This window comes from Tistlia consotensis USBA 355, from assembly GCF_900177295.1.
Classification (GTDB): Bacteria; Pseudomonadota; Alphaproteobacteria; order Kiloniellales; family DSM-21159; genus Tistlia; species Tistlia consotensis.
The window spans coordinates 274,742-326,142 of the sequence record NZ_FWZX01000004.1 but is presented as its reverse complement, the minus strand read 5'-3'; the positions used below and the strand labels follow the sequence as shown (position 1 = coordinate 326,142).

Genomic DNA, 51,401 nt, shown 5'->3' with positions numbered 1-51,401 from the left:
CCGTCGACGGACGCACGACCCGCCACCCCGGCTATGCCGTCAGCCAGCGCCTGCGTAAGCGCATCGAAGAGGCCTTCGGCTGGATCAAGACCACCGGCGGCCTGCGCAAGACCCGCCATCGCGGCCTCGCGCGCGTCGGCTGGATGTTCACCCTGCGCGTCGCCGCCTACAACCTGGTCAGGCTGCCCAAGCTGCTCGCTGCGACCTGAGCGGGCCAGGACTCCGTCCGAAGCAGGCCGAAACACCAGAAAGCGACCGCAAAACCAGGGCAACGGCCCACATCCCCTCGCCGACAGCCCCGATCTGAGCCCGCCGGCGCGGAAAATCGCTCCTATTTCCGCAGCCTGCTAGCGGGGCGCGCGCACGGGCGGGGTGCCAGCCGCTCGTCCCGACGCCTCGGCATTTTCGGGTAGTGCCAGGGCCCGTGCCGCCCGCCGCAGGGCCTGGGGCGGCTGGCCGAAGGCCTGGACGAAGGCGCGGCGCATGCGCTCGGGATCGCCGAAGCCGCTCATCGCGGCGACCTGGTCGATCGGCTCCGCGCCGGTCTCGACGCGATCCCGCGCCGTCTCCAGGCGCAGCCGCTGCACCGCCTTGGCCGGGGTCATGCCGGTCTCGGCCGCAAAGGCGCGGGCGAAGTTGCGCGGGCTCATCGCCGCGCGGGCGGCCAGCCGCTCGACGCCGAGGGGCTCGTCGAGCCGCGCGCGCATCCAGTCGAGCAGCCCGGCGAAGCGGCCGCCGGCACCGCCCAGCTCGAGCAGCGCCGAGAACTGCGACTGGCCGCCCGGCCGGCGGTGGTAGACGACGAGCTGCTGCGCCGTGCGCCGCGCCACCTCCTCGCCCAGGTCCTCGCCGATCAGCGCCAGCGCCAGGTCGATGCCCGCGGTGATGCCGGCCGAGGTCCAGACCTTGCCGTCGCGCACGTAGATCCGGTCGGCCTCGACCCGGACCGCCGGGAAACGCCGGGCGAAGTCGGCGCTGCGCTGCCAGTGCGTCGTCGCCCGGCGGTCGTCGAGCAGCCCGGCCGCGGCCAGCAGGTAGCTGCCCGAGCAGACGCTGGCGACCCGGCGCGCGCGCCCCGCCGCCGCCCCCAGCCAGGCCAGGGTCTCGGCGCAGCGCGCAGCGGCCCGCGTGCCCAGGCCGCCGGCGACCAGCAGCGTGTCGAAGGGCTCGGCGGACAGCGGCGCGGCCTGCAGCGCGACGCCCGACGAGCTCGCCACCGCACCCGGCGCGCGGGCCATCAGCGTCAGGGCATAGGCCCCCGGCACCTGGCGCCCGGCGAGCTCGAAGGCCGAGATCGGCCCGGCCGCGTCGAGCAGCTGGAAGTCCGGGAAGAGCAGCAGCCCGAGCGTCCGGGTCATGGCCGATTTCGAGGGATCTTTGTCATTTCGGCCAGAACCTAGGCCGCGCATCCTGACGCCGTCAATCGTCCAGCCCACCGATCGTCCAGCCAGGAGGCCGCCATGCCCGACACCGCGATCCCCGAGACCGTCACCGTCGTCTTTCCGCTGTTCGAGGGGGTGACCCAGCTCGACTTCACCGGGCCGCACCAGCTGTTCAGCCGCGTGCCCGGCCTGCGGGTCACCGCCGCCTCGCTCGGCGGCCGGCCGATCGAGGCCGACGGCCTGCGCTTCGACGGCCTCGCCGACCTCGCAAGGGTCGGGCGCTGCGACCTGCTCTGCGTGCCCGGCGGCTACGGCACCACGGCGGCGATCGGCGACGCCGCCTACCTGGCCGAGATCCGCCGGCTCGCCGCCGGCGCCCGCTGGCTGACCTCGGTCTGCACCGGCTCGCTGGTCCTGGCCGCGGCCGGGCTGCTGAAGGGCAGGCGGGCGGCCTGCCACTGGGCCTGGCGCGAGCTGCTGCGGCCGTTCGGCGCGATCCCCGACGACGGCCGGGTCGTGCGCGACGGGCGGATCATCACCGGCGGCGGCGTCACGGCGGGGCTCGACTTCGCGCTCGCCGTCGTCGCCGAGCTCTTCGACCGGCCGACCGCCGAGGCGGTCCAGCTGGCCCTGGAGTACGCCCCGGCGCCGCCCTTCGAGGCCGGCCGGCCGGAGACCGCGCCGGCCGCGGTGGCGGCGCTGGTCCGGGCGCGCCTCGACGCCGGCCTGGCCGAGCGGCGCGCCGCCGTCGAGGCGGCGGCCCGCCAGCTGCAGCCGGCCTGACCCGCCTCAGGCCCGGCGCGGCATCAGCACCGAGTAGTCGAGGTCGAGCACGACCGCCGGGTCGGGCCTGCCGTCGGCGCCCTTGTCCGGGAAGTCGGCGCAGGGCCGGTCCTTCGTCGCGACGGTCCGGACGCGCAGCACCCCGAGGTCGTCGCGGCCCGGCAGCGGCGCCTTGTCGAGCACCTCGCTCCAGGCGAAGAGCGTGTGGCCGGCGAAGGTCGGGGCGACGTGGCTGCCGCCGTTGATCGCGGCGATCCGCGAGGCGTTGGCCAGGCCGTTGAACGACAGCGCCCGGGCGATCGAGATGACGTGGCCGCCGTAGACGATGCGCCGGCCGAAGCGGTTGGCGTTGGCCGCGAGCTGGTCGAAGTGGACCTTGGCGGTGTTCTGGTAGAGTCGCGTGGCGAGCTGGTGCTCGGCTTCCTCGAGGGTCATGGCGTCGACGTGGTCGATGCGCTCGCCCGGCTCGTAGTCCTCCCAGAGGTGCAGGCTGCCGGCGAGCGTGCAGTCGTAGCCGGCGCCCTCGAAGCCCTCGGGCACGACCAGCTCGCCGTAGGGCACGGCCTCGGGCAGCGCGGGCACCACCGGCTCGGGCGCCGGGGCGGCGGCGTCGCGCTTGTTGACCAGGACCCAGCGGATCCAGGCCAGCACCGTCTCGCCGACCTGGTTGACGCAGTGCGAGCGCACGTAGACCACGCCGGTCGTGCCGTTCGAGGCCTGCTTGAGGCCGATCACCTCGCTGACCGTCGAGAGGCTGTCGCCGGGGAAGACCGGCACGCCGAAGCGGCAGTCGGCATAGCCGAGGTTGGCGACGGCGTTGAGCGAGACGTCGGGCACGGTCTTGCCGAAGGCCAGGTGGAAGACCAGCAGGTCGTCGAGCGGCGCCGCCTCGAGCCCGCAGGCGCCGGCGAAGAGGTCCGAGCTGTTGAGCGGGAAGCGGCTGCCGGTCAGCGCGACATAGAGGCTGACCTCGCCCTCGGTGACGGTGCGCGGCGTCGCGTGCACGAGCCGCTGGCCGAGTCGGAAGTCCTCGAAGAAATAGCCGGGATTGGTCTTGTCGCTCACGTCAGCTCCTCGATGATCTGGTCGGCCGCCTCCAGGGCGGAAAGATAGGCGCCGGCCGCCTGCGTTGCCCAGTCGTCGCGGACGGCCTCGCCGGCGAAGAAGAGCCGCCCGTCGACCGGCCGGCCGAGCGCCCTGCGGCTGTCTGCGGCGCCGACCCGCAGCGCGGCGTAGGCGCCCTGCGCCAGCGGGTCGCCCAGCCAGTCGGTGACGTGGCCCTTGACGAACAGCCGCCGCAGCTCACCGCCGAAGACCTCGGTCAGCGAGGCCAGGGCCAGCTCGATCGCCTGCGCCTCGCGGTCGGGCCGCGCCAGCAGCTCGGCCGCGAAGTCGCCGCCGAAGAAGCCGACCGAGAGATCGCGGCCGAAGGGGCGCAGCAGGTGGTCCCAGAGATGACCCTCCGCGCCCGACTGGGCGTAGAGCGTGTTGCCCTCGGCTTCGGTCAGCTCGGCGAAGCCCGGAGCGAACTGCAGCGCCACCTTCTCCAGGGTCGCCGGCTGGAAGCCGGCGATCGCCTCCAGCTTCCAGGCCGGCAGCGCCGGCGCGAAAGCCAGGGTGCCGGCCGCGAACAGTGGCGGCGGCAAGGTCAGCAGCAGAGCCCGGCAGCTCAGCCGGCCCCGGCTCGTCTCGACGGCGAGGCGCCGGCCGCTCCAGTCGACGGCGGTGACGCGCGTGCCGGTCTCGACCGCCGGCGGCGCCAGCGCGCGGATCACCCGGCCGCCCATGCCGCCGGGGACCATCCATTCGACGCCGGTGCCGATCTGGGCCCAGACGTCGCGGCAGGACAGGCGGTCGGTCTCGACCCCGTACTCGAGCGGGCCGAACACGGCGTGGGCGATGCGGTCGAAGCGGCTGCGCGGCGGCGAGAGCGCGGCGACGGCACGGTCCGGCTCGTCCTCCTCGTCGGCCCGCTCCACGGCCCGGTCGAGGCGCGCCGTCGCGGCCGCCAGTGCATCGTAGTCGGCCTCGCTGGCGTCCTCGCCGTCGAGGGCGAGCCAGAGATCGCGCGCGCCCTCGTCGTAGAAGTCGGTGCCGTCCCGGCGCAGCAGCGCGGTCAGGGGACTGGCGTCGGCCGAGTGCAGCCAGGCGCAGCCGTGATCGTAGGGGAAGCCGAAAGTCCGGCTCTCCGTGAAGGCGCGGCCGCCGATCCGGTCGCGCGCCTCCAGGACGCGGACCCCCAGGCCGGCGCGAGCCAGCGCGGCGGCGGCGGTCAGGCCGGCGATCCCGGCGCCGACCACGATCACGTCCGGCTCGGCCGCGCGGCCGGCGCGCAACGGGATCAGTCCGGCCAGCGGCGCCGCGACCAGGCCCCCGAGCAGTGGCCGCCGCCCGATCGCGCCGCCGCGGCCGGGCCGCCGTCGCGGCCTGAAGATTCCGTCGTTGTCCGCCAAGATGGCCCCCGGTCCGGCGTCGCCGGGTGCCAGACTACTTGGCCGCGCCGTGGCGGCAACAAATCAAATGAGCTGCGGCCGGGCCGTCCGGGGGAGGGACGGTCCGGCCGCAGGAGGACCGGGCGAGGCCGGCGCCGGCCCGGGGGTCGGGAAGCCGCGCCAGGCCCGCCGGCCCCCGCTACTCGGCGGCCTGGGCGGCCCGGGCCGCCGCCGCCAGGGCCTGGCGCACGCCGCGGCCGTAGTCGGGATGGACCTGGTCGAACAGCCTGCACTGGCGCTCGACGATCTCCGCCGGCACGCCGGCCATGGCCCCGGCGACGTTGCCGAAGAGCCGCTGGCGCTGAGCCGCGTCGAACAAGCGGAACAGGGCGCGCGGCTGGCTGAAGTCGTCGTTGCCCCGCCGGTGGTCGTAGCGGTCGGCGTCGCCCGAGATCTTCAGCGGCGGCTCGCGGAAGGCCGGGTCCTGGGCCGGGCCGTCGAAGGAGTTCGGCTCGTAGTAGGCGTCCGGGTTCGGCATGTTCGCGAAGAAGCGCATCGCGCCGTCCTTGTGGTAGTGGTGCACCGGGCACTTCGGCCGGTTGACCGGCAGCGCCTCGTAGTGGGTGCCCAGGCGGTAGCGGTGGGCGTCGGCGTAGGAGAAGATCCGCGCCTGCAGCATCTTGTCCGGCGAGAAGCCGATGCCCGGCACCACGTTCGACGGCGAGAAGGCCGCCTGTTCGATCTCCGCGAAGTAGTTGTCGGCGTTGCGGTTGAGCTCGACGATGCCGACCTCGATCAGCGGATAGTCGCCGTGCGGCCAGACCTTGGTCAGGTCGAAGGGGTTGTAGGGCGTCTTCTCGGCGTCCGCTTCCGGCATGACCTGGATGCAGAGCCGCCACTTCGGATAGTCGCCCTGCTCGATCGCCTGGAACAGGTCCTCCTGGGTCGATTCGCGGGTCCTGCCGACGACCGCCGAGGCCTCCTCGTTGGTCCAGTGCCTGTGGCCCTGCAGGGTCTTGAAGTGGAACTTGACCCAGAAGCGCTCGCCGCCGGCGTTGATCAGGCTGAAGGTGTGGCTGCCGTAGCCGTTGACGTGGCGCACGTCGGTCGGCAGGCCGCGGTCGCTCATCAGGATCGTCACCTGGTGCAGCGACTCCGGCGACAGCGACCAGAAGTCCCACATGGCGGTCGGCGAGCGCAGGTTGCTGCGCGGATGGCGCTTCTGGGTATGGATGAAGTCCGGGAACTTGTAGGGATCGCGGATGAAGAAGACCGGCGTGTTGTTGCCGACCAGGTCCCAGTTGCCCTCCTCGGTGTAGAACTTGACCGCGAAGCCGCGCACGTCGCGCTCGGCGTCGGCGGCGCCCAGCTCGCCGGCCACCGTCGAGAAGCGGATCAGGAGGTCGGTCTGCTTGCCGACCTCGGCGAAGAGCTTCGCCTTGCTGTAGGCCGTGACGTCGCTGGTCACGGTCAGGGTGCCGAAGGCGCCCCAGCCCTTGGCGTGGACGACGCGCTCGGGGATTCGCTCCCGGTTCTGGTGGGCCAGCTTCTCGATCAGCTGGTAGTCCTGCAGCAGCACCGGCCCGCGCGGACCGGCGGTCATGGCGTTCTGGTTGTCGGCGACCGGCGCACCGGCGCTCGTGGTCAGGGTCGGACGGGTGCTCATCTGGATTCCTCCTCGGGACGGCGGCCGCTGCGCGGAAGCGCCGGGCCTTGGCTGAGGAGAAGAGTGCGACCCGGCAGTTCAGATGTGAAATCGATTGTTTAAATCAAAATGATAGGAACGACCTATCGCAGCGCCCTCACGGCCGCCGGCAGGCGCGCACGGATCGTCCCGGCCAGCAGCGCCAGCTCCGCCGCACGCGGCGAGGAGCTGCGGTGGACCAGGCCGATCTCGCGGCTCGCCGGCGGATCGAGCCGGCGCAGCACTAGGCCGGGGGTCGGACGCTGGCAGGCCAGGGCCGGCAGCAGGGTGTGGCCGCGCCCGGCGATCGCCAGCTGGCGCAGGGTCTCCAGGCTGGTCGCCCGGAAGTCGCCGCCGGCCGGCACCGCGGCGCCGGCCAGGCGGCAGACCGTCAAGGCCTGGTCGCGCAGGCAATGACCGTCGGTCAGCAGGAGCAGCCGCGCGCCGCCCAGGCGGGCCAGCGGCACCGGGTCGCCGACGGTCACCGGGTCGCCCTCGGCGGCGGCCACCAGGAAGGGCTCCTCGAACAGCGGCAGGGCGGTCAGGTCGGGCTCCTCGACCGGCAGGGCGACCAGGCAGGCGTCGAGCCCGTGGTCGCGCAGCAGCGCCAGCAGCGGCGCCGTCAGGTCCTCGTGGAACACCGGCTCGAGCCGGGGATGGGCGGCGGCCAGGGCCGGGATCAGGCTGGGCAGCAGGTAGGGCGCGAGGGTCGGGATGATGCCGAGCGCCAGCGGGCCGGCCAGCGGCTCCGCCCGGCCGCGCGCCTCGGCGACCAGGGCCTCGGCCTCGTCGAGCACGCGGCGCGCGCGGGCGACCACGGCCTCGCCGGCCGGGGTCAGCGCGACCTGGCGCGAGGTGCGCTCGAACAGCGTCACGCCGAGGAACTCCTCGAGCTTGCGGATCTGCGCGGAGAGCGTCGGCTGGCTGACGTGGCAGCGCTCGGCGGCGCGGCCGAAGTGGCCGCAGTCGGCCAGGGCGACCAGGTAGGAGAGGTCGCGCAGGTTCATGGCTCAGCCGGCCGCTCCGGCCTCCAGCGCGGCGATCGCCTCGGCCTGGGCGACGGTGCGCCGGGCCGCCTCGACGTGCAGGTTCTCGACCAGCTTGCCGTCGAGCACGACGACGCCCTTGCCGGCGGCCACCGCCGCGCCGTGCGCCTCGATGATCCGCCGGGCCTCGGCGATCTGGGCCTCGGAGGGGCCGAAGACCTCGTTGGCCTTGGCGATGGTCTTGGGGTGGATCAGCGTCTTGCCGTCGAAGCCCAGCGCGCGGCCCTGGCGGCAGTGCGCCGCGAAGCCCTCGTCGTCCGAGAGGTCCAGGTGCACGCCGTCGACGATCGCCAGACCATGGGCGCGGGCCGCCAGCACGCAGAGCGACAATGCGGTCAGCACCGGCAGGCGGTCGGGGGTGTGGACGGCGTCGAGGTCCTTGACCAGGTCCGAGGTGCCCATGACCAGGCAGGAGAGGCGCGTCGAGGCGGCGGCGATCTCCTCGGCCTTCAGGATGCCGCGCGGCGTCTCCATCATGCACATGATCGACAGGTCGGCCGGCGCGCCGGCCGCAGCGAGCAGGCGCTCCAGCTCCTGCACCATGGCCGCCGACTCGACCTTGGGCAGCAGGATCGCGTCGGCGCCCGAGGTCGCGAGCGCGGCGACGTCGTCGCGGCCCCAGGCCGTCTCCAGGCCGTTCACCCGGACGACGAGCTCGCGCCGGCCATAGCCGCCGGCCGCGACCGCCGCGACGATGTTCTCCCGGGCCGCCGCCTTGGCGTCGGGCGCCACGGCGTCCTCGAGGTCGAGAATCAGCCCGTCGGCAGGCAGGCTGCGCCCCTTGTCCAGTGCCCGCGTGTTGGAGCCCGGCATGTAGAGCATGCTGCGTCTCGGCCGCGCGGTGGTCGCCATCTCCCGGTCTCCTCGATAAGGGGCCTCGTTCCGTTCGGCGCGGACTATAGGCAAGGCCTATGGGCTTGTCATGGCCACGGCTCTTGCCGCAGCCTGCCGGCCATGACCTCGCTCGTGCTCTCCGTCCAGTCCCACGTCGCCGCCGGCTGCGTCGGCAACCGCGCCGCCGTCTTCACCCTGGAGCGGCTCGGCCACGGCGTCGCCGCCGTGCACACCCTGCAGTTCTCCAACCACCTGGGCCACGGCGCCGCGACCGGCACGGTCTTCCCCCACGCCGAGGTGCGCGCGGTGCTGGAGGGCACGCTCGACCACCTGGGCAAGCGCCGGATCGACGCCCTGCTGACCGGCTACCTCGGCGCCGCCGAGAACGCCGAGGCGGCGGTCGCCGCGGCGCAGCGGATCCGCACCGGCAACCCCGAGGCCTTCTGGCTCTGCGATCCGGTGATGGGCGACCTCGGCCGGCTCTACGTCGGCGAGGCGCTGGTCGAGACCTACCGCGGCGCCGCCGCCGCGGCCGCCGACGTGCTGACCCCGAACGCCTTCGAGCTGGAGATCCTGAGCGGCCGGCCGGTCGAGGGGCCCGAGACGGCGCTGGCCGCGGCGCGCAGCCTGCTCGGCCCGCGCACCCGCCTGGTCGTGGCGACCTCGCTGCCCGGGCCGGGACCGGGCGAGATCTCCAACCTCGCGGTCACGGCCGAGGGCGCCTGGCTGCTGACCACGCCGCTGCTGCCCTTCGCGCCGCCGCCGAGCGGCTCCGGCGACGTCTTCGCGGCGCTGCTCTGCGACCAGCTGCTGCGCGCGACGCCGATGCCGGAGGCCCTGGGCCGGGTCGGCAACGCGCTCTACGCCGTGCTCGAGGCGACGCTGGCGGCGCAGGCCCCGGAAGTCGACCTGGTCGGCGCCCAGGGGCTGCTGCTCGAGGCGCCCCAGCGCTTCGCCGTCACGAAGGTCGATTGACGGCGGCCGCCCGCTTCTCGGCGAGGCGCCGCTCGGCGAAGCCGCCGAGCGCCGCCCTGGCCTGACGGAAGACCTCGTCCCAGTCGCCCGGGCGCGGCTGGCGGAACAGCCGCATCGAGGGGTACCAGGGCGTCGTCGCCCCCTGGCTGCCGTAGAGCCAGTAGGGCGAGAAGTTGAGCAGGTTCCAGACCGGCGTGCCGAGCGAGCCCGCGAGGTGGGCGACCGCCGAGTCGGTCATGATCACGAGGTCGAGCTGGCGGCAGGCGGCCGCCGTGTCGGCGAAGTCGGAGAGATGGGGCGACAGGTCGAAGACCAGCGGCTGGGCGCGCTGGCGCCGGACCTGTTCCTCGGGCTTGCCCTTCTGCAGGCTGACCAGCTGCACGCCCGGCACCTCGGCCAGGCCGAAGAAGCGCTCCAGCGGCACCGAGCGGTTGCGGTTGTTCTTGAAGGTGATGCTGCCCGACCAGACGATGCCGACGGTGACCCGCCCGGCGAAGGGCTGCAGCAGGCGCCCGATCTTGGCGGCCGCCGCCCGCGGCACGGCGAGCGGCGCCGGCGGCGGCAGCCTGCCCAGGTCGTCGAGGCCGAGCAGGCCGGGCAGCGACATCATCGAGACCCGGCGGTGCGGCTCCAGCGACGGCTCGTCCAGCCGGACCAGGCGGTCGACGAAGGGGGCCGGCTGCAGCAGGCGCCAGAGCTCGGCCTTGCACTCCAGCCAGACCTCGGCGCCCATCGCCTGCAGCTGCGGCAGGAAGCGCAGCGCCAGCAGGGTGTCGCCGAAGCCCTGCTCGGGCAGGACCAGCAACCGCTTGCCGAGCGGATCGTCGCCCCGCCAGCGTTCGATCTCGGGCCGCCGGTCGGGCAGCTCGCCGAGCAGCCAGCGCGCCTCGTAGGCCCGCCAGCCCTCCTCGAAGCGGCCGAGGTGGAGCAGCGAGATCGCCCGGTCCCACGCGACGACCCGCCGCTTCGGATCGAGCGCCAGCGCCCGGTCGAGGGCCTCGAGGGATTCGGCGAAGCGGGCGGCCTCGCGCAGGGCGATGCCGAGGTTGTGCCAGGCGCCGGCGTCCTTCGGCCGGGCCGCCACGGCGCGGCGGTGCGCGGCAACCGCCTCGTCGACCCGGCCGAGGTCCTTGAGCGCGTTGCCGAGGTTGCCCAGGAAGTTGCTCTCGGCCGGTTCCAGCTCGAGGGAACGGCGATAGCAGGCGACGGCCTGGGCGTAGTGCCCGGCCCGGCGATAGGCGACGCCGAGATTGTTCCAGATCGCGGCCTCTCCGGGCCGTGCCTCCAGGCAGCGCCGGTAGCTCTCGATCGCCCGGTCGAGCTCGCCCTTGCGCTGCGCCTCGAGCCCGGCGCGGCGCAGCCGCTCGAACTCCTCGGCGGCGGCCGCGGCCGGTGTCGCGGCAGGTGGCGCGGCAGGGCCGCTGTCGGCCAGGTCGGTCATGACGCTTCCTTCAGTCGCGAGTCGAGGGCCGCGAGCAGTGCCTCGAGCGCGCCGTCCCAAACGCCGGGCTCGCGCTGGCGGAACAGCCGGTGCCGCGGGTACCAGGGCGAGCGCGCGGCGCCGCGCGGGAAGCGCCAGTCGCCGGCGTAGGGCAGCAGCAGCCAGCAGGGCACGCCGAGGGCGCCGCAGAGATGCGCGATCGGACCCTCGACGGCGACGACCAGGTCGAGGCTCGGCAGCAGGCGTCCCAGGTCGGCCAGGCTGCCGAACGAGGGGCTCATGTCGTGGACCAGCCCGGCCGCGCCCGCCGTCACCAGGTCGGCGACCGCGCTGCCCTTCTGCAGGGCCAGGAGCTGCAGGCCGGGCAGCCCGGCGAGCGCCAGCAGGCGCTCCAGCCCGGGGCCCCGCTCGCCCTCGCGGCCCGACCAGACCAGGCCGACGGTCAGGCGGCGCCCCGGATAGGCGGGCGGCAGCAGGCGCGGCCCCTCGGGCAGCGGCAGCCAGCCGGCCGCGGGCATCTGCGGCGGCTCGCTGAGCTCGAGCAGGTGCGGCAGCGAGCCGGCCGCGACCTTGAACAGGCCCGAGCCGCCGGCCGGCAGCGCGTCGCTGCGCTCGTCGAGCAGGCCGAGGCAGCCGGGCAGCTCGCGAATCAGCCGGCGCAGCTCCGGCGGCAGGGCCAGGCGATAGCGGAAGCCGCGCTCGGCCAGGGCCGGCAGCCAGCGCAGGAAGAACAGGGTGTCGCCCGGCGCCGGCTCGCCGTAGACGACGAGGCTGCCGGACGGCAGCGCCTCGCCCTGCCAGCTCGGCAGGTCGCGGAACGGGCCGCGCCGGGCGCCGAGGCGGCGCCGCGCCTCCAGCGCCTCGAAGCCCTCGGCCCAGCGGCCGGCGGCGAGCAGGCTCGTCGCCAGCTCGACCTCCAGGCGCGGCACCTCCCGGTCGATCTCGCCGCGCCGGCGCTTCGAGCGCTCCAGGGCGCAGCGATAGGCCGCGACGGCGTCGTCGTAGCGCCCCAGGTCGGCGAGCGCGCGACCGAGGCCGCCGAGCAGCGCGCCGTCCTCCGGGCAGGCCTCGACGGCGCTGAGGTAGTGGCTCAGCGCCTCGCGCAGACGGCCGCGCTCGCGCAGGACGTTGCCGAGATTGTTGGACAGGCTGGCGTTGCCGGGCGCCAGGGCGAGCGCCCGCCGGTAGCAGGCCTCGGCCGCGGCCTGCTTGCCCTGACCGCGCAGCAGCACGCCGAGATTGTTGAGCGCCTGGACATGGCCGGGGTCGCGGGCCAGCGCATCGGCGTAGTGACGCACCGCCTCGACGACACGGCCGGATTTGTGGACCTCGACGGCGCGGGTGAAGATCCGCTCCGCCTCCAGGTCCGGGGACGGCCCTTGGCCGTCCGGCGACACCTCACCGGACGGCGCAGCCGTCAGCCGGCGGCGCCCAGGCCCGTCCCCCATCCCGGTCCCTCCCCGGGAGACCGCAGGCCGATCAGAGATACTCCTCGGCCAGAGCCTCCGCGATCTGCACGGCGTTGAGCGCCGCGCCCTTGCGCAGATTGTCCGAAACCACCCAGAGCGACAAGCCGTGGTCGATGGTCGGGTCGTTGCGGATCCGGCTGACGTAGACCGCGTCCTCGCCGGCGCACTCGGCCGGGGTCACGTAGCCCTCGGTCTGGCGGTGGTCGAAGACCGAGACGCCGGGGGCGTCGCGCAGGATCTCGCGGGCCTCGTTCTCGTCAAGTTCGTCCTCGAACTCGATGTTGACCGCCTCGGCATGGCCGATGAAGGTCGGCACGCGCACGCAGGTCGCGTGCACCTTGATGCGCGGGTCGAGGATCTTCTTGGTCTCGACCGCCATCTTCCACTCCTCCTTGGTCGAGCCGTCCTCCATGAAGACGTCGATCTGGGGGATCACGTTGAAGGCGATCTGCTTGGGGAAGATCTCGGTCTTGATCGGGTCGTTGACGTAGATCCCGCGGGTCTGGTTGAACAGCTCGTCCATCGCCTCCTTGCCGGCGCCGGAGACCGACTGGTAGGTCGAGACGACGACCCGGCGGATCGGCACGCGGTCGTGCAGCGGCTTCAGCGCCACGACCATCTGGATCGTCGAGCAGTTCGGGTTGGCGATGATGTTCCGGCGCGGATAGCCGGCGATCGCCTCGCGGTTGACCTCGGGCACGACCAGCGGCACGTCCGGGTCCATGCGGAACTGCGAGGTGTTGTCGATGACGATCGTCCCGGCGCGCGCCGCACGCGGCGCGAACTCGGCCGAGACCTTGGCGCCCGGCGAGAACAGCCCGATGTCGATGCCCTTGAAGTCGAAGGACGCGAGGTCCTGGACCTGGAGCACCTGATCGTCGCCGAACGAGACCTTCTGACCCGCCGAGCGCTCAGAGGCGAGCGCCACGACCTCGTCGACGGGGAACTGGCGCTCGGCGAGCGTCGAGAGCATCTCGCGCCCGACGTTGCCCGTGGCACCCACGACCGCAACCCGATAACCCATCGTCCTCTTTCCTTTCGTCTGGCGGGACGGCGCTGCATCTACGCGCGCACCCGCTGATTTACAAGCAATGCTGGCCGGAAAAGCCGAAGGGCCGCCCCACCGGGCGGCCCTTCGCAGTATTGGAAGGTGTCGAGCCGGCGGCCTACTGGGCGGCGTCCTCGGTTTTCGCGGTCGTCGTGGTAGTGGCCGGGTTCTGCGCCGTCTGGGTCGAGACCTGGCCCGAGGCCTGGCCCGACTGGGCGGTCTTGTCGTGGAACTCGCAGGCGAGCGCCGACGTGCCGGCGAACGCGAGGATCGCGGCGGCTGCGACAAGGGTGCTGAGCTTGGCCATGGGCGAAGACCCTCCTGGCACGGTCAACGATTCCGCGAGCCTAGGCCCAAGGCCGGCAAGCGTCAATCGGCAGGCAGCCGATCACGCCGCCATGGCCTCCAGCTCGGCGAGCAGGGCGTCGCCCATCTGGCCGGTCGAGACCACGGTGCTGCCCGGCGCCTGGATGTCGGCGGTGCGGATGCCCTTGGCCAGCACCTTCTTGACGGCCTCCTCGACCAGGTCGGCGTCGTCGGCCAGGTCGAAGGAGTAGCGCAGCGCCATGGCCAGGCTGAGGATCGTCGCGATCGGGTTGGCCTTGCCGGAGCCGGCGATGTCAGGCGCCGAGCCGTGCACCGGCTCGTAGAGCGCCTTGCGCCGGCCGGTCTCGTCGACGTCGCCGAGCGAGGCCGAGGGCAGCATGCCCAACGAGCCGGTCAGCATCGAGGCCTCGTCCGAGAGGATGTCGCCGAACAGGTTGTCGGTGACGATGACGTCGAACTGCTTGGGATTGCGCACCAGCTGCATGGCGGCGTTGTCGGCGTACATGTGCGACAGCTCGACGTCCCCGAAGGACTCGTCGTGCAGCTTCTGCACCTCCTCGCGCCAGAGCACGCCGGACTCCATGACGTTGGCCTTCTCGCAGCTGGTCACGCGGTTGCCGCGCTTCCTCGCCAGCTCGAAGGCGACCGCGGCGACCCGGCGGATCTCGCTGGTCGTGTAGACCTGGGTGTTGACGCCGCGGCGCTCGCCGTTCGGCAGGGTCTCGATGCCGCGCGGCTCACCGAAATAGACGCCGCCGGTCAGCTCGCGCACGATCATGATGTCGAGGCCGGAGACGATCTCGGGCTTCAGGGTCGAGGCCTCGACCAGCGCCTCGAAGCAGAGCGCGGGCCTGAGGTTGGCATAGAGCTGCAGGTCCTTGCGCAGGCGCAGCAGGCCGCGCTCCGGCTTCTTCGAGAAGTCGAGGTTGTCCCACTTCGGCCCGCCGACGGCGCCGAGCAGCACGGCGTCGACGTTCATCGCCTTCTCGACCGTGGCGTCGGTGACGGGGATGCCGTGGACGTCGATCGCGGCACCGCCGACCAGGTCCTCGGTCACGTCGAAGCTGACGGCACGGCGCTTGTCCATCCAGTCGACGACGCGGCGCACCTGGCCCATGACCTCGGGGCCGATGCCGTCGCCGGGCAGCACCAGCAGGGACTTGTTGGCGGGCATGATCGGGCTTCCCCTCACTCGTTCGTTGGCAGATTCGGGTCCTCGCCTAGCGGAAAGGGCCGGACCCGGCAAGCCTCACGCCGGCAGGGCTGCCTTGAGCGAGGTCGGCGGCCGCCCTCCCGCCGCCGGCCGACTCGGCCTATCGTGGGCCGACCCCACCGGTCCGGAGCCGTTCCTTGATCCTGACCTTCGCCGTCTCCGGCTATCGATCGCTGCGCGAGCTGGGGCTGCCGCTCGACCGGCTGAACGTGGTCACCGGCCCCAACGGCAGCGGCAAGTCCAGCCTCTACCGGGCGCTGCGGCTGCTCGCCGACACGGCCCAGGGCCGGGTCGTCGCGGCGCTCGCCGCCGAAGGCGGCCTGCCCTCGACGCTCTGGGCCGGGCCGGAGCGGGTCTCGGCGGCGGCGCGGCGGGGCGAGGCGCCGGTGCAGGGCACGGTGCGCAAGGAGCGGGTCGCGCTGCGGCTCGGCTTCGCCGGCGAGGATTACGGCTATGCCATAGACCTCGGGCTGCCGGTCCAGGGCGGCGCCTTCGCCCGCGACCCCGAGATCAAGGCCGAGGCCGTCTGGGCCGGCGAGAGCCTGCGCCGCGACAACGTCTTCGCGACCCGCAACGGTCCGGCCGTGCGGCTGCTCGACGAGCGCGCGGCACGGAGCGTCGTGCTCCAGGACCTCGCGCCCTTCGACAGCATGATGACCCACGCCGCCGACCCGCGGCAGGCGCCGGAGCTGCTGCTGCTGCGCGAGCGGATGCGCGGCTGGCGCTTCTACGATCACTTCCGGACCGACGCCGGCGGCCCGGCCCGGCGCGCCCAGGTCGGCACGCGCACGCCCGTGCTGGCCTCCGACGGCAGCGACCTCGCCGCGGCGCTGCAGACGATCCGGGAGATCGGCGACGACGCGGCCCTGGACGAGGCGATCGCCGACGCCTTTCCCGGCAGCGGCGTCGAGATCGGCGTCACGGACGGCCTGTTCGAGGTCGGCATGCGCCAGCACGGCCTGCTGCGCCCGCTGCGCGCCGCCGAGCTGTCCGACGGCACGCTGCGCTACCTGCTGCTCGCGGCCGCCCTGCTGTCGCCGCGGCCGCCGTCGCTGCTGGTGCTCAACGAGCCCGAGACCAGCCTGCACCCCGACCTGCTGGCGCCGCTCGGGCGGCTGATCGGCGCGGCGTCCCGGCACGCGCAGCTGATCGTCGTGACCCACGCGCGGCCGCTGGTCGAGGCGCTGTCGGAGCAGCCCGACTGCCGGATCCACGCGCTGCGCAAGGAGCTCGGCGAGACCCGCGTCGAGGCAGCCGAGGCGCCGCCGGCCTGGGCCTGGCCGTCGCGCTAGTCCAGATCGTCCGAATCCGCTCTCGCTCAGGCGGCCGGGACGCTCTCCAGCAGCTGCTCGGCGGCGCGCCGGCCGGACAGCCAGGCGCCGTGGGCACAGGCCGGGAAGACGTCGTTGGTGTGCTCGCCGGCCAGCGCCAGGCGCTCGTCGAAGCGGGCGGCGAGGGTCCGCCGGTCGTCGGCGCGCCCCGGCAGGGCGTGGGAATAGGCGCCGAGGCTGAAGGGATCCGCATCCCAGCCGGTGGTCAGCACCGGCTCCAGGTCCGGCCCGACCCGGCTGCCGAAGCACTCGGCCAGGGCCTCGCGGCCGTAGGCGACCATCGCCCCGGACCCCGCCGCCTCGAGCTCGCGCGACAGCGGGCCGCCGACATAGACCTCGACCAGGGCGCGGCCGAAGGGCGCGACATGGATGTGCGCCGCCCTCTCGCTGTCGTAGCGGCTGTTGGTCTGGAAGTCGCGCTCGCCGCCGAAGGGGTCGCGCCCCGGCTCGGTCGGGAAACGGAAGTAGATCTTGTTGTCGGAGCCGAGCCGCAGGCCCTCCAATGCCGCGGCCTGGGCCGCCGGCAGCCCGGGCGCGAAGGCGATCCGCCCCTGCTGCAGGATCGAGAGCGGCACCGCGACGATCGCCGCCGCGGCCTCGAGGCTGCCCCAGGCGCCGCTCAGCCGGACGCCGGACGGCAGCCGCTCGAGGCGCTCGACCGCGCGGCCGAGCTCGACCGGCAAGTCCGTCGCCAGGTCGGCGACGAAGCTGCCGTAGCCGGCCGGCAGCCGCCAGTTCTCCATGGTCTCCAGGCTGCGCACATGGTCGGTCGCCGAGACCGCGTCGAGCGCGCCGCCCCAGATCCAGCCGATTGCCGCCGCGACGTGCGGCTTGAAGCGCGCGCCGTCAGGCAGCAGCGCCGAGAGCGAGGCGTCGCGGCCGCTGCGCTCGGCCGCCTCGGCGGCCTCGAACAGCTCCTCCCAGGTCGCCTCCAGCTCGTAGGCGGCCTCGCCGAGCACCTTGCGGGTCCAGTCGCGGGCCCAGAGCTGCTCGCAGCGGTCGACCGCGAAGCCACGCCGTTCCGCGAGCGCAACGAAGGGGTTCTTCGAGGCCGAGTGCAGCCAGTGGCAGCCCTTGTCGATCGGCCAGCCCTCGGCGGTCTGCACGACGTGGGCGCGGCCGCCGACCCGGTCGCGCGCCTCCAGCACGACGACGCTGCGCCCGGCCTCGGCCAGGCGACCGGCCGCCCCGAGGCCGGCGGCGCCGGCCCCGACGATGGCGACGTCGACCGTCACCGAGCTACGCGCCGTAGAGCCAGGGCTGCTGAGCCTTCTGGCCGCCCTCGAAGCGGTCGATCGAGGGCGCCTTCTGCAGGGTCAGGCCGATGTCGTCGAGGCCGTTCAGCAGGCAGTGCTTCTTCCAGGGATCGACCTCGAAATGGATCGTGCCGCCGTCCGGGCCCCGGATGGTCTGGGCCTCGAGGTCGATCGTCAGGGTCGCGTTGGCGCCGCGCGAGGCGTCGTCCATCAGCTTCTCGATCTCTTCCGGCGGCAGCTGGATCAGCAGGATGCCGTTCTTGCCGGCGTTGCTGAAGAAGATGTCCGAGAAGGACTCGCCGATGACGCAGCGGATGCCGCCGTCGAGCAGCGCCCAGGCGGCGTGCTCGCGCGACGATCCGCAGCCGAAGTTGTCGCCGACGATCAGGATCTTCGCGTTCTTGTAGGCCGGCTGGTCGAGCACGAAGGGCCCGCCCTTGCCGTCGCCGTCCTTGCGGATGTCCGAGAACAGGCCGGCGCCAAGGCCGGTGCGCTTGATCGTCTTGAGGTAGCGCGCCGGGATGATCTTGTCGGTATCGACGTTGTCCATCGGCAGGGGCGCGGCGACCGCGGTCAGGGTCGTGAACTTCTCCATGGGCTCTCTCTCCAGTGTCTCGGCACCGGCCCGCTCCCCCGCCCCGCCACCCCTGGAAGGATACTGTCGTGGGTGGCGGGGCGGGGGAGCGGGCCGGCGCCGGCTGCACAGTCTCGCGTCAGCCGAGGAACTCGCGGACGTCGGCGAGCCTGCCCGTGAGGGCCGCCGCCGCGGCCATGCCGGGGCTCACCAGGTGGGTCCGCCCGCCGGGCCCCTGGCGGCCCTCGAAGTTGCGGTTCGAGGTCGAGGCGCAGCGCTCGCCGGGCTTCAGCTTGTCGGCGTTCATGGCCAGGCACATCGAGCAGCCCGGCTCGCGCCAGTCGAAGCCGGCCTCGACGAGGATGCGGTCCAGGCCCTCGGCCTCGGCCTGCTCCTTGACCAGGCCGGAGCCCGGCACGACCATCGCGTAGACGCCTTCGGCGACCTTGCGGCCGCCCGCCAGCGCCTTCTGGGCGATCGCCGCGACGGCGCGCAGGTCCTCGATGCGGCCGTTGGTGCAGGAGCCGATGAAGACCTTGTCGATCGCGACGTCCTGCAGCCGGGTGCCGGGGGTCAGGCCCATGTACTTCAGCGAGCGCTCGACGCCCTGGCGCTGGCCCTCGTCGGCGATCGCCGCCGGGTCCGGCACGACGCCGGAGATCGGCAGCACGTCCTCGGGCGAGGTGCCCCAGGTGACCTGCGGCTCGATCTCCGAGACCGACAGCGTGACCTCCTTGTCGTAGGCCGCGCCCTCGTCGCTGGGCAGGCTCTTCCAGAAGGCGACGGCCTGCTCCCAGGCGCCGGCCTTGGGCACCATCGGCCGGCCCTTCAGGTAGTCGAAGGTGGTCTGGTCGGGGGCGATCAGGCCGGCGCGCGCGCCGCCCTCGATCGACATGTTGCAGACCGTCATGCGGCCTTCCATCGAGAGGCCCCGGACCGCCGGGCCGGCGTACTCGATGACGTGGCCGGTGCCGCCGGCCGTGCCGATCTTGCCGATGATCGCCAGGACTAGGTCCTTGGCGGTGATGCCGTGGGGCAGCGCGCCGTCGACGGCGATGCGCATGTTCTTGGCCGGCCGCTGGATCAGCGTCTGGGTCGCCAGCACGTGCTCGACCTCGCTGGTGCCGATGCCGAAGGCCAGCGCGCCGAAGGCGCCGTGGGTCGAGGTGTGGCTGTCGCCGCAGACGATGGTCATGCCCGGCTGGGTCAGGCCCTGCTCGGGCCCGATGATGTGGACGATGCCCTGGCGGACGTCGTTCATGTCGATCAGCGGCACGCCGAACTCGGCGCAGTTCGACGAGAGCGTCTCGACCTGGATCCGGCTCTCCTCGTCCTCGATGCCCTTGGAGCGGTCGGAGGTCGGCACGTTGTGGTCCGGCACCGCGAGGGTCGCCTCGGGCCGGCGCACCTTGCGGCCGGAGAGGCGCAGGCCCTCGAAGGCCTGCGGACTGGTCACCTCGTGGACCAGGTGGCGGTCGATGTAGATGAGGCAGGTGCCGTCGTCCTGACGCTCGACGACGTGGTTGTCCCAGATCTTCTCGAACAGCGTGCGCGGCCGTGCCATGGCGGGCGGTCTCTTCCTCTTCCGGATGGACGTAACCCCGGGGTCTCCAGCGGACGGTCTCTGGCGGACGGCCCTCTGGCGGGACCTTCCTCGGGGGCGGCGAGCATAGCGCCGAAGGCGACGCCGTCAAAGCGCGCCCGGCCCGCGGTCGCGCCGCGCGCATGGCCGATCTGCAAGGCCGTTCCCGCCGCCGGAAAAAGCCGCTACTCTTGCGGGCGAACGGATCCCTCAGGGAACGTCCCCGCCGGGGCGTGGCAAGGCCGGCGCGGGATGGAGGGGTCCGGTGCGTCCGGCCAGCGTGGCGCTGCGCGATGACGGGAGACTTTGCCATGCCAGAAGACAAGAAGTCCGAGACCAGGTCCGGCGCCGCTCCGGCTCCGGGCAAAACGACAGTTGACCAGCCGAAGGACGATTCGACGACCGTGTCCGTGAAGTCGGGCGCGAACGAGCAGACCATCACCACCAGCCGCTCCGCTCCGAGGGCCGCGGCCGCCAGGACGTCGGCCGGACAGACGGGTGGCGAGACCGCCGGAGGCGGCGGCAGCGGCGGAAGCGGCGGCTCCGCCGGCGACGGCGGTGGCGGCGGCGACGGCGCGGAGGCGCCGCCGAGCGGCCTCGGCCTCGCCGCCGAGGCGGTGGCCGCAGCCAACGTGCTGGCGGTCGGCGAGTCGCCGGCCATGGCCCTGTCGATGATCTACCAGGCGATGGCCGGGGCGACGGCCGCCGGCATGCAGAACGCGATCCTGCAGCAGGCGACCGCCAACACGATCCTGCAGACCGCGACCCTGAAGGGCATCGAGCAGCTGCTCGGGGCCGGCCTGGACACGACCACCACGGCGACCACGCTGCTGGCCGGCGAGGTCAGCGATTCGACGGTCAGCGCCCTCGCCAAGGCGATCGTCGACCGGCTCGCCAGCCAGCCGACGAGCTAGGGCGCCCCGGCCGGCCGGCGCCCGGGCGGACGGGGCGCCGGCCGCAGGCCCTTCACCGCCGTCACAAGGCCCGACGCGCCGCGTCTACTCCCCAGCGGACGGTATCGGGAAGGCGTGGCCCCGACCCTTTCGCGGACTCGATCGAGGCCAAACCAGGTGAAGGAGTAGAAAGATGGCGATTCCGACGGCCGTGAACGGCCAGATCACCGACGCCGTTACGCAGTCGAACGTCAAGGTTCTGGGCGACGCCCCGGCGATGGCCATGGGTGCCATCTTCCAGAGCCTCGGTCATTCGACCGGCATCCTGTTCGAGAACGCCGTGAGCTCGCAGCAGATGCTCGGCGTCTGTGCGCAGGCGGCGACCAACCAGGGCGTGATCCAGATCTACAGCATCGACTCGATGGCCGGCGCGGTGTCGACGGCCAAGATCGCCCAGTCGGACGTGCCCGACAACATGCTGGCGCTGCTGACCGCGCTCAAGGCGACCCAGGTCCAGGCCTGAGCCCGGGCCGGGATCCAACCCTTCCCCCTTCGACGGGCCCGCGTCCGACCGGACGCGGGCCCGTCGCCGTTCCAGCGTCGGTCCGTTTCGCGAAAAACCCCTGAAAACAGCGTTTCCCCGACCTTCCCCGCATCACAATCCGCGGGCCGGCGCGTCCTCATCACGGGCGGAGCACCCGATCGGACCCGCTCTTCGGCAAGCGTGGCAGGAGGAGAAAGACCATGGCGCTTCCCACGGCCGTCAACGACCAGATCACCGATTCCGTTACCCAGGCCAACGTCAAGGTGCTGGGCGACTCCCCGGCGATGGCGATGGGCGCCATCTACCAGAGCCTGGCCCACTCGACGGGCATCCTCTACGAGAACGCCGTGAGCTCGCAGCAGCAGCTGCAGATCGCGGCCCAGGCGGCGACCAACCAGGGCGTGATCCAGATCTACTCGATCGACTCCATGGCCGGCGCCGTCTCGACCCAGAAGATCTCGCAGTCCGACGTGCCGGACACCATGCTGGCGCTGCTCAGCTCGCTGAAGGCGACCGGCCTTTCGGTCACCTGAGCCGCCCGCGTTTCCCCCGCCGGGCCCGGCCCCGACCCCTTCCGGTCGGGCCGGGCCTTTTCTCGTCGTGGCGCGCGGCGGCGACGGCCCGATCCGGGACGGTTCTTCACAAGCCGGCCCGGCGGACCGTCTAGCCAGCAGCGGCGCGAACAAGGAGCGAGCCCATGCCCAGCAAGCGCGAGCATATCGACGAGCGGGTCGAGCGGACCGAGACCTTCGAGGCCGAGGCCGTCTATGCCCCGGAGCGCCCATACCGCCAGCGAGGGAGCCACGCGATGGACAGCGTCAATCCGCAGATCACCGATGCCGTTTCCCAGACCAACGTGAAGATTCTCGGCGAGGCCGGGGCCGTGGCGATCGCCCAGAACTACCTGGCGGCGTCGCAGGCCAACAACATCCTCTTCGCGAACATGGTCAGCAACCAGATGAACGGCGCGATGTCGTCCCAGGCGGCGGCGGTCGAGGGCGCGCTCAAGCTGCTGCGCCCCGGCAAGGGCGACTGACGCGGTTCCTGACGAAGCAGCGATCCGGCCGGCGATCCGGCGCCGCGGCCACCCCCGGGCCGGGCCGCCGGCGCCGGCCGGTCCGGCAGGAGGCCCGAGCGGAGAGGCACCATGGCGCAGCCCACGGCTCTGAACGACCAGATCACCGATTCCGTCACCCAGACCAACGTCAAGGTCGTGGCGGAGGCCCCCGCGACCGCGCTGGCCAGCATCTATCAGAGCCTCGCGCACTCGACCGCGATCCTCTACGAGGGCGCAGTCAACGCCTTCCAGCAGGCGACGATCGCCGGCCAGGCGGCGACCAACCAGGGCGTCATCCAGATCTACAGCATCTCCTCGATGGCCGGCGCGGTCGCGACGGGCCGCCTGGCCCAGAGCGACGGCGCCGACAGCCTGCTGGCGCTGATCGACTCCGAGCGGGTCGCGAGCCGGGGCCGCTGACACCCCCCACGGCCGCCGCGCGGCCATCCCGACCAGACAGGCCGCGCCTCCACGCGGCCTGTTTCGCGTCTCGGGCAGCGATCCGGCCGCCGGCGTCACAAAGGGTCGCGCCCGACGTCTTCAGGACAGCCGATGTCGCCGGGCCGCAGCGCCCGGGACCCGGCCGGACAGGCGGACGGACCGCAAGGAACAAGTCTCTATGGGACAGGAGGAAGCCAGACACCGGATGCTGCAGGCCCTCAGGGCCCTCGACGGCATGACGGTGGCCGGCGACCCGGACCGACCGGCGGATGGCAAGGCCGCCGGGTCGGCTCCGATGGTGCTCGATCCTCTGGAAGAGCCCCTTTCCGACCCGGCCGAAGCGGCCCGTGCCGACCTGTTCGCCGAGATGGTCGACCGGCAACGGCAGGCGACCAGCGAAAGCATCGATCGTCTGCTGAGCGGCGTGCTGCGGTCCCACCGCAGGAAGTGAAGGTCAGGCCGGCGCGGCGCCGGTCGCAGACAAGGAAGGAGAGCTGAGATGGCGTTACCGACGGCAGTCAACGGCCAGATCACCGATGCGGTGACCCAGGCCAACGTCAAGGTTCTGGGCGATGCCCCGGCGATGGCCATGGGCGCCATCTTCCAGAGCCTCGGCCACTCGACCGGCATCCTGTTCGAGAATGCCGTGAGCTCGCAGCAGCAGATCGGCATCTGCGCCCAGGCGGCGACCAACCAGGGCGTCATCCAGATCTACTCCATCGACTCGATGGCCGGGGCGGTCAGCACCGCGAAGATCTCGCAGTCCGACGTGCCGGACAACATGCTGTCCCTGCTGGCGGCGCTCAAGGCCGTGGCGTCCTAGACCCTCGTGCTCCGAGCGTCGGCCCGCTTCCGGGGCGGCGACGGACAGGCCGGGCCGCTTCGTCCACCGGACGAGCGCCCGGCCTTCCTGCTTTCTGCCGGTCGCGGCGTCGCGGCCGATCACAAGAGCAGGGCTTCGCGCGTCACAGGTGGGACAGCGCCCGGCGCGGAGGCCGGGGAGCGGACCACCGTTGTCGGAGAGCCGTCATGAGCGAGCGGGTCAGCAGCCAGATCGCGGATAGCGTCACCCAGGCCGGCGGCGCGGTGCTCGACGAGGCTGCCAGCGTCGCGCTCGGCCAGTCCTACCTGGCCGGCGCCCAGGGCTCGGCGTCGCTCTACGCCAACCTGGTCGCGGAGCAGCAGCAGTACATGCTGACCAGCCAGGCGGCGGCGAACGCCGCGGTCCGGCGCTTCCTCGAGCCGCCCCGGGAGCGGCCCGAGCCGGCGCCCGAGCCTGAGCCCGAGCCCGAGCCCGACCGGGAACCGGTCGAAGCCGTCGCCCTGCCACATCCGGAGCTGTACGGCGCGCTGCCCGAGGGAGCCGGCGCGCCGCCGGCGGCGGAGTTCGAGAAGGTAGCGGCGGACGCGGCCGAGCTGACCGCCGCGGACCAGCTGGCCGGCGGGCCCGCCGCGCAGACGGCCGGCGAGTCGTCGGCCGAGGCGGAAGAAGCCGCCCGCAGGACGCAGGAACTCGAGAAGATCTACGAGCACAGCGCGCGACTGCTCGACACCATCGACCGGCTGACCGGTTCGCTGAGCGGCTTCGTCGGCCGCACGCCGGTCGTCTACTAGGCCGCTCGAGCAGGGCCCGTCGACCGGGCCCGGGGCGACGGCGAGCCGGAAAGCAAGACAGGGAGCAGGCAGATGCCGACAGTGAACGACCAGGTCATCGACGCGGTGGTCTCGACCAACGTCAAGGTGCTCGGCGAGGCAGCCGCCCAGGCGCTCGGCGTCGCCTACCAGTCGCTGGCGCAGTCGACCGGTCTGGCCATGGAGAACGCCATGATGACCCAGGGCGGCATGCAGCAGATCACCAATTCGGCGACCTCGGTCGCGACCTCGCTGATCCTGAAGCAGGGCAGCGGCGGCGGCTGAAGCGAATCGAACGCCGGCCGGCGCGTCACAGAGCGGGCGCCCGGCCGTCTGAGTCGGTGAGACAGGGATTGCGGCACCCGCCGACGAGCGGCCCGCGACAGCAGGAGGATCCGAGGCATGGCTTTCCCGACGGCGGTCAACGGTCAGATCACCGACGCGGTGACCCAGGCCGGCGTCAACACGCTGGCCTCGGCGCCGGCCATCGCGATGAGCTCGGTCTACCAGTCGCTCGCCCATTCGCTCGGCATCCTCTACCAGAATACCGTGCAGCAGCAGGCCCAGGCGGCGATCTGCGGCCAGGCCGCGACCAACCAGGGCGTGATCCAGATCTACAGCACCAACTCGATGGCGGCGGCTGCCGTGACCGCGAAGCTCGGGCAGAGCGACTTCGCCAACAACCTCTTGGCGGTCGTGGTCGCCCTCAAGGCGCTGAAGTCGTGATCCGGAAGGGAACGGGGCGCTCCTGAGGCGCGCCGCAACAAGGGTGGGCGAAGGCCATGGCTGACAACACACCGGTCAATTCGCAGATCACCGATGCCGTCACCCAGACCAACGTGAAGGTGCTGGGTGAGGCCCCGGCGCAGGCCATGGGCATGGTCTACCAGACGATGGCCCACTCGATCAGCCTGGCCATGCAGAACTCGATGCAGACCCAGGGCGGCCTGCAGCAGATCGGCAACGCGGTGACCTCGACCGCCTGCCGCCTGATCCTCGACATCGCCAACGGCGGCATGGGCGGCGGCGGCGGGGGCGGCGGCGGCACCGGCGGCGGCTGAGCGCCCGGGCGACAGGCACGCGCTCCGCCGAGGAGCGCGGCTGAGATGAGGGAGGGACGAGAGCCATGAGCGACAACGCACTCAACGGCCAGATCGTCGCGGCGGTCCAGAACAGCCAGGCCAACGTCGTCGACATCGCCCAGAAGGAAGGGCAGTCGATCGCCTACCAGAAGGTCGCCCAGGCGACCGCCTTCGCGGTCCAGGACGCGACCGACTACCTGCGCAACATCGAGGCGATCGCGACCGCCGCCCAGGGCGTCGCGCTGTCGCTGATGCTCGAGACCAAGAATCCCTTCTACCTGACGGTGCTGACCGCCGCCCAGGAGGCGGTGACCGCGGCGACCACCAACTACACGGCGGTCGGCACGGCGGCGACCGGCATCGCCACGGAGTTCCCGGCCGGGTAGCCGACGCGCCCGGCCCATCGCGCGGCCGCCGGCGGGCGGCCCGAAGCCGCCGCTCCTTTTCCCGGGAGCGGCGGTCTGCGTTTCGCCGCCCGGGGCTTCCCCGGCGCGGCGAAGCGGTCTAAAGCAGCGTCATGAGCCAGACCCTGGAGCCGGCGCTGCAGCCGGACGCGGTCGTCTTCCGCGAGGCGGAGGCGGCCGACCTGCCGGCGATCGTCGCGCTGCTCGCCGACGACGCCCTCGGTGCCGCCCGGGAACGGGCCGAGGATCCCCTGCCCGCCTGCTACCGCGAGGCCTTCGAGCGCATGCGCGCCCTGGGCGGCCACAAGCTGATCGTCGCGGTCGACCCTGCCGGCGGGCCCGGCGGCACGGTCGTCGGCTGCCTGCAGCTGATGCTGTTGCCGGGCCTGGCGCGCCAGGGCCTGACCCGGGCGCAGATCGAGGCGGTGCGCATCGCGGCACCGCTGCGCGGCCGCGGGCTCGGCGGCCGGCTCATCCTCGACGCCGTCGAGCGGGCGCGGGCCGCCGGCTGCGGCCTGGTCCAGCTGACCAGCGACCGCAGCCGGGGCGATGCCCACCGCTTCTACGAGCGGCTCGGCTTCACCGCCAGCCACGTCGGCTTCAAGATGATGCTGGATTGAGCGGCCGAGCCGGCCGGCTCAGCGTTCGATCTTGCTGCGCAGGCGCTCCCGGGCCAGCTGGATGCGCTTGCGGACGGCGCAGTTGGTCAGCTCCAGGCGACCGGCGATCTCCTCGTAGGAGCGGTTCTGCAGGAAGCGCATGACGAAGGGCAGGCGCAGGTTGGGCGGCAGCGCGCGGATCTGCTCCTCGAGCTGCTGCAGGGTCTCGCGACCGACCGCGATCTCCTCGGGCGACCGCTCGTTCTCGGCGGCGATCTGCGGCAGGGGGTCGGCCGGCTCTTCGCCGAGCGCGGCATCGGGCACCCAGCGCGCCTGGCGCTTGTGGCCGCGATAGACGTCCATACAGGCGTTGTGCAGCAGCCGCGTCAGCCAGGCCCGCTCGTTGATGATCGAGTCCGCGTAGTCGTCGAACTTCTGCGACGCCTTGAGCATCGCCGCCGACAGGGCGTCCTCCGCGTCCGCCCGGTTGCCGGACATCAGACGCAGCGACTGGCGGCGCAGATGCTCGCGGTGCTCCAGCCAGACGTCCCAGAAGGCCGCGTTGCCGCCGTCGGTGCGCCGCCTGGTCGCGGGCGGCAGTGCCGGCGGCGGTGCGGGCCGCGGCTCGGGCGCCGACGGGGACGGCCCGACGGACGGCCCGGGCTGCAGCGCGTCGTCGCGCCGCAGCCGCTGCGCCCGGCGGGCGGCGCGGATCAGGTCGTTGAGAGCGGTCGGTTTGGGAGGTTCCGGCGCCGGGACGCCGCGGACCCGCGCAACCTGTCTGAGGTCGACGATCTTGCCGTCGGATGGCGGCTCGATCGCCTGGGCCGGGCCTTGCTGAGGCCCGCCGTTGCGGCTGCGGCCGTCGTCGGCCGTGCCTGCGCCCCTTGTTTCGGGCGATGAGTTTCCCTTGCCACCCACAAGCCGTCAGGCCCCCCTGCGCCAGTGAACCCTTAAGGGCTTCGACGAAGCTTTCGGCTGGAGCCGCGGAGGGCCGGGTCAGGCGACCGAGACCACGCGTCTCCCGGAATGCCGACGCGCGGCTTTGCACGGTTGTGACGGTCTTTTTGTCGTGCACCCTTGGGTTCTCGTAACCCCCGGTTGTATAATCGGGCAGGGTAGGAAGAACCACAAGTGGACGAAACCGGGCCCGCTTGGGGACGAAAAGAAGAACCGCCGGGGCGCTCTGCCCCGGCGGTTCGACACGATCATCGCTGAAGTTGTCTGCGCGTGCCCGCGCTGCGCCGGCTTGCCGCAGCCCGGGCAGGGGGCCGCGCGATCACGCGCCGTCAGCCCGGTCGGCCGACAGGCCGGCCGCCGCCCGTCAAATCACCGTGAGGGGTGGCTCGCGCCGCCGCCGGATCAGGCGCCGGCCTTGGCGTCCTTGGCATCCTGCTTGGCGACCAGGGCGGCCTCGCGCTCGGACTGCGCGATCTTGGCCTTCGAGCCGGTGGTCTGCTCGGCGATGCGCGCCGACTTACCGCGGCGGCCGCGCAGGTAGTAGAGCTTGGCGCGCCGGACGTCGCCGCGACGCACGACCTCGATCGAGTCGATGCGCGGGCTGTACAGCGGGAAGACACGCTCGACGCCCTCGCCGTAGGAAATCTTGCGCACCGTGAAGTTCGAGTTGATGCCGCGATTCTTGCGGGCGATGCAGACGCCCTCGAAGGCCTGCACGCGCTCGCGGGTTCCCTCGACCACCTTCACGTTGACACGCAGGGTGTCGCCCGGGGCGAACTGAGGCACCGCACGCTGGGCGGTCAGCGCGTCGATCTGCTCCTGCTCGAGCTGCTGGATCACGTTCATGGCCTTGGGTCCCTAATCCTTGCTCTCACGACCGCTTCCGGCGGCCTGCTGGTAGCGGCTCCAGAGATCCGGGCGCCGCTGTCTCGTCAATTCCTCGGCACGCTCCCGGCGCCACTGCCGGACCCGCGCATGATGGCCGGAGACCAGGGCCTCCGGTACCGCCCGTCCCTGCCAGAGGGCGGGACGCGTGTACTGCGGGTACTCCAGGAGTCCCCGCTCGAAACTCTCCTCCGCCGGGCTCTCGGCGTTGCCCATGACGCCCGGCAGCAGCCTCACCACGGCATCGAGGAGGACCTGCGCCGCGACCTCACCGCCCGACAGGACGTAGTCGCCGACGCTGACCTCCGCAACGCCCCGCGCCTCGAGCACGCGCTCGTCGACGCCTTCGTAGCGGCCGCACAGCAGCCGCACGCCCGGGCCCGCCGCCAGCTCGCGCACCAGCTCCTGGTCCAGGAGCCGGCCCCGCGGGCTCAGGTAGACCAGCGGTCCCGGCCGCTCCGCGACGCCTGCCAGCGCCGCATCGACCACGTCCGGCCGCATCACCATCCCGGCGCCGCCGCCGAACGGCGAATCGTCGACCGAGCGGTGCCGGTCCAGGGCGAAGTCGCGGATGTCCGAGACCTCGAGCCGCCAGATCCCGCGCTCCAGGGCCCGGCCGGCGAGGCTGAGACCCAGGATGCCCGGAAAGGCTTCCGGGAAGATCGTCAGGACCGATGCGGTCCAGGGCGCCCCCTGGTCGCGGGGCTCGGTCCCAGGCACGCTCATCGGTCGCCGCCGTTCCGCCGGAAGGCGCGCTTTATGGCGGTTCGGCAGCGCTTTGTCCAGCCCTTCCGCAACCGCACGGCGCGACTTCCCGGCCGCTCACTCCCGCCCATCGTCGGCCCCCTCGCCGGACGCGTCCGCCTCGGCCTCGCCGGCCGTCTCCGCCGGCGGCTCGACGATCAGCCGGCCGCCCGCCAGGTCGACCGTCGGCACCACCGCCCGCACGAAGGGCAGGTCGAAGACCGGCCCCGTCTCGGGGGTCACCTCCAGGATCGCCCCGGCGCCGTGGTCGGCGACGTCGCTGACCCGGCCGAGCCGCTCGCCCGCCGCCGTCTCCACCGCCAGCCCGACCAGGTCGGCGATGTAGAACTCCTCCGGATCCTCCGGCGACGGCAGCCGGTCGCGCTCGACGTAGAGCCGGGTGCCGCGCAGGGCCTGGGCAGCGTCGCGGTCCTCGACGCCCTCGATCGCCGCCAGCAGCAGGTCCTTGACCCGCCCCTTGACGGCGAGGCGGAAGGTCCGGCTGCCGGACTCGTCGGTGAGCGGACCGTAGGCCGCCACGGACTCCGGGACCTCGGTGAAGCTCTTCAGCTTGACCAGGCCGCGGACCCCATGGGCCCCGGCGATCGCGCCCAGGCAGAGCCGCTCGCGCGCCATGGCATCGGCACCGGACAGGTCGCGGCCGACGGCTTACGCCTCGGCCGAGCCCTCCCCGGCCGGGGCCGCGGCAGGCTCCGCGGCGGCGTCGGCGGCAGCCTTCGCGGCCTCCTCGCGCTCCTTCAGGCGCTCCTGGGCCTTGGCCTTCGGCGCGCTCTTCTTCGGCTGCTCCTTGTAGGTCGGCTTGGCGATGATCTCGGCCTGGCCGAGGAAGCGCGCGACGCGGTCGGTCGGCTGGGCGCCGACGGACAGCCAGTGCCGGATGCGCTCCTCGCGCAGCACGATGCGCTCCGGATGGTCCTGGGGGACCATCGGGTTGTAGCTGCCGACCCGCTCGATGAAGCGGCCGTCGCGCGGGCTGCGCGCGTCGGCGACAACGATCTGGTAGAAGGGGCGCTTCTTGGCACCGCCGCGCGCCAGGCGGATCTTGATCGACATTTCTCGAGCTCCTCGTTTGAACGCTGTCTATTCGGTTGTTTGGCTATTCGGTTGTCGGGCGGACCAAGGGGTCCCGGCCTTCCGCGAGGCAGAAGGCGTGAAGCTTGTTGCCGTCGGGGTCGCGCAGGTAGGCGCCGAAATAGCCCGGACGATAGGACCGCGGCCCCGGCGCACCCTCGTCGAAGCCGCCGTTGGCCAGGCCCGCCGCGTGCCAGGCCTCGACCTGCCGGGGGTCGTCGGCCTGCCAGACCACCTCGAAGCCGTTCGCCCAGGTCGCCGGGCGGCCGTCGAAGGTGCGGTGGGCGTAGACCCAGGGCAGCCGGCTGCCGGCGCGGCCGTAGCCGTACGAGAGGTCCGGCTCGTCGACGACACGCGCCAGGCCGAGCGACGCCATGACCGGATCGTAGAAGGCGCGGCCGCGCTCCAGGTCGTTGCAGCCGAGCGTGATGTGCGAGAAGGGCTCGGCCTCGACGGTCGCCGGGTCGCCGCCGAGGTAGTGCACGGCCTGCAGCTTGTTGCCGTCCGGATCGCGCAGGTAGGCGGCGTAGTAGTCGTCGGCATAGTGCAGGCGCAGGCCCGGCGCGCCTTCGTCGAGGCCGCCGGCCGCGAGGCCGGCCTTGTAGAAGCCCTCGACCGCCTCGCGCGAGCCGGCCAGGAAGGCGACATGGGTGCCGTTGCCCCAGGTCGGCGGCAGGCCGTTGAAGGGCCTCAGCAGCCAGGCGACCGGTGCGGCGCCGGGCCGGCCGAAGCCGACCTCGGCCTCACGCTCGACCAGCGCGCCCATGCCGAGCGGCGCCAGCGCCGCGGCATAGAAGGCCTGGGCGCGGGCACGATCGCGGTAGCCGAGGGTGATCCCGTCGAGCCGGCTCATCGCCGCTTCCCGAATCCCGGCGGCAGGCCGCCGCCCATGCCGCCGCCACCCATCCCGCCGCCGGGGCCGCCGAGGCCCGGCAGGCCGGCGCGCGCCAGCCCCTTCTTGCCAAGCTTCTGGACCCGCTTCATCATCTTGGACGCGTCGGCGAACTGCTTGAGCAGCTTGTTGACCTCCGGCACCGAGGTGCCGGAGCCGGCCGCGATGCGCTGCCGGCGGGAGGCCTTGATGACCTCCGGGTGCCGGCGCTCCTGCGCCGTCATCGACGAGATGATCGCGATCTGGCGCTTGACCATCTTGTCGTCGATCTTCGCGTTCTTCATCTGCTGCTGGATCTTCGGCGTGCCGGGCAGCAGGTTCATCAGCTGGGAAAGACCGCCCATCTTGGTCAGCTGCCTGAGCTGCTGGGCCATGTCGTCCAGGTCGAACTTGCCCTTCTCCAGCTTCCTGGCGAGCTTCTCGGCCTCCTCGGCCTCGATCGTCTCGGCTGCCCTCTCGACCAGCGAGACGATGTCGCCCATGCCGAGGATGCGCGAGGCGACGCGGTCGGGGTGGAAGGCCTCCAGCGCGTCGAGCTTCTCGCCGACGCCGAGCAGCTTGATCGGCCGGCCGGTGACCGCGCGCATCGAGAGCGCCGCGCCGCCGCGCGCGTCGCCGTCGACCCGGGTCAGCACGATGCCGGTGACGCCGACCCGCTCGTTGAAGGCCTGGGCCACGTTGACCGCGTCCTGGCCGGTCATGGCGTCGGCGACCAGCAGGGTCTCGCGCGGCTTGACCGCCTCGCGCACCTCGGCGACCTCGGCCATCAGCGCCTCGTCGATGGCGAGGCGGCCGGCGGTGTCGAGCAGCACGACGTCGTAGCCCTCGAGCGCGCCGGTCGTCATGGCGCGCCGGGCGATCGCGACCGGCGGCTCGCCGGGCACGATCGGCAGGGTCGCGACGCCGGCCTGCTGGCCGAGCACCGCGAGCTGCTGCTGGGCGGCCGGACGGCGCACGTCGAGCGAGGCCATCAGGACCTTCTTGCGCTCGCGGTCCTTGAGGCGCACCGCGATCTTGCCGCAGCTGGTGGTCTTGCCGGAGCCCTGCAGGCCGACCAGCATGACCGGCACCGGCGGCGTCGCGGCCAGGTCGAGGCCGGTCCCCGAGTCCCCCTGCGCGCCGGCCCCGCCGAGCATCTCGACCAGCTCGTCGTTGACGATCTTGACGACCTGCTGGCCGGGCGTGACCGAGCGCAGCACCTCCTGGCCGACCGCCTTGTCGCGCACCCGCTCGACGAAGTCCTTGACCACCGGCAGAGCGACGTCGGCCTCGAGCAGCGCGACGCGCACCTCGCGCAGCGCGGCCTGGACGTCGGCCTCGCTGAGCGCGCCGCGGCGCGTCAGCTTGCCGAAGACGTCGGAGAGGCGGCTCTGCAGGCTCTCGAACAACGGCGCTTCCTCGCTTGGTTGGGACCCGCCGGCGACGGCCGGCGCGACAACGCAAAACGCGCCAGTGCGCGACACTCGCGGACTGGCGTGGCTCCTCGGAACCGCAGGACGATCCTGACGGTGGAGCGCGGAAAATAGGCAGGCGAACCGGCCGGGTCAAACGGAATCGCGCCGCAGCCGGCTTCCCCCGGGGTTTCGCGATTGCCGCCGGCCGGGCCAGCGGGTAATCGGAGCGCCATGCCGACCACAGCCTCGACCTGGTCCGACCTGCTGCCGCTCGCCGCGACGCTGGCGCTGGTCTTCCTGCTGTCGCTGGCCGGCACCGGCGCGCTGGCCCGGCTGCTCCACCGCCGCGGCATCCTCGACCGGCCCAACGAGCGCTCCAGCCACAGCGACCCGACGCCGCGCGGCGGCGGGCTGGCGATCGTCGGCGCCCTGCTGCTGGGCTGGCCGCTGCTGCTGCTCTGGCAAGGCGGGGCGCCGCCGGCCGGCCTCTGGATCATCTGGTCCGGCGCCCTGCTGCTGGCGGCGATCTCCTTCGTCGACGACCTGGTGAGCCTCGGCGCCGCGCCGCGCTTCGCGGCGCAGATCGTCGCCGTCGCCGCCGGCCTCGCCCTGCTCGACGGCCCGGGGGGCGGCGTCGGGCCGGTGTTCCAGGGCCTGCTGCCGTTCTGGCTCGACCGGCTGCTCGCCGGCCTGGCCTGGCTCTGGTTCGTCAACCTCTACAACTTCATGGATGGCATCGACGGCATCACCGGGGTCGAGAGCGCCGGCCTGGGCATCGGCATCGCCCTGCTGTTCGGCCTCGGCGGCGCCCTGCTGCCGGCCGGCCTGGCACTGCTGATCGCCGCCGCCGCGGTCGGCTTCCTGGCCTGGAACTGGCAGCCGGCGCGCATCTTCATGGGCGACGTCGGCTCGGTGCCGCTCGGTTTCCTGCTCGGCTGGCTGCTGCTGCTCGCCGCCGCCGAGGGGCAGTGGGCCGCCGCGCTGATCCTGCCGGCCTACTACTGGTGCGACGCGACGATCACCCTGCTGCGCCGGGCCGCGCGCCGCGAGCGGGTCTGGCGCGCCCACCGCGAGCACTTCTACCAGCGCGCCGTGCAGCGCGGCCTGAGCCACGCCGCGGTCGCGCGCCTGATCGGATTCGTCGATGCCGGCCTGATCGTGCTCGCCCTGCTGGCCGGCCGGCTCGGCCCCTGGACCGCCCTGGCCGCGGCCGCTCTGCTGGTTGCCTGGCTGCTGCGCCGGCTCGCGCGCGGCCGGGCGCGGCAGGCGGGGGCCGGTCAGCACGCTTGAAGGCGCGGGCGGCGCCTGCTAAGGCCTCAGCGCATCGGCACGGCAACGGCAGGCGGGCGGAAGGACCGGGCGGTCCGTCCGGACGGAGTTGCCGATTCGACGGATTGCCGGCCCGATGGGTTGATGGAGCGCCCGAGCTCGATGGAACGGCTGCGCAGCTTTCGCGTCAAGGCGTCGATCGCCTTCCTGCACGATCTGGCGATGGCCCTGCTCGCCTTCGGGCTGGCGCTCTATCTGCGCGAGGGCCACTTCGGCCTGGTCCGCCTGCAGCGCGACCTGCTGCCCTCGCTCGGCGTCTATACCCTGTGCTGCGCCGGCGTCTTCCTGATGAGCGGCCTCTATCGCGGCATCTGGCGCTACGCCTCGCTCAACGACCTGGTGGCGATCGTCCGCGCGGTCAGCCTGGCGCTGGCGCTGTTCCTGCTGGTCACCTTCATGATGACCCGCCTGGAGGCCTATCCGCGCTCGGCCCTGGCGATCAACTGGTTCGTGCTGTGCAGCCTGCTGGCCGGCCCGCGCCTGCTCTACCAGCTGTTCAAGTACCGCTCGACCGAGCACCTGATGGAGCGCGACGCGCACCTGCGCGTGCCGGTGCTGCTGATCGGCGCCGGCGACGAGGCCGACGAGTTCATCCGCAACGCCGCCCGCGACCGCCATGCGCCCTACGAGGTGGTCGGCATCGTCGACCTCAAGGGCAAGCGCGTCGGCCGCTCGATCCGCAACGTCCCGGTGCTCGGCCGGCTCGACGAGATCGGCCGCATCGTCGAGCTGGCCGAGCAGCGCAGCGGCCGCCGGCCGCAGCGCCTGGTGCTGACCCGGCCGCTCGGCCGCGAGGCGCTGACCGGGCTGCTCGCCTTCGCCGACGGCCACGGCCTGACCCTGGCCCGGGTGCCGCGCCTGTCGGACCTCAGCCAGGGCGAGACCGCCGACCTGCGGCCGGTCGCGGTCGAGGACCTGCTGCGCCGGCCGCAGACCGTGCTCGACCCGGAGCCGCCGACCCGCCTGGTCAGGGGCCGGCGCGTGCTGGTCACCGGTGCCGGCGGCTCGATCGGCAGCGAGCTGGTGCGCCAGCTCGCCGCCCTGGAGCCGGCCCTGCTGGTGCTGGTCGAGGCCTCGGAGTTCAACCTCTACACCATCGACCGCGAGCTGGCCGACACGCGCCCGACCCTGCCGCGCCTGGCGCGCATCGCCGACGTGCGCGACGCCGGGGCGATCGAGACGGTCTTCGCGGAGGTCGGGCCCGAGCTGGTGTTCCACGCCGCGGCGCTGAAGCACGTGCCGCTGGTCGAGGAGAACCCCGAGGAAGGCGTGCTGACCAACAGCCTGGGCACCCGCACCGTCGCCGACGCCTGCCGGCGGCACGGCGTCGGCACCATGGTGCTGGTCTCCACCGACAAGGCGATCAATCCCTCGAGCGTGATGGGCGCGACCAAGCGCCTCGCCGAGTGCTACTGCCAGGCCCTCGACCTGGAGGGCCGCCAGGGCGGCGGGCCCGGCACCCACTTCATCACCGTGCGCTTCGGCAACGTGCTCGGCTCGACCGGCTCGGTCGTGCCGCTGTTCCAGCGCCAGCTCGCCGCCGGCGGGCCGCTGACCGTGACCCATCCGGACATGACCCGCTACTTCATGACGATCCGCGAGGCGGTGCGGCTGATCCTGCAGGCCGCCGCCCTGGGCACGGAATCGGCAGGCGACGCCGCCGGGCGCATCTTCGTGCTCGACATGGGCAAGCCGGTGCGCATCGTCGAGCTGGCCGAGCAGATGATCCGCCTGGCCGGCAAGAAGCCCTACGAGGAGGTCGGCATCGTCTTCACCGGCCTGCGCCCCGGCGAGAAGCTGTTCGAGGAGCTGTTCCACGACGCCGAGCCGCCGGTGCCGACCGGCCAGCCCGGCCTGCTGCTCGCCGCGCCGCGCACCGCGGACCCGGCCCTGCTGGCGCGCGCCCTCGACGAGCTGGCCGACGCCGTGCGCAAGCGCCAGCGCGGCACGCTGATCGAGCTGCTGCAGCGCCTGGTGCCCGAGGCGACGCTGGCCACCCCGACGGCCGCGCGGCCGGACGCGGGCAGCAAGCCGGCCGCCGCCCAGTAGTGTCCCCGTCCAAGCCCTTTCCGACCCTTCCTTCGAGCTGCCGAGGAGTTCCATGAGCATGACCCCGCCGAGGATCGAGCGCGCCCTGCTGTCGGTGTCCGACAAGACCGGGCTGGTCGAGCTGGCCCGCCGACTGGCCGCCGCCGGCGTCGAGCTGCTCTCGACCGGCGGCTCGGCGCGGACGCTCCGGGAGGCCGGGCTCGCCGTCGTCGAGGTCGCCGACTACACCGGCTTCCCCGAGATCCTGGACGGCCGGGTCAAGACCCTGCAGCCGAAGATCCACGGCGGCCTGCTCGGCCGGCCGGACCTGCCGGCCCACCGGGCGCAGATGGAACAGCACGGCATCGCGCCGATCGGCCTCCTGGTCGTCAACCTCTATCCCTTCCGCGAGACCGTGGCGAAGGGCGCCGACTTCGAGACCTGCATCGAGAACATCGACATCGGCGGTCCGGCCCTGCTGCGCGCCGCCGCCAAGAACCACGCCCACGTCACGGTGCTGACCGACCCGGCCGACTACGAGGCGGCGGCCGCGGCGATCGAGGCCGGCGGCAACACCGGGGCCGAGGAGCGGAAGCGCCTGGCCGCCAAGGCCTACGCCCACACCGCGGCCTACGACGCCGCGATCTCCGGCTGGTTCGCAGGGCAGCTCGGCGACGACTTCCCGGCCGAGCTGACCATCGCCGGGCGGCGCGGCGAGCCGCTGCGCTATGGCGAGAACCCGCACCAGGCCGCCGCCTTCTACCGCAGCGGCGAGTCGCGGCCGGGCGTCGCCACGGCGCGCCAGCTGCAGGGCAAGCAGCTGAGCTACAACAACCTCAACGACACCGACGCCGCCTTCGAGGCGGTCGCCGAGTTCGAGCGGCCGGCCGTGGTCATCGTCAAGCACGCCAATCCCTGCGGCGTCGCCGAGGCAGACAGCCTGGAGGCCGCCTACGGCCGCGCCCTGGCCTGCGACCCGGTCAGCGCCTACGGCGGCATCGTCGCCCTGAACCGGGCGCTCGACGCCGCGACCGCCGCCAGGATCGCCGAGCTCTTCGCCGAGGTCGTGATCGCGCCCGAGGTCGAGGACGAGGCGGCGGCGCTGCTGGCCGCCCGGCGGAACCTGCGCGTCCTGGCGACCGGCGCCCTGCCCGACCCCGCGGCGCCCGGCTGGACCTTCAAGTCGCTGTCCGGCGGCTTCCTGCTGCAGGGCCGCGACAACGGCCGGGTCGCCCGCGACCGCCTGGAGGTGGTGACCAAGCGGGCGCCCAGCGAGGCCGAGCTCAACGACCTGCTGTTCGCCTTCCGGGTCGCCAAGCACGTCAAGTCGAACGCCATCGTCTACGCCAAGGAGGGCGCCACGGTCGGCGTCGGCGCCGGCCAGATGAGCCGCGTCGATTCCTCACGCATCGCCGCGCGCAAGGCCCGCGAGGCCCTGGGCGAGCGGGCGACCGAGGGCGCGGTCGTCGCCTCCGACGCCTTCTTCCCCTTCGCCGACGGCCTGCTGGCCGCCGCCGAGGCCGGCGTCACCGCGGTGATCCAGCCGGGCGGCTCGATGCGCGACAGCGAGGTCATCGCCGCCGCCGACGACAAGGGCCTGGCCATGGTCTTCACCGGGATGCGCCACTTCCGGCACTGAGGCGGGCGCCGGCCTTTCCTTGCCGGCGCTCCACCCCTCGCCTAGGCTGGAACCGCCTCGACGACGCCGCAGACCCCTCGCACCCGGACAGGGAACAGGCATGGCCCGCAAGCGCTTCCGCTTCGTGATGATCAAGCCGACGCACTACGACGACGACGGCTACCCGATCCAGTGGCTGCGCGCGGCAATCCCCTCGAACACGCTGGCCCAGCTCTACGGCCTGGCCAGCGACGTCGCCGCGCGCCAGGCGCTGGGGCCGGACGTCGAGCTGGTCCTCGAGGCCTACGACGAGACCAACAGCGTCGTGCCGCTGAAGAAGGTGATCCGCGACATCCGGCGCGACGGCGCCGGACTGGTCGCGCTGGTCGGGGTGCAGTCGAACCAGTTCCCGCGCGCCGTCGACCTGGCTCGGCCGCTGCGCGAGGCCGGCATCCAGGTCGCGATCGGCGGCTTCCACGTCTCGGGCTGCCTGGCCATGCTGCCCGAGCTGCCGCCGGACATCCGCGCGGCCCAGGACCTCGGCATCTCGCTCTTCGCCGGCGAGGCCGAGGGACGCCTGGAGCAGGTCCTGAAGGACGCCTTCGCCGGCCGGCTGAAGCCGCTCTACAACTACATGGACGACCTGCCGGGCCTTGAGGGCTCGGTCGTGCCCTTCCTGCCGGCCGAGGTCGTGGCGCGCACCGCCGGCGCGCACACCACCTTCGACGCCGGGCGCGGCTGCCCCTTCCAGTGCTCCTTCTGTACGATCATCAACGTCCAGGGCCGCAAGAGCCGCTTCCGCAGCCCCGACGACGTCGAGAAGATCGTGCGCGCCAACCTGGCCCAGGGGGTCAAGCGCTTCTTCATCACCGACGACAACTTCGCCCGCAACAAGCACTGGGAGGAGCTGGTCGACCGGCTGATCCAGCTGCGCGAGGGCGAGGGCCTGAAGTTCTCGATCGTCATCCAGGTCGACACGCTGTGCCACCGCATCCCGGGCTTCATCGAGAAGTGCGCGCGCGCCGGCGTGAAGCGGGTCTTCCTGGGCCTCGAGAACATCAACCCGGAGAACCTGACCGCCGCCAAGAAGCGCCAGAACAAGATCTGGGAGTATCGCAAGATGCTCCAGGCCTGGAAGGCGCAGGGCGTGCTGACCTACGCCGGCTACATCCTGGGCTTCCCGGCCGACACGCCGGAGAAGATCCGGCGCGACATCGAGATCATCCAGGACGAGCTGCCGATCGACCTGCTGGAGTTCTTCATCCTGACGCCGCTGCCCGGCTCGGAGGACCACCAGCGCCTGCACAAGGCCGGCGTCTGGATGGACCCCGACATGAACATCTACGACCTGGAGCACGTCACCACGGCGCACCAGACCATGTCGGCCGAGGCGCTGCAGGGCATCTATCACGAGGCCTGGGACCGCTACTACACCCTGGCCCACGTCGAGACGATCCTGCGCCGGGCCGCGGCCTGCCGGATGAACGTCGGCAACATGATGTTCCTGATGCTCTGGTTCTACGGCTGCACCAAGGTCGAGAAGGTGCATCCGCTGCAGGGCGGCTGGTTCCGCCGCAAGGTCTGGAGCCAGCGCCGGCCGAGCCTGGGCCGCGAGAACCCGCTGGTCTTCTTCCCGCGCCGGGTCTGGGAGACCGTCCGCGACCACGGCCGCTGGCTGGCCATCCTCTGGGCCTTCTGGCGCATCCGCCGCGCCCTCAAGAAGGACCCGACGGTGCGTGACTACCGCGACACCGCGCTGACCCCGGTCACCGACGAGGAGGAGCTGCAGACCGAGCTGATGCAGACCCACGCCGGCCGCATCGCCAAGACCTACGGGGCGCCGGACGTCGGCAAGGTGCAGGCGGCGGAGTAGGCGTTCCGCTCACGGAACGACCGCGCGGGAGCGCCGGACCCCGCTCAGTGCCGCTCCCAGGTCTTGGCGAGCTCGCCGATCTCGGCCGCGATGTGGTCGACGAAGGCGCGGACCTTGGGCGAGAGGTGCCGGCCGGCCGGCCAGACCGCGTAGATCGAGCTGTCGGGCACGTGGTACTGCGGCAGCACCTCGATCAGCCGGCCCTCGGTCAGGTCCGGCCCGACCAGCCAGAGCGGCAGCAGCACGATGCCGAGGCCGCCCAGCGCCGCCATGCGCAGGACCTGGGCGTTGTTGGTCTCGAGGTCGCCGTTGACCGTCACCAGCTCATGGCCGCCGGGGCCGTCGAAGTGCCAGTCCCGGCGCTGCTGGCGATAGGTGTAGACGAGGCAGTTGTGCCGCTTGAGATCGGCCGTCGAGGCCGGTGTGCCGCGGCGCTCCAGGTAGCTCGGTGCGGCGCAGACGACCCGGCGGTTGGCCGCCAGGCGCCGCGCGATCAGGCTGGAATCGGCGAGCTCGCCGATGCGGAGCGCGACGTCGATGCCTTCCTCGACCAGGTCGACGAAGCGGTCGTTGACCGAGAGGTCGACCGAGACCTCCGGGTTCTCGGCCATGAAGCCGGGCAGCAGCGGCGCCAGGTGGTCGATGCCGAAGGCGACCGGCGCGTTGACCTTGAGCTGGCCGCGCGGCGCGCCGTGCAGGTGGCTGACCGCCCGCTCGGCCTCGGCGATGTCGTTGACGATGCGTTCGGCGCGCTCGTGGAAGGCGGCGCCGATCTCGGTCAGGGAGAGCTGCCGGGTCGTGCGGTTGAGCAGGCGCGCGCCCAGCCGGTCCTCGAGCCGGCCGATCTGCTTGGAGACCGCCGAGGGCGACAGGCCGAGGCTGCGGGCCGCCTCCGAGAAGGACTTCGCCTGCACGACCCGGACGAAGACCTCCATTTCACTGACGTTGTCCATGCCCCTCGCCCCGATTTCCCGACCATCTGTGCCTACAGGGAACTAATCCAGGTAACTTAACGCAGATTATCCTCGCAGACTACGGGCATTACCTGTTGTCTCAAAGCGGGCGCCGCAAGGGGCAGCCCGCCCGATGAGGACGAAATCCATGACCTTCGAGCCCAACGTCATCGTCACCGACGCGGAGACGGCCCGGCTCCTGGCCCGTGGCCGGGCCCTGCAGGCGCAGGCGCTGCGGCGGGCCTTCGCGACGCTCGGCCGCGGCCTGCTGGCCGCCCTGAGCGGCCCGGCGGCACCGCGGCCGCACCGGCCGCTGACCGACCGCCGCCGGGTTCTGCGCATGGCCCAGGAGCCGATCTGGCACTGAGCGGAGACGGCGCCCCGCGAGGCCCTAGGCGGCTGCCGCCGGCCCGGGCTCGGCCTCGGCCGGCGGCTCCTCGAGCGGCAGCAGCAGCGCGAAGCCGACGGCGAACAGCAGCAGGATCGTCGCCATGCCCCAGCGCTGCGAATCCATCAGCACCGTGACGCCGCCGACCGCCGCCGGACCGATGAAGGCTGTGACCTTGCCCGAGAGGGCGTAGAGCCCGAACATCTCGGTGCGGGTCTCGGCCGGCGCCAGGCGCGCCATCAGGGTCCGGCTCGCCGACTGCGCCGGGCCGATGAACACGCCGATGGCGCAGCCCAGGACGTAGAACCAGAGCTTCGAGTCGATCAGCAGGATCGCCGCGCCGAGCAGCATCAGGGCGCCGACCGCGATCAGCACCGTGCGCTTCGGCCCGATCCAGTCGTCGATCCAGGCGAAGCCGAAGGCGCCGAGGCCGGCGGTGACGTTGAGCAGGATGCCGAACACGAGGATCTCGGTGAAATCCATGCCGAAGGTCCCGGCGGCGTAGATGCCGCCGAAGGCGAAGAGCGTGTTGAGGCCGTCGGTGTAGAGCATGCGCGCGATCAGGTAGCGCAGCACGCGGCGCTGCTTCGGCAGCCTGGCCAGGGAGCGGCGCAGCGTCGACAGCCCCTCGGCGACGGCGCGTCCGGCCGGCTTGCCGGTGGCGGCCCGGTCCGGGGTCAGCAGGAACATCGGCAGGGCGAAGACCAGGAACCACAGGGCGACGAAGGGGCCGGCGATGCGCACCTGCTCGGCCTGGGCCCTGTCGAGCCCGAACAGCGGGTGCGCCGGCTGCACGAACAGCACCAGGGTCAGCACCAGGCAGGCAAGGCCGCCGGCATAGCCGAGCCCCCAGGCCCAGCCCGAGATGCGGCCCCAGAGCCGAGGCGGCGCGACCTCCGGCAGCATGGCGTTGTAGAAGACCGTGCCGATCTCGAAGGCGAGATTGGCCAGCGCCGAGAGGGTCAGGGCGTAGACCGCCCAGGCCGGATCGGGGGCCGCGAACCAGAGCGCCGCGCCGCTGGCGATGCAGAGCAGCGAGAAGACGGCGATCCAGGGCTTGCGGCGGCCGCCCTGGTCGGCGACGGCCCCGAGGATCGGTGCCAGGATCGCGATCGCGACGCCCGAAAGCGACATCGCCAGGCCCCACTGGCCAGTCCCGGTCTCGGCGTCGGGCGCCAGGGCGCGCGTGTAGTAGGCGGCGAAGACGAAGGTGACGATGACCGTCGGGAAGGCGGAGTTCGCCCAGTCGTAGAAGCACCAGGCGAGGATCGCCGTCCGGCCGCCGCGGCCGGCTCCCTGTTCGTCTCGACGCTGCACCGGGCGGAGCCTCCCCTGCTGACTCGCCGTCCGCGGCCACGCTGGCAGCTTACCCGAGCCGGCTCAAGCGGATAACCTGCGCTCCCAACGCGCGACGAAGGAGCGAAGATCCATGCTGGTGACCACGACCGACACGGTGGAGGGGCGGCCCGTCCGCGAGTATCTCGGCATCGTCTCGGGCGACGCCGTGATCGGCGCCAACATCTTCCGCGACTTCTTCGCCTCGATCACCGACATCATCGGCGGCCGCTCGGGGGCCTACGAGAAGTCGCTGCGCGAGGCCAAGGAGGCGGCGATCGAGGACATGATCCGCGAGGCCGAGCGGCTGGGCGCCGACGCCGTGGTCGGCGTCGACCTCGACTACGAGGCCGTCGGCAAGGACACCTCGATGCTGATGGTCGGCGCGAACGGCACGGCCGTGCGGCTGGGCTGAGGCCGGCGGGCGGAGGGCGGACGAGCGATGAACGGCATGATGGGCGGCGGCATGATGGGCGGCGGCGTCTGGGGCATGCCGCTCGGCGCCGCCCTGCCGATCGGCCTGCTGCTCGTCCTGCTCCTGGCGCTGCTGGTCGTCGCGCTCGCCCTCGCCCGGCGGGTCAGCCAGCGCCTCGACGAGCGGATCGGCGCCGGCGTGGCGCGCCGGCTGACGCGGCGCCGGCCGCCGCCGGCCGCGGACAGCGGCACCTTCGAGGCGCTGCTGCTGATCCCCGACATCACCGGCTACACGCACTTCATGGAGCTCAGCCGCTTCGCCCTCGGCCACGCCCAATACCTCGTCTCGGAGCTGCTCGTCGCGATGATCGAGGCCGGCGGCGAGCAGCTGCGCACCCTCAAGATCGAGGGCGATGCGGTCTTCATGTACGCGCCGCTGCAGCCCGGCGACGACGAGCCGGACCGCCTCGGCAGGCTGGTCGTCGCGGTGCTCGCCGCCTTCTACCGGCGCCAGCGCGAGCTGCTGCGCATCAACAGCTGCGGCTGCGCCGCCTGCGGCGCGCTGCCCGACCTCGACATCAAGGCGGTCGCGGACTGCGGCGCGGTGCTGTTCGACGCGGTCGCCGACCGGCAGGAGATCTCGGGCCTGCCGGTGATCGCCGTCCATCGGCTGCTCAAGAGCACGGTCGGCCAGCCGCACTACCTGCTGCTGACCGAGGCGGCGGCGGCGAGGGTCAGGCCGGCGCTGGCCGGGCCGCCGCGGCGGATGGCCCAGCAGGTGCGCGGCCTGCCCGACGCCGCCTGCCTGGTGTTCGGCTTCGATCCCGCCGAGCTGGCCGGGCCCGAGCAGCCGGCCCCGCCGGCCGGCCCGCTCGAGCGGCTCGGCGACATCCGGCGCAAGCTCGGCTCCAGCCTGCACGCCCTGCGCCACCGCGGCCGGAGCCCGGGCCCTCAGCTGCGCTCGTAGACCCAGACCCGGCCGAGCACCCCGGCGTCCGCCTCGGACAGCGGGAAGACGACGTAGGGCCGGCTGCGGTCGATCAGCCGCCAGGTTCCCTCGGCGACCAGCGCGTCGGCCGCGGCGCGGTAGGCGGCGGCATGGTCGCCGTCGGCCCGGTCGGTCAGCACGACCCGGCCGCCGCTCGCGGTGATGCGGGCGAGTTCGGCGAAGGCCGAGGCCGGTGCGTGGCCCTGGGTGAAGACGCCGGAGGCGACGAGGGCGAAGAAGCCGCCGTCCGGGAAGTCGAGGCGCTTGCCGAGCTCGGCCCGGACCGTGGCCTCGTAGCAGCCGCGCCCGGCGGCGACCGCCAGCATTGCCTCGGACAGGTCGGCGCCGGTCACCCGGTCGTAGCCGAGCGCCTGCAACGCGAGGCCGATCAAGCCGGTGCCGCAGCCGACGTCGAGGATCGGGCCTGCGCCGAGCGGCACGTGGCGGGCGAACAGGCCGGCGACGACCGGCGGCAGCTGGTAGCCGAGCACCATGACGTCGCGGTCGTAGCTCTTCGCCCACTCGGCGTAGCGCGCCATCAGCTCGTCCTGGCCGGCCGAGCCGTAGACGCCGTGCAGGCGCTCGGCGGCCAGGGCGACGTCCTCCTCGCTGGTCTTTGCGACGATCGTTCTTCTCCCTGGCTTTTCCGTTCCGCTGGGCAAACGAGAGTCAGCCGCCGACCAGCGACTTCAGCTGGCGGTTGGCGACCGCGAGCATGGCCAGATCCGGGCTGGCCATGGCGCGCAGCTCGGCGAGCAGCTGGTCGGTGCGCGTCACCTGGACCGTGCGGTCGGCAGCCCAGCGCTCGAGCGAGCTGTCCGCCGAATCGCCGCCGTCGCCGCGCCGGCCCGTCGGCGCCGGCTCGGCCGCGCCGTTGGCGACCACCGAGTGGGCGACCTGGAACTGGTAGCTGTAGAGGTCGTCGACGATCGCCGTGACCGCCAGCTTGTCCCAGGCGCTGTCGCTCGGCAGGCGGCCGGCGATGCGGCGCAGCCAGTCGAAGCCGAAGCGGCTGCCGATGCGGAAGTAGAGCCGCCCGGCCTCGACCACCGGCAGCCCGGCCTCGCGGGCGATGCGCACGATGTCGCCGGCCGAGCCCAGGAAGCGCAGCGCGGCGACCCGCCGGGCCAGGGCATCCGGCACCCTGGCCTCAGCCAGCCGCGCGACCTCGACGTCGAGCACCCGCCGGTCGTCCTCGTGCAGCAGCTCGCCCACGACCGGCGTCAGCTGGGCGATGCCCGGGCCGTAGGTCTCGACCAGCTCGGCGATGGCGAAACCCGCGGCCTCGTTGCGCAGCAGCCAGACCACGAAGCGCTCGGCGAGGCGGCCGCACTCGACCAGCATCAGGTACTGCGCCGCGGCGTCGGCCTTGACGTCCAGCGCCTCGATCTCGCTCCACAGCGTGCGCAGGCCATAGGCCTCGCGCGCCACGACATAGGCGCGGCAGATCTCGTCCGCCGGCATGCCGGTCTTCTCGCCGACCTCGTGGACGAAGGCGATGCCCATGCGGTTGACGACGGTATTGGTGACCTGGGTCGCGACGATCTCGCGGCGCAGCCGGTGGCCCTCGATGTCGTCGCCGTAGCGCTCCTGCAGCGGCTGCGGGAAGTAGCGCCGGAGCTCCAGGTCGAGGTAGGGATCGTCGGGCAGGCTCGAGCTCATCAGCCGCTCGAACAGGTCGATCTTGGCGTAGGACAGCAGCACCGCGATCTCGGGCCGGGTCAGGCCGCGCCCGGCGTTGAAGCGGTCGCCGAGCTCCTCGTCGTCGGGCAGGAACTCGAGCGCTCGGTCCAGCTTGCCGGCCCGCTCCAGCACCCGGGTGTAGCGGCCGAGGCGGTCGAGCAGGTGGGCGCCGAGCCGCTCGGTCACGCTGATGCACTGGGTCTGCAGATAGTTGTCGCGCAGCACCAGCTGGCCGACCTCATCGGTCATCGCGGCCAGCAGCTTGTCGCGCTTGGCCCGCGCCAGCTTGCCGTCGTGCTCGGCCTTGCCGAGCAGGATCTTGATGTTGACCTCGTGGTCCGAGCAGTCGACGCCGGCGGAGTTGTCGATGGCGTCGGTGTTGAGCCGGCCGCCGGCCAGGGCGAACTCGATTCGGCCCTTCTGGGTCATGCCCAGGTTGGCGCCCTCGCCGACGACCTTGGCGCCGAGCTCCTCGCCGTTGACGCGCAGGCCGTCGTTGGCCCGGTCGCCGACGTCGAGATGGCTCTCCTCGCTCGCCTTCACGTAGGTGCCGATGCCGCCGAACCAGAGCAGCTCGACCGGGCAGCGCAGCAGCCCGCGGATCAGCTCGTTCGGCGTGACGACATCCTGGGCCAGGCCGAAGGCCGCCTTCATCTCGGCCGAGAGCTTGATCGACTTGGCCTTGCGGTCGAACACGCCGCCGCCCTTGGAGATCAGCTTGACGTCGTACTGGTCCCAGCCCTTGGCGGCATCGAACAGCCGCTTGCGCTCCTTCCAGCTCTTCGCCGGGTCCGGGTCGGGATCGATGAAGATGTGCAGGTGGTTGAAGGCGCCGAGCAGGCGGATGTGCCTGGACAGCAGCATGCCGTTGCCGAACACGTCGCCGCCCATGTCGCCGACGCCGATCACCGTGAAGTCCTCGGACTGGATGTCCTTGCCGAGCTCGCGGAAGTGCCGCTTGATCCCTTCCCAGGCGCCGCGCGCGGTGATGCCCATGGCCTTGTGGTCGTAGCCGGCCGAGCCGCCCGAGGCGAAGGCGTCGTCGAGCCAGAAGCCGTAGTCGGCCGAGACGCCGTTGGCGTAGTCCGAGAAGGTCGCCGTGCCCTTGTCGGCGGCGACCACCAGGTAGGGGTCGTCGGCGTCGTAGCGCACCACCTGCCTGGGCGGCACGACCTTGTCGCCCTTGAGGTTGTCGGTGATGTCGAGCAGGCCGCGCAGGAAGGTCTTGTAGGCGGCGACGCCCTCGGCGATCCGGCCGTCGCGATCCGCCGGCAGGCGCTTCGGGAAGAAGCCGCCCTTCGAGCCGACCGGCACGATGACCGCGTTCTTGACCCGCTGCGCCTTGACCAGGCCGAGCACCTCGGTGCGGAAGTCCTCGCGCCGGTCCGACCAGCGCAGGCCGCCGCGCGCGACCGGCCCGAAGCGGATGTGCACGCCCTCGACCTGCGGCGAGTAGACGAAGATCTCGCGGTAGGGCCTGGGCTGCGGCAGCTCCTCGATCTTGTCGGCGTCGAACTTGAACGAGACGTAGGGCTTGCGCCGGCCGGACTCGTCCAGCTGGTAGTAGTTGGTGCGCTCGGTGACCACGATCAGGTTGAGGTAGCGGCGCAGGATGCGGTCCTCGTCCAGGCTGGTCACCTTCTCGAGCAGGCCGTCGATCGCCTCGACGATCGGCTGGCAGGCCTCCAGCGCCTTGGCCGGCGACTTGCGGCCGACCCTGGCCGGGTCGAACCGCTGCCGGAACAGCTCGGTCAGCGCCTGGGCGATCTTCGGATGCCCGACCAGCGTCGCCTCGATCATCTCCTGGCTGAAGGGGATCGCCGCCTGGCGCAGGTACTTGGCGTAGGCGCGCAGGATGCGGATCGCCGCGGCGTCGAGGCCGGCCGCCAGGACCAGGGCGTTGAAGCCGTCGTTCTCCATCTCGCCGCGCCAGGTCAGGCCGAAGACCTCGTGGAAGGCGTCGCGCACCGCCGCGATGTCGATCTCGTCCTCGGCCTGCAGGCGCATGTCGAAGTCGTGGATCCAGATCGGGTCCTGGGCGCCCGCCGGCTGCACCTCGTAGGGCACCTCGCCGATCACCCTGAGGCCCATGTGCTCGAGCAGCGGCAGCACGTCGGACAGCGGCAGCGGGTCGCGCCCGTGGTAGACCTTGAAGTGCAGCCGGCCGGGCACGGCCCGCGGCGGCCGGTAGAGGTCCAGGGCGAGCTCGCCATCGCGCGCCGTGCTCTCCAGGTTGCGGATGTCGGCGACGGCGTCCCGGGCACCGAAGATCTCTCGGTAGTTCGAGGGGAAGGCATTGCGGTAGCGACGGTGGCTGCGCAGGCCGCGCTCCTCGCCGTAGGCGGCGACCAGGGCCTCCTGCAGCCGGTCGTCCCAGGCACGCGCCAACTCGGCCAGCTCGGCCTCCAGGGCGGCCCGGTCGACCGCCGGCAGCGCGCCCTGGGTGGTCCGCACGATCAGGTGCAGGCGGGCCAGCGGCGACTCGCCGATCTCGGTGTGGAAGGCCGTCATCGTGCCGGCGAAGGCCTGCTCCAGGCGCGCCTGGATCTTCAGACGCAGGCTGGTGTCGAAGCGCTCGCGCGGCACGAAGATCATGCAGGAGACGAAGCGCTCGAAGGGGTCCTGGCGGATGAACAGCGCGGTGCGCTGGCGCTCCTGCAGGTGCAGGATGCCGAGCGCGATCTCGGCCAGGTCCGCCTCGTCGATCTGGAACAGCTCGTCGCGCGGATAGGTCTCCAGGATGTGCATCAGGGCCTTGCCGTCGTGGCTGCCCGGCATCAGGCCGGCGCGCTCGACCGTGCTCTCGACCTTGCGCCGGAGCAGCGGGATCGCCCGCGGGCTGGAGTTGTAGGCGGTCGAAGTGAAGAGACCGACGAACAGGCGCTCGCCGGTGACCTCGCCCTTGCGGCCGAAGGTCTTGATGGCGATCGTGTCGAGGTGGGTCGAACGGTGCACGGTCGAGCGGCGGTTCGCCTTGTTGACCCGCAGCAGCATCGGCGTGGTCACCCACTCCTGCACGTCCGGCGGCAGCTGGCCGAGGTTGCGCAGGCCGTCGAAGACCGAGAAGCCGGGGTCGCGCAGCAGGCCGAGGCCGCTGTCGCCGTCGATCCGGGCGACCTTCTCCCCCTCCTCCTCCTCGAAGCTGTATTCGCGGTAGCCGAGGTAGGTGAAGTTGTCGTCGTCGAGCCAGTCGAGGAAGGCGACCGCCTCGGCAATCTCCTCGCGCGGCAGCTTGGGCGGGTTCTTCTCGAGGTCGCGCACCAGGTCGCGGCAGCGCGTGCGCATGGCGCGCCAGTCCTCGACCGAGGCCCTGACGTCGGCGAGCACGCCGGCCAGCGCCGCCTCGATCTCGGCATGGCGGGTCGCCGGCTGCTCGCCGAAATGCACCAGCATGAGCGACTCCGGCCGGCCCTCGGCCGCCTCGTCGCCGGGCAGGCCGATGTCGAGCAGGCGGCCCTTGTCGTCGCGCTCGACCGCCAGGATCGGGTGGATGACCAGGAAGACCTCGGCCTGCAGGCGGTTCAGCTCCTGGCTGACCGAATCGACCAGGAAGGGCATGTCGTCGTTGACGATCTCGGCGACGCTGTGGCCGCAGTCCCAGCCGTGCTCCTCGCGACTCGGCGTGTAGACCCGGATCTTGGCCTTCTCGGGATCGCGCTTCTGGGCGAAGGACCAGAGCGCCAGGGCGGCACCCGCGACGTTCTCCGCGGTGTCGCCGAGCAGGTCGTCGGGCGGCACGTGGGCGTAGAGCAAGCGCAGGAAGCGCTCGGCGCGCTCCGCCTCCTTGCCCTTCAGCCGGTCTGCCAGCGCCTTGGCCGCGGCATCGACGAGCTGCGCCTTCCGGTTCTCGATATCCCTGGTCATCGATCGCCTCCCGCCGCTTGGGCTTCTGCGCTTCCGGAGGGAAGCACCCGGCTGTCCCGCCGTCGCCGCACGCGGGCCAAGGTAGCGCAAAGAATCCGGTGGCGGGAGGGTCGAGGCGGCCTTGGCCCGCGAGGCGCTTCGCCACGCCCGGAACGACGACGGCCCCGCCGGCGGGCTGCCGGCGGGGCCGCGAGGATCGTCCGACGACGCCGGGCGTCAGCCGGCGCGCACGTTCGCCAGGAAGCTGTCGACCTGGCCGCGCAGGCCCTCGGATTCGCGCGACAGCTCGCGCGCCGAGATCAGCACCTGCTCGGCCGCCGAGCCGCTCTCGACCGCCGAGCGGTTGACCTCGGCGATGCCTTCGGTCGCCGTCTTGGTGCCGTGGGCGGCACGCTCGACGGTCTGGGCGATCTCCTCGGTCGCGGCGTTCTGCTCCTCGACCGCGCCGGCGATCGAGGCCGAGATCTCGTTCATCTCCTCGATCACGCGGACGATCGAGCGGATCGCCTCGACGGCCTCGCCGGTGGCCGACTGCATGCCGCCGATCTGCTGGCCGATCTCCTCGGTCGCCTTGGCGGTCTGGGTCGCCAGGTTCTTGACCTCCGAGGCGACCACGGCGAAGCCCTTGCCGGCCTCGCCGGCGCGGGCCGCCTCGATCGTCGCGTTCAAGGCGAGCAGGTTGGTCTGCTCGGCGATCTCGCTGATCAGGTTGACGACCTCGCCGATCTTGCGGGCCGCCTCGGCCAGGCCCTCGACCTTGCCGTTGGTCTCGTTGGCCTTGCTGCTGGCCTCGCCGGCGACCGCGCTGGAGCGGGTCACCTGGCGGCCGATCTCCGAGATCGAGCTGGACAGCTCGCGGGCCGCCGCGGCCGCGGAGTCGACGTTGCCGCTGGTCTCCTCGGCCGCTCCGGCGACGTCCTCGGCGCGCCGGCGCGTCGCGTCGGCGGTGCCGGTCATCGATTCGGCGGTCGCCTCCATCTCCGTCGCCGCCGCCGAGAGCGAGTCGACGACGCCCTTGACGCTGTCCTCGAACTTCTGGGCCAGCGCCATCATCTCCTCGCGCCGGCGCAGCTGCGCCGCCTCGCGCTCGGCCTCGTTGGCCCGCCGCTCCCCGTCGGCGGCGGCCAGGCTGTCGCGCAGGGCCGCGAGGTTGCGGCCCATGTCGGCGATCTCGTCGCTGCCCTTCTCGGGCACCGCGACCTCGAGCTCGCCGGCGGCGATCGTCTGCATCGAGTGGGCCAGGCCGGCGATGCGCCGCAGGATGGCGCGGCCGACGTAGAGCCAGGCGATCAGCAGGGCGATGGCGACCGAGGCACCGGCCAGCGCGACCAGCACCAGCTTGCCGAGCTTGATGGCGCCGGTCACCGCCTCGCTCGAGGCGGTCATCTGGCTCTCCGCGTCCATCAGCAGGCCGGCGACCTCGAGGCCGAGCTTGTCGCTGGCCTCGCGGCTGACGGCGAGGGAGGCCCGGCCGGCGTCGCGGGCGGCGAGCTCCTCGGCGCGCGCGTCGAACACGCTCTTGTCGCCGAGGCCTTCGGCGAGCAGGCCCTTGACCGCCGTGCCTAGGTCGCCGTCGACGTCCTCCTTGGGCAGCTTGCCGAGCTTCTCCATGGCCGAATCGTTGGCCGCCTTGAAGCGCTCGCGCAGCGGCTGCAGCAGGCTGGCGTCGGAGATGCTGCCGGCCTGGTGCAGCAAGCCGGCGGCGACGTTGATGTCGGCCTTCAGGCTGAGCAGCGCGGACATCATGCCGACGCCGCCGTCCATGAGCTCCTTGACCGTGCGCGCGGCGGTCGCCGTCGCCTCGTCGCTGCCCTTGACGACCGCGGCGTTGGCGGTCTCGACGACCGGGCCGAGCATCTCCAGGAAGGCCTCTCGGATCTGGTTCGCCCGGGTCACCTCCTCGCCGACGATCGACTTGATCTCGGCGCCGCGCGAATTGAGGGCGTTGAGGTAGAAGCCCTCCTTGCGCAGCGCGAAGATGCCGTCCTTGCCGAGGCTGATGTCCTGGAGCTCGGCATAGAGGGCATCGAGCTTGTCCCAGTCGCCGCCGCGCGGCAGGGCGTTCAGCCGGCCCTTCAAGGTCTCCAGGTCGCCCTGCAGCGCCTTCTTCAGATCGTCGAGATCGAGCGGGCTGTCGACACTCGCAGCCTGGCCGACGACGCCGACGGCGTGGTTGATCGTGGCGGTCGCCTCGAGCGCGGCGCGCAGGCGCGCGATCTGCACGCCGATCAGGCCGGAGATCGAATCCTTGAGGTCGTTGCCGGCCATCTCGCTCTGCAGCGACAGGTCGAAGGCCGCGTCGTCGATCTTCGGGGCGATCATCTTGCCGACCTCGGCCTGGGCGGCATCGACCTGCGACATCCGCTTGTCGTGCTCCGAAGCCAGTCTCAGGCGCTTGGAAACGGCCTCGTCGAGCGCCTGCACCGCGTCGCCGAGACGGCTCACCTGGCCCTTGACGGCGGTGACGGTCTCCTCGCTGGCGCCGAGCTTCTTCAGCTTGTCGAGCCGGTCTTCGAGCTCCCAGGTCTTGGCCGACAGCGTCGCCGAGAGCGTCTGCCGGGCCGAGTCGTCGGCCGCGGCGGCGAGCTCCGGCGCCGCGCCGGCGAGCTCGGTGGCGCCGATCTGCAGGCGCAGCGACTGCTCCATGGCCGGCGCGGTGCGCTGGGCGGTCTCGTCGTAAGCCTGCTCGACGCCGCCGAAGGTGAACCAGGCGGCACCGCTGGCCAGCACCGTCAGGCCGGCGACGGCGCCGAAGGCGAGGAACAGCCGCGGGCCGAGACCGAAGCGACGGCGAGGCTGGCGCAAGATGGGGGCGCCTTCCTCGTCGACGCTCTCCGGCTCGAAGGGGTCTTCGTCGGAGACCTCCGTGTCGGCCTCGCGCTCGAGGTCCTGCATGTCCTCGTTGATCTCGCCGGTCATGTCCTGTCCTGCC

At 72.5% G+C, this 51,401-nt stretch carries 50 protein-coding genes; 24 read left to right on the top strand and 26 right to left on the bottom strand.

The features are described 5' to 3' along the window. The coding region (locus B9O00_RS08370) for a transposase (protein WP_143596179.1) at nucleotides 1–209 on the top strand (209 nt) is incomplete at its 5' end. Between the two features lie 138 nt (nucleotides 210–347). On the opposite strand, the gene B9O00_RS08365 is transcribed toward B9O00_RS08370, so the two are convergent. Further along, nucleotides 348–1,358, bottom strand: coding sequence for a GlxA family transcriptional regulator (locus B9O00_RS08365; RefSeq protein WP_085122005.1), 1,011 nt, complete (start codon nucleotides 1,356–1,358; stop codon nucleotides 348–350). 102 nt (nucleotides 1,359–1,460) lie between these two features. Between B9O00_RS08365 and B9O00_RS08360 the strand changes: the two genes are divergently transcribed. Next, complete coding sequence (locus tag B9O00_RS08360) at nucleotides 1,461–2,165, top strand: DJ-1/PfpI family protein (RefSeq protein ID WP_085122004.1); 705 nt, start codon at nucleotides 1,461–1,463, stop codon at nucleotides 2,163–2,165. Nucleotides 2,166–2,171: 6 nt separating this feature from the next. Here B9O00_RS08360 and B9O00_RS08355 read toward each other — a convergent pair whose 3' ends face one another. The 5 genes from B9O00_RS08355 to B9O00_RS08335 all read right to left on the bottom strand — a co-directional run bounded on the left by B9O00_RS08355 (nucleotide 2,172) and on the right by B9O00_RS08335 (nucleotide 8,179). Continuing rightward, entirely contained in the window at nucleotides 2,172–3,230 is a 1,059-nt protein-coding gene (locus B9O00_RS08355) for a MaoC family dehydratase (RefSeq protein ID WP_085122003.1), read from the bottom strand. Next, nucleotides 3,227–4,618 carry a flavin monoamine oxidase family protein gene (locus tag B9O00_RS08350; RefSeq protein WP_159460145.1) on the bottom strand — a complete coding sequence of 464 codons (1,392 nt, stop codon included), beginning with the start codon at nucleotides 4,616–4,618 and terminating at the stop codon, nucleotides 3,227–3,229. The genes B9O00_RS08355 and B9O00_RS08350 overlap by 4 nt, the downstream gene beginning before the upstream one ends. A gap of 178 nt (nucleotides 4,619–4,796) precedes the next feature. Continuing rightward, nucleotides 4,797–6,263 carry a catalase gene (locus B9O00_RS08345; RefSeq protein WP_085122001.1) on the bottom strand — a complete coding sequence of 489 codons (1,467 nt, stop codon included), beginning with the start codon at nucleotides 6,261–6,263 and terminating at the stop codon, nucleotides 4,797–4,799. Between the two features lie 122 nt (nucleotides 6,264–6,385). Beyond that, nucleotides 6,386–7,288 (bottom strand): LysR substrate-binding domain-containing protein, encoded by a 903-nt coding sequence (locus B9O00_RS08340; protein ID WP_085122000.1) that lies wholly within the window; start codon nucleotides 7,286–7,288, stop codon nucleotides 6,386–6,388. Between the two features lie 3 nt (nucleotides 7,289–7,291). Next, nucleotides 7,292–8,179, bottom strand: a complete 888-nt coding sequence (locus tag B9O00_RS08335) for an HpcH/HpaI aldolase/citrate lyase family protein (protein WP_085121999.1) — start codon at nucleotides 8,177–8,179, stop codon at nucleotides 7,292–7,294. 102 nt (nucleotides 8,180–8,281) lie between these two features. Here B9O00_RS08335 and pdxY point away from each other — a divergent pair, with 102 nt between their 5' ends. Next, entirely contained in the window at nucleotides 8,282–9,136 is an 855-nt protein-coding gene (pdxY, locus tag B9O00_RS08330) for a pyridoxal kinase (protein WP_085121998.1), read from the top strand. On the opposite strand, the gene B9O00_RS08325 is transcribed toward pdxY, so the two are convergent. From B9O00_RS08325 to leuB, 5 genes are all read right to left on the bottom strand, one after another. Beyond that, the gene (locus B9O00_RS08325; RefSeq protein ID WP_085121997.1) at nucleotides 9,120–10,577 is read right to left on the bottom strand and encodes a tetratricopeptide repeat protein; all 1,458 of its coding nucleotides are present in this window, start codon (nucleotides 10,575–10,577) and stop codon (nucleotides 9,120–9,122) included. The two genes, pdxY and B9O00_RS08325, sit on opposite strands and share 17 nt — an antisense overlap. After that, a complete protein-coding gene (locus B9O00_RS08320; RefSeq protein WP_085121996.1) occupies nucleotides 10,574–12,025 on the bottom strand; it encodes a tetratricopeptide repeat protein in 1,452 nt (483 codons plus the stop codon). Before B9O00_RS08320 ends, B9O00_RS08325 begins: the two co-directional genes overlap by 4 nt. Before the next feature lie 31 nt (nucleotides 12,026–12,056). Beyond that, nucleotides 12,057–13,070: an aspartate-semialdehyde dehydrogenase gene (locus B9O00_RS08315; RefSeq protein ID WP_085121995.1), complete on the bottom strand. Its 1,014-nt coding sequence runs from the start codon at nucleotides 13,068–13,070 to the stop codon at nucleotides 12,057–12,059. 142 nt (nucleotides 13,071–13,212) lie between these two features. Next, the gene (locus tag B9O00_RS08310) at nucleotides 13,213–13,401 is read right to left on the bottom strand and encodes a hypothetical protein (RefSeq protein WP_085121994.1); all 189 of its coding nucleotides are present in this window, start codon (nucleotides 13,399–13,401) and stop codon (nucleotides 13,213–13,215) included. A gap of 81 nt (nucleotides 13,402–13,482) precedes the next feature. After that, nucleotides 13,483–14,595, bottom strand: coding sequence for a 3-isopropylmalate dehydrogenase (gene leuB, locus B9O00_RS08305; RefSeq protein ID WP_085121993.1), 1,113 nt, complete (start codon nucleotides 14,593–14,595; stop codon nucleotides 13,483–13,485). Between the two features lie 176 nt (nucleotides 14,596–14,771). Between leuB and B9O00_RS08300 the strand changes: the two genes are divergently transcribed. Continuing rightward, nucleotides 14,772–15,926: an AAA family ATPase gene (locus B9O00_RS08300; RefSeq protein WP_085121992.1), complete on the top strand. Its 1,155-nt coding sequence runs from the start codon at nucleotides 14,772–14,774 to the stop codon at nucleotides 15,924–15,926. Nucleotides 15,927–15,952: 26 nt separating this feature from the next. Here B9O00_RS08300 and B9O00_RS08295 read toward each other — a convergent pair whose 3' ends face one another. From B9O00_RS08295 to leuC, 3 genes are all read right to left on the bottom strand, one after another. Further along, complete coding sequence (locus tag B9O00_RS08295; protein WP_085121991.1) at nucleotides 15,953–17,200, bottom strand: flavin monoamine oxidase family protein; 1,248 nt, start codon at nucleotides 17,198–17,200, stop codon at nucleotides 15,953–15,955. Between the two features lie 4 nt (nucleotides 17,201–17,204). Continuing rightward, nucleotides 17,205–17,816 carry a 3-isopropylmalate dehydratase small subunit gene (gene leuD / locus B9O00_RS08290; protein ID WP_085121990.1) on the bottom strand — a complete coding sequence of 204 codons (612 nt, stop codon included), beginning with the start codon at nucleotides 17,814–17,816 and terminating at the stop codon, nucleotides 17,205–17,207. A gap of 118 nt (nucleotides 17,817–17,934) precedes the next feature. Then, nucleotides 17,935–19,359, bottom strand: coding sequence for a 3-isopropylmalate dehydratase large subunit (gene leuC, locus B9O00_RS08285; protein ID WP_085121989.1), 1,425 nt, complete (start codon nucleotides 19,357–19,359; stop codon nucleotides 17,935–17,937). A gap of 422 nt (nucleotides 19,360–19,781) precedes the next feature. On the opposite strand from leuC, the gene B9O00_RS32410 reads away from it, so the two are divergent. From B9O00_RS32410 to B9O00_RS08220, 13 genes are all read left to right on the top strand, one after another. Then, a complete protein-coding gene (locus tag B9O00_RS32410; RefSeq protein WP_200808435.1) occupies nucleotides 19,782–20,291 on the top strand; it encodes a RebB family R body protein in 510 nt (169 codons plus the stop codon). 172 nt (nucleotides 20,292–20,463) lie between these two features. Then, on the top strand, nucleotides 20,464–20,793 hold the full coding sequence (locus B9O00_RS08275) for a RebB family R body protein (RefSeq protein WP_085121988.1): 330 nt from the start codon (nucleotides 20,464–20,466) through the stop codon (nucleotides 20,791–20,793). Between the two features lie 221 nt (nucleotides 20,794–21,014). Beyond that, nucleotides 21,015–21,347 carry a RebB family R body protein gene (locus B9O00_RS08270; protein ID WP_085121987.1) on the top strand — a complete coding sequence of 111 codons (333 nt, stop codon included), beginning with the start codon at nucleotides 21,015–21,017 and terminating at the stop codon, nucleotides 21,345–21,347. A 164-nt stretch (nucleotides 21,348–21,511) separates the two neighbouring features. Continuing rightward, on the top strand, nucleotides 21,512–21,850 hold the full coding sequence (locus tag B9O00_RS08265; RefSeq protein WP_085121986.1) for a RebB family R body protein: 339 nt from the start codon (nucleotides 21,512–21,514) through the stop codon (nucleotides 21,848–21,850). A 111-nt stretch (nucleotides 21,851–21,961) separates the two neighbouring features. Next, complete coding sequence (locus B9O00_RS08260) at nucleotides 21,962–22,291, top strand: RebB family R body protein (RefSeq protein ID WP_085121985.1); 330 nt, start codon at nucleotides 21,962–21,964, stop codon at nucleotides 22,289–22,291. Between the two features lie 226 nt (nucleotides 22,292–22,517). Beyond that, complete coding sequence (locus B9O00_RS08255; protein ID WP_089229560.1) at nucleotides 22,518–22,763, top strand: hypothetical protein; 246 nt, start codon at nucleotides 22,518–22,520, stop codon at nucleotides 22,761–22,763. A 48-nt stretch (nucleotides 22,764–22,811) separates the two neighbouring features. Then, nucleotides 22,812–23,135, top strand: coding sequence for a RebB family R body protein (locus tag B9O00_RS08250; protein ID WP_085121983.1), 324 nt, complete (start codon nucleotides 22,812–22,814; stop codon nucleotides 23,133–23,135). A 206-nt stretch (nucleotides 23,136–23,341) separates the two neighbouring features. Further along, nucleotides 23,342–23,926 carry a RebB family R body protein gene (locus B9O00_RS08245; RefSeq protein WP_085121982.1) on the top strand — a complete coding sequence of 195 codons (585 nt, stop codon included), beginning with the start codon at nucleotides 23,342–23,344 and terminating at the stop codon, nucleotides 23,924–23,926. A 72-nt stretch (nucleotides 23,927–23,998) separates the two neighbouring features. Continuing rightward, nucleotides 23,999–24,229 carry a RebB family R body protein gene (locus B9O00_RS08240; protein WP_085121981.1) on the top strand — a complete coding sequence of 77 codons (231 nt, stop codon included), beginning with the start codon at nucleotides 23,999–24,001 and terminating at the stop codon, nucleotides 24,227–24,229. Nucleotides 24,230–24,346: 117 nt separating this feature from the next. Next, nucleotides 24,347–24,670, top strand: coding sequence for a RebB family R body protein (locus tag B9O00_RS08235; RefSeq protein ID WP_085121980.1), 324 nt, complete (start codon nucleotides 24,347–24,349; stop codon nucleotides 24,668–24,670). Nucleotides 24,671–24,726: 56 nt separating this feature from the next. Beyond that, nucleotides 24,727–25,005 (top strand): RebB family R body protein, encoded by a 279-nt coding sequence (locus B9O00_RS08230; RefSeq protein ID WP_085121979.1) that lies wholly within the window; start codon nucleotides 24,727–24,729, stop codon nucleotides 25,003–25,005. 65 nt (nucleotides 25,006–25,070) lie between these two features. Then, nucleotides 25,071–25,412 (top strand): hypothetical protein, encoded by a 342-nt coding sequence (locus B9O00_RS08225; RefSeq protein ID WP_085121978.1) that lies wholly within the window; start codon nucleotides 25,071–25,073, stop codon nucleotides 25,410–25,412. A 131-nt stretch (nucleotides 25,413–25,543) separates the two neighbouring features. Next, nucleotides 25,544–26,050: a GNAT family N-acetyltransferase gene (locus B9O00_RS08220; RefSeq protein ID WP_085121977.1), complete on the top strand. Its 507-nt coding sequence runs from the start codon at nucleotides 25,544–25,546 to the stop codon at nucleotides 26,048–26,050. Nucleotides 26,051–26,068: 18 nt separating this feature from the next. Here B9O00_RS08220 and B9O00_RS08215 read toward each other — a convergent pair whose 3' ends face one another. The 7 genes from B9O00_RS08215 to ffh all read right to left on the bottom strand — a co-directional run bounded on the left by B9O00_RS08215 (nucleotide 26,069) and on the right by ffh (nucleotide 31,990). After that, nucleotides 26,069–26,950, bottom strand: coding sequence for an RNA polymerase sigma factor (locus B9O00_RS08215; RefSeq protein ID WP_085121976.1), 882 nt, complete (start codon nucleotides 26,948–26,950; stop codon nucleotides 26,069–26,071). A gap of 441 nt (nucleotides 26,951–27,391) precedes the next feature. Beyond that, complete coding sequence (gene rplS, locus B9O00_RS08210; RefSeq protein ID WP_085121975.1) at nucleotides 27,392–27,835, bottom strand: 50S ribosomal protein L19; 444 nt, start codon at nucleotides 27,833–27,835, stop codon at nucleotides 27,392–27,394. Between the two features lie 12 nt (nucleotides 27,836–27,847). Next, complete coding sequence (gene trmD, locus B9O00_RS08205) at nucleotides 27,848–28,600, bottom strand: tRNA (guanosine(37)-N1)-methyltransferase TrmD (RefSeq protein WP_085121974.1); 753 nt, start codon at nucleotides 28,598–28,600, stop codon at nucleotides 27,848–27,850. Nucleotides 28,601–28,696: 96 nt separating this feature from the next. After that, nucleotides 28,697–29,254: a ribosome maturation factor RimM gene (gene rimM / locus B9O00_RS08200; RefSeq protein WP_085121973.1), complete on the bottom strand. Its 558-nt coding sequence runs from the start codon at nucleotides 29,252–29,254 to the stop codon at nucleotides 28,697–28,699. 33 nt (nucleotides 29,255–29,287) lie between these two features. Beyond that, entirely contained in the window at nucleotides 29,288–29,692 is a 405-nt protein-coding gene (gene rpsP / locus B9O00_RS08195; RefSeq protein WP_085121972.1) for a 30S ribosomal protein S16, read from the bottom strand. 43 nt (nucleotides 29,693–29,735) lie between these two features. Then, nucleotides 29,736–30,563, bottom strand: coding sequence for a VOC family protein (locus tag B9O00_RS34130; RefSeq protein ID WP_322111164.1), 828 nt, complete (start codon nucleotides 30,561–30,563; stop codon nucleotides 29,736–29,738). After that, nucleotides 30,560–31,990: a signal recognition particle protein gene (gene ffh, locus B9O00_RS08185; protein ID WP_085121971.1), complete on the bottom strand. Its 1,431-nt coding sequence runs from the start codon at nucleotides 31,988–31,990 to the stop codon at nucleotides 30,560–30,562. Before ffh ends, B9O00_RS34130 begins: the two co-directional genes overlap by 4 nt. 237 nt (nucleotides 31,991–32,227) lie before the next feature. Between ffh and B9O00_RS08180 the strand changes: the two genes are divergently transcribed. The 4 genes from B9O00_RS08180 (at nucleotide 32,228) to B9O00_RS08165 (ending at nucleotide 38,844) form a co-directional block, all read left to right on the top strand. Next, nucleotides 32,228–33,286 (top strand): MraY family glycosyltransferase, encoded by a 1,059-nt coding sequence (locus B9O00_RS08180; protein ID WP_085121970.1) that lies wholly within the window; start codon nucleotides 32,228–32,230, stop codon nucleotides 33,284–33,286. A 141-nt stretch (nucleotides 33,287–33,427) separates the two neighbouring features. Further along, nucleotides 33,428–35,374: a polysaccharide biosynthesis protein gene (locus B9O00_RS08175; protein ID WP_085122025.1), complete on the top strand. Its 1,947-nt coding sequence runs from the start codon at nucleotides 33,428–33,430 to the stop codon at nucleotides 35,372–35,374. A gap of 52 nt (nucleotides 35,375–35,426) precedes the next feature. Next, nucleotides 35,427–36,992, top strand: coding sequence for a bifunctional phosphoribosylaminoimidazolecarboxamide formyltransferase/IMP cyclohydrolase (purH, locus tag B9O00_RS08170; RefSeq protein WP_218822785.1), 1,566 nt, complete (start codon nucleotides 35,427–35,429; stop codon nucleotides 36,990–36,992). Nucleotides 36,993–37,092: 100 nt separating this feature from the next. Next, the gene (locus B9O00_RS08165) at nucleotides 37,093–38,844 is read left to right on the top strand and encodes a B12-binding domain-containing radical SAM protein (RefSeq protein WP_085121969.1); all 1,752 of its coding nucleotides are present in this window, start codon (nucleotides 37,093–37,095) and stop codon (nucleotides 38,842–38,844) included. 44 nt (nucleotides 38,845–38,888) lie between these two features. Here the strand turns inward: B9O00_RS08165 and B9O00_RS08160 are convergent, their stop codons facing one another. Beyond that, nucleotides 38,889–39,797 (bottom strand): LysR family transcriptional regulator, encoded by a 909-nt coding sequence (locus B9O00_RS08160; RefSeq protein WP_085121968.1) that lies wholly within the window; start codon nucleotides 39,795–39,797, stop codon nucleotides 38,889–38,891. A gap of 148 nt (nucleotides 39,798–39,945) precedes the next feature. Here B9O00_RS08160 and B9O00_RS08155 point away from each other — a divergent pair, with 148 nt between their 5' ends. Beyond that, nucleotides 39,946–40,164: an RSP_7527 family protein gene (locus B9O00_RS08155; RefSeq protein WP_085121967.1), complete on the top strand. Its 219-nt coding sequence runs from the start codon at nucleotides 39,946–39,948 to the stop codon at nucleotides 40,162–40,164. 24 nt (nucleotides 40,165–40,188) lie between these two features. Here the strand turns inward: B9O00_RS08155 and B9O00_RS08150 are convergent, their stop codons facing one another. Next, nucleotides 40,189–41,502, bottom strand: a complete 1,314-nt coding sequence (locus B9O00_RS08150) for an MFS transporter (protein WP_085121966.1) — start codon at nucleotides 41,500–41,502, stop codon at nucleotides 40,189–40,191. A gap of 112 nt (nucleotides 41,503–41,614) precedes the next feature. Between B9O00_RS08150 and B9O00_RS08145 the strand changes: the two genes are divergently transcribed. Together B9O00_RS08145 and B9O00_RS08140 are read left to right on the top strand one after the other, a co-directional pair. Beyond that, nucleotides 41,615–41,935: a heavy metal-binding domain-containing protein gene (locus B9O00_RS08145; protein ID WP_085121965.1), complete on the top strand. Its 321-nt coding sequence runs from the start codon at nucleotides 41,615–41,617 to the stop codon at nucleotides 41,933–41,935. A 27-nt stretch (nucleotides 41,936–41,962) separates the two neighbouring features. Next, entirely contained in the window at nucleotides 41,963–42,901 is a 939-nt protein-coding gene (locus B9O00_RS08140; protein ID WP_085121964.1) for a DUF2652 domain-containing protein, read from the top strand. On the opposite strand, the gene B9O00_RS08135 is transcribed toward B9O00_RS08140, so the two are convergent. The 3 genes from B9O00_RS08135 to B9O00_RS08125 form a co-directional block, all read right to left on the bottom strand. Next, entirely contained in the window at nucleotides 42,886–43,584 is a 699-nt protein-coding gene (locus B9O00_RS08135; protein WP_085121963.1) for a class I SAM-dependent DNA methyltransferase, read from the bottom strand. The genes B9O00_RS08140 and B9O00_RS08135 overlap by 16 nt on opposite strands. A 7-nt stretch (nucleotides 43,585–43,591) precedes the next feature. After that, nucleotides 43,592–48,469 carry an NAD-glutamate dehydrogenase gene (locus tag B9O00_RS08130; protein ID WP_085121962.1) on the bottom strand — a complete coding sequence of 1,626 codons (4,878 nt, stop codon included), beginning with the start codon at nucleotides 48,467–48,469 and terminating at the stop codon, nucleotides 43,592–43,594. Between the two features lie 216 nt (nucleotides 48,470–48,685). After that, entirely contained in the window at nucleotides 48,686–51,388 is a 2,703-nt protein-coding gene (locus B9O00_RS08125) for a methyl-accepting chemotaxis protein (RefSeq protein WP_085121961.1), read from the bottom strand. Between the last annotated feature and the right edge of the window lie 13 nt (nucleotides 51,389–51,401).

Coding starts and splice junctions, on each gene's coding strand:
- B9O00_RS08365 (WP_085122005.1), bottom strand. CDS start 1,358: ATGACCCGGACGCTCGGGCTGCTGCTCTTCCCGGACTTCCAGCTGCTC.
- B9O00_RS08360 (WP_085122004.1), top strand. CDS start 1,461: ATGCCCGACACCGCGATCCCCGAGACCGTCACCGTCGTCTTTCCGCTG.
- B9O00_RS08345 (WP_085122001.1), bottom strand. CDS start 6,263: ATGAGCACCCGTCCGACCCTGACCACGAGCGCCGGTGCGCCGGTCGCC.
- B9O00_RS08340 (WP_085122000.1), bottom strand. CDS start 7,288: ATGAACCTGCGCGACCTCTCCTACCTGGTCGCCCTGGCCGACTGCGGC.
- B9O00_RS08335 (WP_085121999.1), bottom strand. CDS start 8,179: ATGGCGACCACCGCGCGGCCGAGACGCAGCATGCTCTACATGCCGGGC.
- pdxY (WP_085121998.1), top strand. CDS start 8,282: ATGACCTCGCTCGTGCTCTCCGTCCAGTCCCACGTCGCCGCCGGCTGC.
- B9O00_RS08325 (WP_085121997.1), bottom strand. CDS start 10,577: ATGACCGACCTGGCCGACAGCGGCCCTGCCGCGCCACCTGCCGCGACA.
- B9O00_RS08320 (WP_085121996.1), bottom strand. CDS start 12,025: ATGGGGGACGGGCCTGGGCGCCGCCGGCTGACGGCTGCGCCGTCCGGT.
- B9O00_RS08315 (WP_085121995.1), bottom strand. CDS start 13,070: ATGGGTTATCGGGTTGCGGTCGTGGGTGCCACGGGCAACGTCGGGCGC.
- B9O00_RS08310 (WP_085121994.1), bottom strand. CDS start 13,401: ATGGCCAAGCTCAGCACCCTTGTCGCAGCCGCCGCGATCCTCGCGTTC.
- leuB (WP_085121993.1), bottom strand. CDS start 14,595: ATGCCCGCCAACAAGTCCCTGCTGGTGCTGCCCGGCGACGGCATCGGC.
- leuD (WP_085121990.1), bottom strand. CDS start 17,816: ATGGAGAAGTTCACGACCCTGACCGCGGTCGCCGCGCCCCTGCCGATG.
- leuC (WP_085121989.1), bottom strand. CDS start 19,359: ATGGCACGGCCGCGCACGCTGTTCGAGAAGATCTGGGACAACCACGTC.
- B9O00_RS08275 (WP_085121988.1), top strand. CDS start 20,464: ATGGCGATTCCGACGGCCGTGAACGGCCAGATCACCGACGCCGTTACG.
- B9O00_RS08270 (WP_085121987.1), top strand. CDS start 21,015: ATGGCGCTTCCCACGGCCGTCAACGACCAGATCACCGATTCCGTTACC.
- B9O00_RS08265 (WP_085121986.1), top strand. CDS start 21,512: ATGCCCAGCAAGCGCGAGCATATCGACGAGCGGGTCGAGCGGACCGAG.
- B9O00_RS08260 (WP_085121985.1), top strand. CDS start 21,962: ATGGCGCAGCCCACGGCTCTGAACGACCAGATCACCGATTCCGTCACC.
- B9O00_RS08255 (WP_089229560.1), top strand. CDS start 22,518: ATGCTGCAGGCCCTCAGGGCCCTCGACGGCATGACGGTGGCCGGCGAC.
- B9O00_RS08250 (WP_085121983.1), top strand. CDS start 22,812: ATGGCGTTACCGACGGCAGTCAACGGCCAGATCACCGATGCGGTGACC.
- B9O00_RS08245 (WP_085121982.1), top strand. CDS start 23,342: ATGAGCGAGCGGGTCAGCAGCCAGATCGCGGATAGCGTCACCCAGGCC.
- B9O00_RS08240 (WP_085121981.1), top strand. CDS start 23,999: ATGCCGACAGTGAACGACCAGGTCATCGACGCGGTGGTCTCGACCAAC.
- B9O00_RS08235 (WP_085121980.1), top strand. CDS start 24,347: ATGGCTTTCCCGACGGCGGTCAACGGTCAGATCACCGACGCGGTGACC.
- B9O00_RS08230 (WP_085121979.1), top strand. CDS start 24,727: ATGGCTGACAACACACCGGTCAATTCGCAGATCACCGATGCCGTCACC.
- B9O00_RS08225 (WP_085121978.1), top strand. CDS start 25,071: ATGAGCGACAACGCACTCAACGGCCAGATCGTCGCGGCGGTCCAGAAC.
- B9O00_RS08220 (WP_085121977.1), top strand. CDS start 25,544: ATGAGCCAGACCCTGGAGCCGGCGCTGCAGCCGGACGCGGTCGTCTTC.
- rplS (WP_085121975.1), bottom strand. CDS start 27,835: ATGAACGTGATCCAGCAGCTCGAGCAGGAGCAGATCGACGCGCTGACC.
- trmD (WP_085121974.1), bottom strand. CDS start 28,600: ATGAGCGTGCCTGGGACCGAGCCCCGCGACCAGGGGGCGCCCTGGACC.
- rimM (WP_085121973.1), bottom strand. CDS start 29,254: ATGGCGCGCGAGCGGCTCTGCCTGGGCGCGATCGCCGGGGCCCATGGG.
- rpsP (WP_085121972.1), bottom strand. CDS start 29,692: ATGTCGATCAAGATCCGCCTGGCGCGCGGCGGTGCCAAGAAGCGCCCC.
- B9O00_RS34130 (WP_322111164.1), bottom strand. CDS start 30,563: ATGAGCCGGCTCGACGGGATCACCCTCGGCTACCGCGATCGTGCCCGC.
- B9O00_RS08180 (WP_085121970.1), top strand. CDS start 32,228: ATGCCGACCACAGCCTCGACCTGGTCCGACCTGCTGCCGCTCGCCGCG.
- B9O00_RS08175 (WP_085122025.1), top strand. CDS start 33,428: ATGGAACGGCTGCGCAGCTTTCGCGTCAAGGCGTCGATCGCCTTCCTG.
- purH (WP_218822785.1), top strand. CDS start 35,427: ATGAGCATGACCCCGCCGAGGATCGAGCGCGCCCTGCTGTCGGTGTCC.
- B9O00_RS08165 (WP_085121969.1), top strand. CDS start 37,093: ATGGCCCGCAAGCGCTTCCGCTTCGTGATGATCAAGCCGACGCACTAC.
- B9O00_RS08160 (WP_085121968.1), bottom strand. CDS start 39,797: ATGGACAACGTCAGTGAAATGGAGGTCTTCGTCCGGGTCGTGCAGGCG.
- B9O00_RS08155 (WP_085121967.1), top strand. CDS start 39,946: ATGACCTTCGAGCCCAACGTCATCGTCACCGACGCGGAGACGGCCCGG.
- B9O00_RS08145 (WP_085121965.1), top strand. CDS start 41,615: ATGCTGGTGACCACGACCGACACGGTGGAGGGGCGGCCCGTCCGCGAG.
- B9O00_RS08140 (WP_085121964.1), top strand. CDS start 41,963: ATGAACGGCATGATGGGCGGCGGCATGATGGGCGGCGGCGTCTGGGGC.
- B9O00_RS08130 (WP_085121962.1), bottom strand. CDS start 48,469: ATGACCAGGGATATCGAGAACCGGAAGGCGCAGCTCGTCGATGCCGCG.
- B9O00_RS08125 (WP_085121961.1), bottom strand. CDS start 51,388: ATGACCGGCGAGATCAACGAGGACATGCAGGACCTCGAGCGCGAGGCC.